Origin of the sequence: Opitutus sp. ER46 (assembly GCF_003054705.1) — a bacterium.
In the GTDB taxonomy this organism is placed as follows: Bacteria; Verrucomicrobiota; Verrucomicrobiia; order Opitutales; family Opitutaceae; genus ER46.
Genome location: NZ_QAYX01000023.1, coordinates 1 through 57,671, shown reverse-complemented (window position 1 = coordinate 57,671; position 57,671 = coordinate 1). Strand labels below are relative to the sequence as shown.

The window sequence follows — 57,671 nt, the reverse complement described above, 5'->3', positions numbered from 1 at the left end:
CGCTCGGCAGTCCCGACTCCGAGCGCCACTCGCGCACCACAAAGCCGTCGGCCGGCGGGCGGTCGGCGCCAGACGCCCAGCCCGCCCGGGTCGCCAGGCCAGCCAGCAGCAACAAGCACACTCGAAAGCAGAGTCTCACAAGCGACGGCACAGTGCGCGGACCCGCCCGGCATGAACAGCCGAAAGCCGCCGCCGGCAGCGCCTGCAATCCAGCGGCGGCGCCCCCCCGCGGAGTGCCGCCGCCGCGCCCCGCGGGAGTGGCCGCAGGGAGATTACGGATCCGGTCCGCGCTACAGGTCAAAGCTCGCCGAGAGAATGAATTTCTGCGGGTCCACGATGCGGTACGCGTTGGGGGTGCCGTCGGGAAACGCGCCGATCGGCTGCAGCCGGCCGTTTTCGCCGAGGTTCTCGACGTTGAGCTGGAAGTTCGCCGCGACGCGGTTGTTGAAGAGCTTCGTGCGGTACGAGACAAACGCGCCCACATACAGCCGCGCCTTGTCCCAGACGGGCCGGTTCGGATCGAGGTCGGTCACCACGTCCGGGAGCTGCTGTACGCCGTAGTAGCCGATCGCCGCCTTGTCCTGCCAGTTGCCGGAGGCACCGACGCGGACGTTCTTGAGGTAGCGCTGCTCGGTAAAGGCGGCCAGGTCGACGCTGGCGGCGAACTTGACGTTGTACTCGCGGATGTTGGGCCGCGCCTTGCCCTCCTGCTGCTTGATCACCTTGTACGGCGCCGCGACGTTGTTCGCGTAGTATCCGTTCGGGAACGACGTCCGGTTGTAGCCGTGCGTCCACCACAGGTGCTGCGGGTTGTCGGCGGTCGGCTCCCAGCCCTGCGACACGCCCGTGCCGAGACTGGGGTTGAAGTTCTGGTCCACGATGGACGTCCACACCGGCATGCGGCGATCGATCCACTGCTGCACGACGCTCGAGACGTTCGAGGTCACGGCCTTCTGCTGCGTCACGGAGCCGGAGAAGCGCCAGTGCCGCGTGGGGTTGAAGTTGATTTCGATCTCGTTGCCCGAGGCCGTGAAGTCGTTGGTCGCGGCAATCGAGCCCGCGCGGAAGGCGGACATCAGCTCCTCGTACTCGTCGATCGGGATCTGCATCTGGTCGGCGATCGCCTGCCGCACCTGCGTGTCGGACCACTCGGGATGGGTGAGCCGGAACCAGTCGTTCGCGCGGTCGTAGAGCTGGAAATGGTCCGACGACACGTCCATGTCGATGCGGAGGACGCGCTGGGCGATCGTGTTGGCGTCACCATTGCGGATGTTCAGTTGCTTCGTGATGTAGTGGTTGAACCGGACGACGACCTTGCCGTCGGCCAGGTTGAGCCAGAACCCGTAGTCCTTGCCCTCGCCGGTGACGTTCGGCAGCTGCTGCCGGAACAGGTCGATGGCGGGCGCTTGCGGGTAGAAGTTGTCGGACTGGTTGTAGGTCAGCGACAGCCCGCGCGCCGCGTCGGCGAGCCAGCCGAGCGGGCCGCCATGGTTCGACGCCTCCTGGATGAAGCGGAGGTCACGGAAGGGGCGCACGACGACGCCACCCGTCTTGGTTTTGCCGACGTTGAAGCGGTAGTCCCCCGGCTCCCATGAGTTGTTATACGCCCAGTCGAACTCGGTGTTGTTGTTGAGCAGGTTCGCGCCGCCGACCGGCGTCACGTCGGTCACCTTGTTGATGCCGTTCTTCGAATACACCTTATCCTGCCGCATGCCGAAGGTCGTCACGACTTTCCCATCGAGGAAGTGACTCTGGATGACCCCGCCCGGGGTCTTGATGATCTGCTTCAGGCTGTAGTTGCCGCCCGTCTGGTCGGTGGTGGGCATCAGGGCGAGGGTGGCGGGTTCATTGTAGAACTGCGCGCTGGCGGGGTCGACGACGCCACCGGTCTGGGTCCGATAACCGCCCCAGGAGAACGGATACGTGCCGTGCTCAAAGTTGCCCGGCGCGTACGCGACATTCACGCTGTTCGTGTCGCCCACGTAGTAGCGGTAGTACTGGCGGACGACGGCCGGTCCGGCCTGCGGGCCGCCGGTCACATTGCTCTGCACGGAGCGGCCCTGGTTGGCGTTGAAACCGGTGTAGCCGGCCTGCGTCCACGTGTGATTCGAGGCGAGCGCCTCGCGGTAGCTCCACTGCCGGTTGATGCGGTACTTGTACTCGTCGTACCCGGTCAGCTGATGCAGCCCGAGCCACTTCAGCCAGTTCTTCTCCCCGCGGAGATCCAGCTTGTAGGCGGCCTGCAGGCGATAGGTATCCCACTTGGCCGGCGCATACCGGGTGGTGAACTCACCGGCGGCGATGTACGGCCGGAGGAAGAAGGGGTTGGGTGTGCCGTCGAGCCGGCGCTCGTCGATATCGACAAAGTACTGGCCGGTCTGGCCGGAAATGCCGGAGTTGCCCAGCGGCTGGCGCTGGTAGCGCATGGCGTCCTCGCGGAACACCGAGCCCTGCACGACGAGCGTCTGCCGCGGCGTATTGAGCAGCACCTGGTCGAGCGACGCGTGATACACCTTCACGCGATCCCACTGCCGGTTCGGCGCAGAGAGGTTGACCGCGCTCCAGTCGTAATAGCTATGGTCGCCGATCGTCGGCGTGGTCGTCCACAGCGGCTGGCCGGAGTACTTGCCGCCGGACGAACCGAGCGGGTTGGTCATCATGTAGCGGACCGACTGGCTGCCGCCGGCCGGGGTGATCAGGGCCGAGTTGACGCTGCTGGTGGCGCCGGGGGCGGTCCAGTATTTGATGCCGTCGGTATCGACGTAGAGCATCGCCCGGGAGTTGTTCGGGCCGCGCGAGAGCGGAATGTACGCCGGGATGCTGGAGTCGGCCGTGATCGGCACGAGCGCCCGGCCGCCCGAGACGACGCCATTGCGGTCGATGGTCTGGCCGTTGAGATGGATGACTTGGAGCACGGGATCCCAGGTGGGCTTGCCGGCGTTGACCCAGTCGGTGATCGAGTCGCGCGGCGGGGTGAAGTTGGGGCGGTTGCCTTCGGACCGCGTGTAGAGGAACGACGCCGTGATCGTCGTGTTCTGGAACGGCTGATACTTCACGAAGCCGTTGTACCGGACCGTATCCATGCCCGACGGCTTGCGGATGAAGCCATCGTGCTGGAAGACGCCGTTCACGCGGACGGCGAGAACGCCCTTCTTGAGCACGCGGTTGAAGTCGAGCGCGGTGCGGTAGCCGTCGTAGCTGTCGGCCCGCGCCTCGACCCGGGTGCGGTTGCGCGTGAGGTTGGCGGAGGCCGGCACCTGGTTGAACGTACCGGCGGCGTAGCCGAGGCCGAAGACGTTGGCGTTGGGGCCGCGGCTGATCTCCACGCCGTCGATGATCATGCGGTCCATCGTCAGCCGCGTGGTCTCGAAATTGCCGTAGGACTGGTTGGCCGCGAGGATGCCGCGCACGCGGTTGGCGTTGGACGGATCGAGCTGCACGTTGTCCTGCAACTGGCCGTTGCGATCGATCACGTAGTCCGTGTACGTCGCGGTGCCCTCGGTGCCGGCGGTGAAGTTGAAGACGTCGTTGATGTCGAGCATCGCGAAGTCATCCATCTGTTCCTTCGTGATGACGGTGAGCGACGAGGCGAGGTCCTCGACCTTGGTGTTGAAGCGCGTCCCGGACATCGAGTTCGCGGAGAAGTAGCCCCGCGTGTCGGCCACGACCTCGAAGGGCGAGAGCGAGACCACCTCCTCGGCCGCGCCGTTCTCGGCGTTCCGCAGGGTAACGGGCGGGCGGGCGGGCGCCGGCGTGGCCGGCGCGGTGGATGGAGGCAAAGGCGTGGGGGTGGGCGCAACCTGCGCAAGGGCGCCGGTCGCGAGCAAGCACGCGGTCAGCGCCGTGGTCCGGAGGACCGGATACGGGATCAATCGCTTGGAGGTCATTTGGGTTACGGTGTCAGTTTCCAGGAGCACCACCGGCACAGGGGCGTGCCGGTGACAGCATTGGGGCGGATCGGAATCGGGGTTCGGCAAGGGACTCGCCTGAGGCGGGGCAACGCGGACGCGGGGGTTCGCGTGCTGGCGACGGGGAAAGTCGGCTTGACGGCGACAGTTGCGGTCGGAGCGCGGCACCTGCCAACGGGCCGGCCGTTCGCATCGTTGAACTCCGCGCCGCGGCGGCCCGCCGGGCGCACCGGGATGAAACCCGCGCAACCCGGATTTGCTGAAAGGCTTGGCGCCGCCGCGGCCCGCACCAAGCCGCCGCCGCCACGCCCGCCCTCATCAGTTCTGATGATCCCCACGCGTCGGACCGAAATGGTACGCTGCCGCATGACCCCCTCGGCCACGATGCAAGACGTCGCCGTGCGCGTGGGCGTGCACCGTTCCACGGTGGCGCTGGCGCTGCGCGACAGCCCCCGGATCTCCGCCGCCACGCGGCGCAAGGTGCAGGAGGCGGCCCGGCTGCTGGGGTACCGCACCAATCCGCTCGTCGCCGCCTTGATGCGCAACCGGCGCACGCGCCGGACCCTGCGGCACGAGACGATCGCGTTTGTCACCTGCCATGCGACGCCGTTCGGGTGGCGCCCGCCGCACCACGACCGGCCGGACTTCTTTCCCGGCGCCGTGCAGCGCGCCCTCGAACTGGGCTACAACCTCGAGCATTTCTGGCTGGCCGAGCCGGGCATGTCCCCGCGCCGGTTCCGGGACATTCTCCTCGCGCGAAACGTCCACGGTGTACTCATCGGCCGGATGCCGCCGGGGCTGCACGAACTCGAGCTCCCGTGGGACCCGTTCTCGGTCGTCGCGCTCGGGCTCACGCTGCGCAGCCCGCGGTTTCACGCGGTGACGGAAAACCATTTCGACACCGTGGTGCAGGCGCTGGACCGCTGCGTGGCCAAAGGCTACCGGCGGATCGGCTTTGTCTTCACCGAGGCCAACGACAGTCCGCGGGTGGGCGCCCGCTGGCTCGGCGCGTATCTGCAATACCAGCACAGCGCGCCGGCCCTGGAACCGGTCGCCGTGTGCCCCGGCACGCCGAGCAGCGAAGCCGAGTTCGGCGCGTGGTTTCGCCGGGAGCGGCCGGACGCCCTGCTCGTCACGCACGCCCGCCCCGTGCTCGGCTGGCTGCGCGCGCTCCGCGTCGATGTCCCGCGCGAGGTCGGGCTGGTCGAGCTGCAGGACAACCCCGGCCACGGCGCCGCCGGCGTGTACTACGATCCGGCGAAGATCGGCGCGCTCGCGATCGAGACCCTCGTGGGCCTCCTGTACCACAACGAGACGGGCGTGCCCGCCGATCCGCACGAGGTGATTCTCACCGGCTCCTGGCGCGAGGGGAACACGCTGCCCGGGCGCCGGTGACGCCAGCGGCCGCCGGCAAGGGCGGCCACGATGCGCATGACGCGCCCGTCGCCGCACGCGCCTTTCGCATGCACCATCCCCCTCCCTTGCCGCCCGCCCCGGCGCGGCGATCCCTTACCTCATCGTGACCGCCCCCCGTCTCCTCCCTGCCTCGCTCCTGCTTCCCCTCGCCCTGGCCCTGGCGCTGCCGACCAGCGCGGCCACCGCGGCGTCCGCCGCCGCAACCGCTCCCGGCCCGGGTCCGAGCCTGCCCTTCCGCAATCCCGACCTGCCGCTCGAGCAACGTGTCGACGACCTCGTCGGCCGCCTCACCCGCGATGAAAAGATCTCCCAGCTCGGCATGGGTAGCGCGCCCATTCCGCGACTTGGGGTCCCGGCCTACCACTGGTGGAACGAGGGGTTGCACGGGCTCGCGCGCAACGGCGTCGCGACGGTCTTCCCGCAGGCTATCGGACTCGCCGCGACCTGGAACCCGACCCTCCACAAGCGCATCGCCGAGGTCGTCGCGACCGAGGCCCGCGCCAAGTACCATGCCGCGCTGCGGCGCAAGGGCGGCACCGAGATCTACCAGGGCATCACGATCTGGTCGCCGAACATTAACATCTTTCGCGATCCGCGCTGGGGCCGCGGTCAGGAGACGTACGGCGAGGATCCGCTGCTCAGCGGCCTGCTCGGCGTCGCGTTCGTGCGCGGCCTGCAGGGCAACGACCCGCGCTACCTGCACACCGTCGCCACGCTGAAGCATTTCGCCGTCCACAGCGGACCCGAACTCTCCCGCCATCAGTTCAACGCCACCGTCTCCGCCCGCGACCTGCGCGAGACCTACCTGCCCGCCTTCGAGCTCGGCGTGCGCGAGGGCGGCGCGACGTCCGTAATGAGCGCCTACAACGCGATCAACGGCACGCCCGCCCCGGCCAACGCGTTCCTCCTGCAATCGGTGCTCGCCCGCGAATGGGGTTTCACCGGCGCCATCGTCGGCGACGTTGGCAACGTGTCCGATCTCCACAACGAACGCGGCCACCACTTCGCCCCCGACGCCCCCGACGCCATCGCGGCCGCGCTCAAGGCCGGCAACGACCTCTGCAGCGACGGCACCTATCACGCCCTCCCCGCGGCACTCGAGCGCGGGCTGGTGCAGGAGGCGGACCTCGACCGCGCCCTGCGGCACCTCTTCACCCTGCGCTTCCGGCTCGGGATGTTCGACTCCGCTGACCGCGTGCCTTGGGCGAAGACGCCCGAGTCCGCCGTCGACGCACCGGAGCATGACCAACTCGCCCTCGAAGCCGCGCGCCAGAGCCTCGTGCTACTGAAGAATGACGGCGCGCTGCCGCTCGATCCCGCGAAGGTGAAGCGCGTGGCCATCCTCGGTCCGACCGGGGACGACCACCTGTGCATGCTCGGCAACTACGCCGGCACGCCGGCCCGCCCCACCACGCTCGTCCAGGCGCTCCAGCGCCAACTCGGCGCCCGCGGCATTGCGGTGACCTACGACCCGGCCGTGCCCCTCGTCGCGGGGTTCCGCGAGGGCGGCCGGCCCTTCAGCGACGGCGTGATCTTCGGCGACGCCTCGCGTGCGAGTGTCGGTCTGAAGCGCGAGCTTTTCACGCCGGCGGATTTCTCCGGCGCGCCGACCGATGTGCGGCACGACGCGCAGATCGACTTCTACTGGAATCCCGCGCAGCCCGTGCCTGGGCTTCCCCTCGAAAACGTCGCGCTCCGCTGGACCGGCGTGCTCGTCCCGCGTGTCAGCGGCGAGCATGAGCTCGCGATCACCTATATCGGCGCGGCGCAGCTGTTCGTCGACGACCAGCCCGTCGCCGGCAACCCGACGCACGGCAACTCCGTCCACAATGCCGCGGTCGAGCGCGTCAGCACCGCAAAACTGATGCTCGAACAGCGACGCGCCTATCGCATCCGGCTCGAATACACGCAACGTCCCGGGTCGGCCGTTGGCCGCATCCAGTTCGGCTGGCGCCCGCCGGGCGGGCTCGACGCCGCCCTCGCGCAGGCGCGCACCGCCGATCACATTCTCCTGACGCTCGGCATCACCCCGGCCCTCGAGGGCGAGGCGATGAGCGTGAAAGTGGACGGCTTCGTTGGCGGCGACCGGACCAGCATGCTGCTCCCGCAATCGCAGCGCGACCTCCTCGACCGCGTCGCCGCGCTCGGCAAACCGTTCACCGTCGTCCTGTGCAACGGCAGCGCGCTCAGTTTCGACGTGGTAAAGCCGAACGCTGTCGTCGAGGCCTGGTACTACGGCCAGCGCGGCGGCGACGCGCTGGCAGAACTCCTCCTCGGCGATCTCAACCCAGCCGGCCGGCTCCCGGTCACCTTCTACCGCGCCGACGCCGACCTCCCGCCTTTTGAAAACTACGCGATGGCCGGCCGCACGTATCGCTATTTCACGGGCACGCCGCTCTTCGCTTTCGGCCACGGGCTCAGCTACACCACGTTCGCCTACGGTCAGCTGGCGCTCCCCTCGCCCAAGGCGCGGGCGGACGAAACGGTTCGCATCACCGTGCCGGTGCGCAACACCGGACGCCGGGATGGCGAGGAAGTCGTGCAACTGTACGTCACGTCGCGGCCGCGGATGGAAGGCGCGCCGCTGCGTCACTTGGTGGCGTTCCAGCGCGTGCCGGTGAAAGCCGGCGGCGCCGCCGAGGTCGTGCTCGACCTGCCCTGCTCACGGCTCCGCCGCTGGGACGAAGCGGGCGGCCGCTACGTCGTCGATCCCGGTATCTACGAGTTCTTCGCCGGTCCCGCCTCCGATCGGCCGCTTACGACGGCCCGGCTGACGATCGCGCCGTAGCGAGCCGCGGGAGCACGGCGAATCCACGCCTCACGAGTATCCGGACATTATTCCCGAGTATCTGGACATTATTCGGGAGTATCTGGACATTATCCCGCTACTCGTTGCGGATGGGGCAGTAATAATTGCAGCCCTCGTCCCCTCGGCGTCCTGGGCTTCTGCCCGGAATCGGGGCGGGGCATGGATTAGAAGTTTCTAATCCAGGAGCACGCATTTCCTAAGGTTCGGTGGGCTAGGGTTTCGGCCTCCCACCGAACCCATGAACTCAAAACCGCTCCTCTGGGACCTGCCCACACGGGTCTGCCACTGGGCCTTCGCGTTGTCGCTGACCGGCAGCTTCGCGGTCGCGCTCGGCGTCGACGACGACAGTCCCCTCTTCCGCCTGCACATGCTTCTCGGCCTGGCCGCCGTCTTTGTCCTCGGCGTCCGCATCGTCCTGGGGCTCGTCGGCTCCAAGTCCGCCCGCTTCGCCTCTTTCCCGCTCCAGCCGCGCGTCGTGATCGAGTATTTCCGCGCCATCATCACCCGCGCCGCCGAACGCCGGGATTTCGCAGGCAACAATCCCGGATCGGCGCTCGCGGCGGTCGCCATGTTTGTCCTCGTGCCCGTCGTCGTCGCCTCCGGCCTCTGGGGCGGTGAGGCGTTCGAGGAGGTGCACGAGGTTGCCGCGTACCTGCTGCTCGGCGTGATCGGCGCGCACCTCCTGGGGCTCGCGGTCCATTGGGTCACGCGCCGCGATCCCATCGCGCTTGCCATGATCACCGGCCGCAAATCCGGCCCGGCCTCGCCCGCGCTGGCCTCGTCGCATCGTGTCTGGGGCGCGGTCGTGTTGATCGCCATCGGCACCTGGACCGGCGCGTTGTTCCGCGGCTACGACGCGAACGCGGGCACCGTGCGCGTCCCGCTCATGGGCGCCACGCTGCGGCTCGGCGAGAACGAGGGCGCGGAAAACCACTCGGGACGCGAACGTGAATCGCGGCGCCGGCACGACCACGACGATGACTGAGCCGCCCCGCAGTCGCACGTCGCCCCTTTTGATCCAATCCATGAAGCCCTCCGGCCAACCGCCCCGCGAGTGTGACGACACACTGCACGAAACGCTCAAGACGCAGCCCGGCGTCGTCGGCCTGACGATCCAGGCCGAACCGCGCCGCATCCAGGTCGATTACCTGCCGCACGCGGCGAGCGAGGCCGAGGTCGGCCGCCTGATCGAACGCGTCGCGCCGATGGCCGACGACCAGTTCGTCAAGTGCACCCTGCGCCTGGAAGGCCGCGCCTGCGAGGGCTGCGCCATCCGGCTCGAACGCAAGGCCGAGAAGATCGAGGGCGTGCGCCGGGCAGCCGCGACCTTCATCGGCGGCGTGATGACGATCAACTACAACGAAGCCGTCCTTTCGGAGAGCGAACTGGAGGACCGCGTCCGCGCCACCGGCGCGCCGGTGTCCAAGTACGAGCCGCCGACCGACGCCGCGCCGGCGTCCGGCTGGCGCAGTTGGCTCCAGGGCGACCGCCTGGAGATCACCTGCACCGTCGCCACGTTCGTCCTGATGATCACCGGCTGGGTCCTGGGACGCGCCGGGCTCACGGCCGCCAGCTGGACCACGTACGTGCTCGCGTACCTCGCCGGCGGCTTCTTCGGCGTGCAGGCGGGCTGGCAGTCGCTGAAGGAGCGTACGATCGACGTCGACCTGCTGATGGTCCTCGCCGCGCTCGGCGCCGCCTTCGTGGGCGCGCCGTTCGAGGGCGCGATGCTCCTCTTCCTCTTCTCGCTCTCCAACGTCCTCCAGGCCTACGCCATCGATCGCACGCGCCGCGCCATCAACTCGCTGATGAAACTCCGCCCCACGCAGTCGCTCTGCCGGCGCGGCAACGAGACGAAGCTGCTGCCCGTGGAGGAGCTCGTGGTCGGCGACATCCTCATCGTCCGGCCCGGCGAGAGCATCGCGCTGGACAGCACCGTGGTCGAAGGCACGAGCACGATCGACGAATCGATGCTCACCGGCGAATCGCTGCCGGTCTCGAAATCGGCCGGGATGCCGGTCTTCGCGGGCACGATCAACCAGACGGGCGGGCTCGAGATCAAGGTCACCAAGCTCGCGAAGGACTCCACCATCGCGAAGCTCATCAAGATGGTCGAGGAGGCCCAGAGCGAGAAGGCCCAGACCCAGCGGTTCCTCGATCGCGCCGAGCAGTACTACGCCATCGGCGTCCTGGCCTTCACGTTCGCGCTGATCGTGGTCCCGTACTTCTTCCTCGGACACGCGTTCCACGCCACGTTCTACCGGGCGATGACCGTCATGGTGGTCGCCTCCCCGTGCGCGCTCATCATCAGCACCCCGGCCTCGATCCTCTCCGCGATTGGCGGCGCCGCGCGCCGCGGCGTCTTGTTCAAGGGCGGCGCCCACCTCGAGCGGATGGCCGGCATCTCAGTCGTCGCCTTCGACAAGACGGGCACGCTCACCCGGGGCAAACCGCGCGTGACGCACATCGTCACCGGCAACACGCGCTGCGAGTTTTCCTCCTGCACGAATCCCGAAGCGATCGACCTCCTGCAGCTGGCCGCGGCCGTCGAGGCGAAGTCCGAACACCCGCTCGCGCGCGCCATCGTCGCCGCGGCCGAGGAACGCCGCATCCCCGCGCTCGACGCCTCCGGCTTCCAGTCGGTCTCGGGCAAGGGCGCGTCGGCCGTGGTACGCGGCCGCCGCATCGCCATCGGCAGCCCGGGATTCTTCGAGGAGCGCCAGAGCCAGGGACTCGAGGCGGCGCTCGCCCACGCCGGCGAACTGCAGGACCAGGGGAAGACCTGCGTGGTCGTCGGGGAGCTCGACGCCCAGGGCGGTTCCGCCCAGGTGCTCGGCGTGCTCGCTGTCGCCGACGTGCTGCGGCCCGACGCCCCCGCGGTGATCAAGCGCCTCAAGCAGCTCGGCGTGAAACGCGTCGTGATGCTGACGGGCGATCACAAGCGCGTCGCCCACGCGATCGCCCGCGAGGCCGGCGTGGACGAGGTCCACGCCCAGCTCCTGCCCGAGGAGAAGGTGCGCGTAGTCCGGGAGCTCCAGAACATCGGCCCCGTCGCCATGGTGGGCGACGGCATCAATGATGCCCCGGCGCTCGCGGCCGCCCAGATCGGCATCGCGATGGGCGCGGCCGGCACCGACGTGGCGATGGAAACCGCCGACGTCGTGCTGATGAGCGACAACCTGCACAACATCGCGCTCGCGCTCGATGTCAGCCGCCGCGCCCGGCGCGTCGTCATCCAGAATCTGACCTTCGCGTTCGGCGTCATCCTCGTGATGGTCACCGCGACCCTCGCGGCGCATGTGCCCATGCCGCTCGGCGTCGTCGCCCACGAGGGCAGCACCGTCCTGGTGTGCCTCAACGGTCTGCGCCTGCTCCTGGTCCGCGACGTGGCCGCCCACGCCTGACCCGGTGGAGACTGGCCATGGCGGCGCCGTTCGCCTTTGCTCCCCGCGATGCGTGTTTTGGTTGCCGAGGATGACGCAAAAGTAGCCGAGCATATCCGCCGCGGAATCGCGGAGGCCGGCTACGCCGTCGACGTCGCGCACGACGGCGCCGAGGCGGTGTGGCTGGCCGAAAACCATCAGTACGACGCGATGGTCCTCGACGTGATGATGCCGGTGCAGGACGGCCTCACCACGATCCGCCAGATCCGGCGCCAGGGCATCCTCACGCCGGCCATCTTCCTTACCGCGCGCCACGAGCTGCAGGACCGTGTCCGCGGGCTCGATGCCGGGGCGGACGACTACCTCGCGAAGCCCTTCTCGATGGTCGAACTGCTCGCCCGCCTCCGCGCGCTCCTGCGCCGCCAGCGCACCGAGCCGGTTGATCGGCTGCGCGTCGCCGACCTGGAGCTGGACCTGCTGGCCCGGACGGCCCAGCGCGGCGGGCAGACGATCGCGCTCACCAACCGGGAATTTGCGCTCCTCGAGCTGCTCATGATGGCCTCTCCGCGCCCGGTCAGCAAAACTGCGATCGTGGAGCACGTGTGGGACCAGCACTTCGATTCCGGCACGAACGTGGTCAACGTGTACGTGAACTACCTGCGCGCCAAAGTGGACCGGCCCGGCCTGACGCCGTTGATCCAGACCGTGCGCGGCGTGGGGTACGCCTTGAAGGATCCCGCGTCATGAAGTCGCTGCGCTGGCGGATCGCAGCCTGGTTCGCGCTCTCGATCGTCGTCGTGGTGGCGGTCTTCACCTTCGTCACCTACGCGCACCTGCGCCACGAACTGCGCTACGAACGTTGGGAACGGACGCATCCCGACCACCCCGACTGGACGCTGCACGGGAGCTACTCCGAGTCGGAGGTGGAGGACATCGCCGGCGAGCTCTGGCGCCTGGCGCTGATCTACGCGGCCCCGGTCGCGCTCGCGGCGCTCGGCATTGGCTATCTCCTCGCGCGCCGCTCGCTGGCACCGATCACGCAGTTGAACCGCCAGCTCGCCGACATCCAGGCGCACAATCTCAAGCGGCGGGTGAAGCTCGCGGGCGCCGACCGGGAGTTCATCGGCATCGAGACCAACATCAACAGCCTGCTCGCGCGGCTCGAGGCATCGTTCGCCCAGCTCACCGAGTACTCCGCCAACGTCGCCCATGAGCTGCGCACCCCCCTGACGCTGCTCCGGCTGAAGGTCGAGGACGCCAGCAGCGAGATCCGCCCGGAGACGGCCGAGGCGTTGCAGGAGGAACTCGCGCGACTCGCGGACTACGTCGACCAGTGCCTGCTGCTCGCCACCGCCGAGCAGGGGCGGCTGGTGCTCAAGACCGAAGAGGTGCAGGTGCGGCCGCTGCTCGAGGAAATGCTCGAGGTGTACCAGCTCTGGGCCGCGGAGGGGGGCCGCTCGGTGACGCTCGAGGTCGTCGACGACTTCGCCGTGGTGGCCGACCGACGCTACCTGAAACAGGTGCTCCACAATCTCCTGACGAACGCCGTGAAGCACGGCAGCGGGCCAATCAGCATCAGGCTTGCGCGCTCCTCGACCGGCGCCTCCTGCCGCATTGAAAACGCGATCAACCGCGCCGCACCCGCCACCGGCCGCCACGGCCTGGGCCTGCGCATCGTGCGCGCGCTGGTCCACGTGCTGGGCTGCGGGATCGAGACGCGCCCGGACGGCGAGACGTTCACCTCGGAACTGAAATGGGAAGGTGTGGCCGCCCCGCCCGCGTCCGCCGACTCCGCTCCGGCAAAGCGCTGACGCACGCGTTCTCTGCGCCGCGCGATGACGGCTTCCGCGCGCCAACTGGCCCGCCCGTTTGTGTTTGCGGCGTTTCTGGGCGAAAGCTCCCGCCCTCTCTTCCGTTCCGCCATGCCACCCGCCCTCACGCGCCTGAATCCACCCACCCTCCCCGACGCCAGCGCGGCGGGCTATTCGCAGATCTCGATCGTGGAGCCGGGACGGCTTGCGTTCATCTCCGGCCAGGTCGCGTGGCGCCGTGATGGCGGTGCCGTGCCTGACACGCTGCCGGGCCAGGCCGAGATCGTCGTCGTAAACGCCCGCGCCGCGCTCGCGGCGATCGGAGCCACGCCCAAGGACCTCGCGATGGTCCGCGTCTATCTCGTGAACCTGACGCCCGAGCGCGTGGAGCAACTGTGGCCGCACCTGCACACGCTCTTTGACGGCGCCCTGCCGAGCCTCACCGGCGTCGGCGTTACCGCCCTCGCCTCCCCCGAGCTCCAGTTGGAGGTCGAGATGGTGGTCCGGTTGCCGGCGTGAGCCAGAGCGGCCCGTGAACTCCAGGTGGTCGTCAGAAGCCGCTTGATGAAATCTTAACGGCTTCGGGGTCGCCCTTAATTAGGGCGTCGACGGGACTCGCGATACGATGGACCCGCATGAGCGCGTCCGACTGCACGTACCTCGCCGCCTTTGTCGCCATCCTCCTCGTTGCCACCCCGGTGCTGGGCCGGTGGACCGCTGCGGTCTTGCGGGGCGACCCTCCGGCATGGCTCCGGTGGCTCACTCCGGTCGAACGGGTCCTCTATCGCACCGCCGGTGTAGACGCGGGGGCCGAGATGACCTGGCCGCGGTACGCACTCGCCCTCCTGAGCTTCAACCTACTGGGCGGCGTGATCGTGCTCGTGCTGCAGCTCCTGCAGGGCCATCTGCCGCTCAATCCGCAGCATTTCGGAGCCGTGCCGTTCGGTGTCGCGGTGAACACCGCGGTGTCATTCCTCACGAACACGAACTGGCAGGCCTACTCCGGCGAGGCGTCGCTTGGATACCTCACACAAATGGCCGGGCTCGGGGTGCAGAACTTTCTCAGTGCGGCGACGGGGCTCGCGGTGATGGCGGCGCTTGCCCGCAGCTTCAGCCGCCGGCCGGTCGGCGGCATCGGCAACTTCTGGGCCGATCTCGTCCGCTCGACGCTTTACCTTCTACTGCCGCTCTCGTTCATGCTGGCAGTCGTCCTCGTTTCCCAGGGCGTGGTGCAGTCCTTCGCCCCCTACCCCATCGCCACCACACTGGCCGGAACGGAACAGGTCATCCCACTCGGTCCGGCGGCATCACAGATCGCGATCAAGCAACTGGGGACCAACGGCGGCGGGTTCTTTGGCCTCAACTCGGCGCATCCCTTCGAAAACCCCACGCCCCTGAGCAATTTCATCGAGATGCTCGCGCTGCTGCTCCTGCCCGCCGCGTGCGTCCATGCGTATGGCGTGCTCACCGGCGCGCGCCGCCATGCGGCCGTGCTCTTTGCCGTGATGCTCCTCTTCTTCGTCGGCGCCGTTGGCCTGTCGCTCTGGAGTGAGTACAACGCGCCGGGCGCCGCGAGGTGTGCGCTGGAAGGCAAGGAACTGCGCTTCGGCGTCACGCCGTCGATCCTGTGGGCGAACGCCACCACGGCCGCGTCCAACGGCTCCGTCAACGCCATGCACGCCTCGCTCTCGCCCCTTGCGGGCGGGCTCGCGCTCGCCAACATGCTGCTCGGCGAGATCATCTTCGGCGGCGTCGGCTCGGGGCTCTACGGCATGGTGATGATCGCGATCCTGGGCGTCTTTCTCGCCGGACTGATGGTCGGCCGAACGCCGGAATACCTGGGCAAGAAGATCGAGGCCTTCGAAGTGCGGATGGCGGTACTCGCCACTCTTCTCCCCTGCGGGGTCGTTCTGCTCGGTTGCGCCGTCTCGTTCGCCACCGAGGCGGGCCGCGCGGCGGCGGGAGCGGCGGGCCCTCACGCCCTGACGGAGATCCTCTACGCCTGGGGTTCGATGGCCAACAACAACGGTTCCGCCTTCGGGAGCCTGACCGCCACCGGCACGCTCTTCACCTGGGGCGGATCCCTGGCGATGCTGCTCGGCCGTTTCGGCGTTATCCTTCCCATCCTCGCCCTCGCCGGCCACCTCGCCGGAAAGCGAAGCGTGCCACCCACCAGCGGCACCTTTCCGACCGACGGCGCCACGTTCGCCGTCCTGCTGACCGGCACCATCCTGATCGAGGTCGCGCTCATCTACTTCCCCGCCTTGGTCCTGGGGCCAGTGCTCGAACACCTCCTGCTGCTTGCCGGGCGAATGTTCTAGCGGGCCCAACGACCGCGACTCGTTTCCCTCCCATGAAAACCGCTGCAGGCTTCACCTGCGATTCCACTCTCCTTCGTCGCGCCGCCTGCGACGCGTTTCGGAAACTCGATCCGCGCGATCTCCAACGCAACCCGGTCATACTCGCGACCGCCCTGGGCGCCGCACTCGTCACCGGCGTCGCGGCCTGGGACCTCTTTGCCGGCACGCTCACTGGATTCACGATCCAAATCACGGTCTGGCTCTGGTTCACCGTCCTGTTCGCCACCTTTGCCGAAGCGCTCGCGGAGGGTCGCGGCAAGGCCCAGGCCGACGCACTGAAGCGCGCCCGCGCCCAGGTGTTCGCCCGCCGGTTGCACGAGGGTCGCGAAGAACGGATCGCCGCCGCCGACCTGCGCCTTGGCGATCTCGTCGTCTGCGAAGCACACGACGTGATCCCGGCGGATGGGGAGGTCGTGGAGGGCATCGCGAGTGTCGACGAATCCGCGATCACCGGCGAATCCGCGCCGGTCGTGCGCGAGAGCGGCGGCGACCGCAGCGCCGTCACGGGCGGCACCCGCGTGCTCAGCGATCGCCTGCTCGTCCGCGTCACCGCGGCGCCCGGCGGCGGTTTTCTCGACCGGATGATCGGGCTCATCGAAGGCGCGTCGCGCCAGCGCACCCCCAACGAGATCGCGTTGGGCATCCTGCTGGTCGCGCTCACGGCGGTCTTCCTGGGCGTCGTCGTCTCGCTGCCGTTCTTCGCCCGCTACAGCGAGCGGCTGGCAGGCCAGGCCGGCGCAATCGACACCTCCATCCCCGTCCTCGTCGCGCTCTTCGTCTGCCTCATCCCGACAACGATCGGCGGCCTGTTGAGCGCGATCGGCATCAGCGGCATCGACCGGCTGACCCGGCGTAACGTCATCGCCACCTCCGGCCGCGCCGTTGAAGCCGCGGGCGACATCGATGTGCTGCTCCTCGACAAGACCGGCACGATCACGCTCGGCAACCGCCAGGCGGCCGCCTTCATCGCCGCCCCCGGCGTGGCCGTCGAACGACTCGCCGCCGCCGCACAGCTGGCCTCGCTAGCCGACGAGACACCCGAGGGCCGGAGCATCGTCGTCCTCGCCAAACAGCAGTTCGGACTGCGGGAACGCGAGGTCAGCACGCCGCATGCGCGCTTCGTGCCGTTCGCCGCCCAAACCCGCATGAGCGGCGTTGACCTGCACGGACACTCGATTCGGAAGGGTGCCGCCGACAGCGTGCACTCCTGGGTGGCGGCCCGAGGCGGTGTGTGGCCGGTCGGGGTCAGCCGCACCGTCGAACAAATCGCCGCCAACGGCGGCACGCCCCTGGTTGTTGCCGAGGACACCGATGTGCTCGGCGTCATCCACCTGAAAGATGTCGTCAAGGGTGGCATCAAGGAGCGGTTCGCCGAGCTCCGCCGCATGGGCATCCGCACCGTCATGATCACGGGCGACAACCCGCTCACCGCGGCGGCCATCGCCGCCGAGGCGGGCGTCGACGACTTCCTCGCGTCGGCGACACCGGAAATGAAGCTCGCCCGCATCCGGCAGGAACAGGCGGGCGGCCGGCTCGTCGCCATGACCGGCGATGGCACCAACGACGCCCCCGCCCTCGCGCAGGCCGACGTTGGCGTGGCCATGAACACCGGCACGCAGGCCGCCCGAGAGGCCGGCAACATGGTCGATCTGGATTCGAATCCGACGAAGCTCATCGAAATCGTGACCATCGGGAAACAGCTCCTCACCACCCGGGGCGCGCTCACCACGTTCTCGGTCGCAAACGACGTCGCCAAGTACTTCGCGATCCTCCCCGCAATGGTCGTGACGCTCTATGCGGCCTCCGACGGCGCGCCCGGTCCGTTGGCCGCGCTCAACCTCATGGCCCTCCACTCCCCGCAAAGCGCCATTCTCAGCGCCGTCATCTTCAACGCCCTCATTCTCGTGGCTCTCGTGCCGCTCGCCCTGCGCGGCGTCGCGTACCGTCCGCTCCCGGCGGCAAGCCTCCTGCGCCGAAATCTCATCCGTTACGGCTTGGGCGGAATCCTGGCGCCCTTCCTTGGGATCAAGCTCATCGACCTGATCCTCGTAGCCACCCGACTCGCATGATTCCCGCTCACGTCCGCCGCCCCCTGACCTCTCCCGAGCAACGGCGCATCGCCCTGGTGCTGGGCGTGCTTCTGCTCCTCGCCGTCACGCTCTTCGCCGTCGATTTCACGCGTCATGCCTCCGGGCCCCCGCGGCACTCGTCGCCGGCCGCCGCTCCTCGTTGAGGACGCTCTCTTCGCGCCATGAAAACCACCCTGTCCGCAGCCCGACTGCTCGTCGCGCTCACCCTTCTCACCGGATTTCTCTACCCGCTCGCCGTCTGGGCGGTCGGCCACACTTGCTTCGCGTCGGCCGCCGAAGGCTCCCTCGTGTACCGCCAGGGTCGCCTCGTGGGCTCGACGCTGCTCGCGCAACCCACCACCAGCCCGCGCTATTTTCAGCCGCGTCCGTCCGCCGGCGACTTTGCCACCGGGCCGTCCGGCGCCAGCAATCTGGCCTGGACGAGCGCGAAACTGCAGCGCGCGACCGAGGATCGCCTGGCCCGCTTTGGCGCCGGCGTCCCGCCCGACCTCCTGACGACCAGCGGCAGTGGACTAGACCCGCATATCTCGCCGGCCGCCGCTCGCTACCAGGCCGGCCAGGTCGCCACCGTGCGGCAGCTGCCCCCCGCCCAAACGGCCAGACTGCTAGCGCTGATTGCGCGCCAGACAGAAGGCGGCAGAATGAGCCCGGCCCGAATCAACGTCCTCCGTCTCAACCTCGCCCTCGACGCCGAGTTTTCCAACCCGTGACTTCCGCCGCCCGCCCTTCCGCCGATGCGCTGCTCGCCTCCTTGCAGGCCAGGGAGACCCGGGCGAAGCGTGGACGCCTGAAGGTCTTCCTCGGGATGTGTCCGGGGGTGGGAAAGACCCACGCCATGCTGCGGGATGCGCAGCAGCAGCGGGCCGCCGGGACGGAGGTTCTCGTCGGCCTGGTCGAGACCCATGACCGGGCGGAGACCGCGGCGCTCCTGGCCGGTCTCGAAGTCCTGCCGCGGCGCGTGATCGAGTATCGCGGCACGCACCTCGCGGAGCTGGACCTGGAAGCGGTGCGCACGCGCGAGCCAAAACTCGTCGTCGTGGACGAGCTGGCGCACACCAACGCGCCCGGTGCCCGCCACGCGAAGCGGTGGCAGGATGTGGTTGAGTTGCTCGACGCCGGCATCGACGTGCTGACCACGCTCAACATCCAGCACGTGGAGTCGCGCGCCGACGCGGTGGCCGAAATCACCGGCGCAATCCAGCGTGAAACGGTCCCTGACTCGATCCTCGACCGCGCCGACGAACTTGAGCTGGTCGACCTCACGCCAGAGGGCCTGCTCGAACGGCTGCGCGAAGGAAAAGTCTACCTCGGCGAGCGTGCGACCGCCGCCGCCCAGGGCTTTTTCCAAGAGTCCCACCTGGCCGCCCTGCGCGAGCTGGCGTTGCGCTACACCGCGGAGCGCGTCGACCGCCAGCTGCGGGAACTCCGGGCCGGCCGGTGGCGGCAGACGGTCTGGCGCAGCGGCGAACGCCTGCTCGTAGCCGTGGGCGCGAGCCCTTTCTCCACGCAACTCGTCCGGTGGACACGGCGTCTGGCCGCTGCGCAGGGCGCCGCGTGGGTGGCGGTCCACGTTGAGACCAACACCTGGCTTGATCCGGCGGAGCAGAGGCTGCTGGACCGGAATCTCGCCCTGGCCCGCGAGCTCGGGGCGGAGATGGTCGTGACGCAGGACCAGGACATACCGTCCGCACTGGTCCGCACCGCGATCCAGCACAACGCCACGCAGATCGTGATCGGAAAACCGCGCACGCGGCGGTGGAGGGACTTTTGGCGCGGCACCCTGGTCGATCGTCTGCTGCGTCTCGGTGGCAACATCGACATCTACGTCGTGCCGGCCGAGAAACGCGCCCCGGCGGCCCGGTTCACGAGCTTCGACCGCGAAGTACGCAGCAGCGCGGGCGAATACCTGCTCGTGGCCGCCGTCCTCGCCGCCATCACCCTCGGCGGCGCACTCCTGCCGGGCGACTACTATCTCGCCACCGGTTTGGTGTACCTGCTCGCGACCCTCCTGCTGAGCATCCGAGCGGGACGCGGCCCCGTGTTTGCCGCCGGCGTGCTCAGCGCCCTGGCCTGGAACTTCCTCTTCATTCCTCCCCGGTTCACCTTCCGTATTGGCAAGGTCGAGGACGGTCTGCTCTTTGGCACCTACTTCGTCGTCGCGCTTGTGGCCGGTCAACTCACGGCCCGGATTCGGGCCCAAGCCGCGGCCGAGCGCCGCCGGGAAGGTCGGGCGGTGGCGCTGTTTCAACTCACGCGCGCGCTGGCGGCCGCCCGCACCCTCGATGAGGCGGTCTTTGCCGCCTTGCGACAGGCGGATGAACTCTTCGGCGCCCGGACCGCGCTCCTGCTCGGCCCGTCGCCACAGATGCTCCAGCCCCATTTCGCGGGTTCGTTCGCCCTCGACGAGCGGGAACGCGGGGTTGCCGAATGGGTGCTACAGCACCGCCGATCCGCCGGGCGATTCACCGACACGCTGCCCTCCGTCACCGGCTTCTATCTGCCGCTCGTGCGCGAAGACCACGCCCTGGGCGTGTTCGGCATCGTCGTCCCCCGCGAAGCCGACCTGTCCCTCGCGCAACGAGACCTCCTCGAGGCCTTCGCCCGCCAACTGGCCCTCAGCGTCGAACAGGACCAGCTCCGCGAGGCCGGCGAACGGGAGCAACTGCTGGCGGAGTCGGAAAAGCTCCACCGCGTGCTGCTCGACAGCGTCTCACACGAGTTGCGTACGCCGCTCGCCGTCATCACCGGATCGCTCGAAAATCTGGCCGATGCTCCCGCCGAGCTCCGCCGCGCGCTCGTCAGCGAGGCCCGGGGGGCCGCCCAGCGGCTCAATCGCGTGGTCCGAAACCTCCTCGATCAAACCCGGCTCGAGAGCGGCGCCCTGCGGCCGCGATTCGATTGGTGCGATGCGCGGGACATCATCAATGCCGCGCTCGACAGCGTCCATGACGAGCTGACCGGACATCCCGTCGACGTCGAGGTATCCGCCGAACTGCCGCCGGTGCGCGCCGACTTCGCCCTGATGGAGCAGTCGCTGGGCAACCTCCTGCTCAACTCGGCCCGCCACACGCCCGACGGCACCCCAGTGCACATCACGGCGGGCCTGGCAGAGGGAGGCCAGCGCGTCTTCTTCAAGGTCGCGGACCGCGGTCCCGGCCTGCCGCCGGCGTTGCGGCCCCACCTCTTTCACAAGTTTCCCCGCCGCGACTCCGCCCGCGCCGGGGGCCTCGGGCTGGGATTGTCGCTGGTGCGCGGTTTCGTGGTGGCCCAAGGCGGCGAGGTGTCCGCCGGAGACAACCCGGGCGGCGGTGCCGTGTTCACCATTTACCTGCCGCATCGCGAGCCGCAGAGTCGCGGGTCCGAATGAACCACGCGAACATCCTCGTCATCGACGATGAACGGCAGATTCGCCGCCTCCTTCGCGTCACCCTGGAATCGGCCGGCTATACGGTGCGGGAGGCCGAGACCGCGCAACTGGGGCTGGTGGAAGCCGCCCAGCAACCTCCTGACGCCATCATCGTCGACCTCGGCTTGCCCGATATCGATGGCACCAAAGCCATCCAACGCCTGCGCGAGTGGACCAACGTCCCCATCCTGGTGCTCTCCGTCCGGGAGGCGGAAGACGACAAGGTCACGGCTTTCGATGTCGGCGCCGATGACTACCTCACGAAACCGTTCAGCGCCCGCGAGCTCCTCGCCCGTTTGCGGGCAATCATGCGCCGGACAACACCGGCCCAGGAGCCGGCCATCGTCAGCTTCGGCGACGTGGAGGTCGACCTGGCGAGCCGCGTCGTCCGCAAAGCGGGGGCCGAAGTCCGTCTGACCGTGAAGGAATATGCGCTGCTGCGCCTCCTCGTGCAGTACCGGGGCAAGGTCGTCACCCACCGGCAACTGCTCCGGGAGCTTTGGGGTCCGAACGCCGAGGAAAGCACCCATTATCTCCGGGTGCACATGAACCATCTCCGGCAAAAGCTCGAGCCCGAGCCCGCTCGGCCCCGTCACCTCCGCACCGACGCCGGCATCGGCTATCGGCTGGTGGTCGACTGATGCTGGTTCGGCGCCGCGTTGTCACGACGGCCCGTGGGCGCCCGAGAGGCGAGGCGGACTCCAGCCACAAAGTGCCACCGCAAAGCGCACGAAACATTTGTTTGTCCCAATCGCCCTGAGGTTCTCATCCTCGCGGCGATGGGATCCTGTCCGCACCTCCAACCTTCCCCCAATAACGCACCGCCAATGGGCGACGGCACGCTGCATCCGCGCAGGGAGACGACCGGAGCTCGGTCGCTTTCGCCTTCACCCCTGGCGTTCCGCGCATGAGCGGCCAATTGCCCGCGTCGCGCCGCTTGCGGACGTTCTCCCTTGTGGCCGGGCTGATGGTTTGTGCGGCGGTCATCTGCGCCTGCCTGTGGGATTACTACCCGCCCCTTCCGGCCCACCAGCGTCTCACAATCGAGTTTCAGACCTTGTGCCCCGGCACGAGCGAACCGCTCATCGTCACCGGCGTGCCCTCGGGAGCGGATTTCCTGTTCGTCAGACATATCGACGACCGGCATGTGGCCTTTGGTTTCGACCACTGGGGAGCAGGCGGACCAACTTCGGAACCATTGCGGATCGAGCCCGGCAAACGGCACCAGCTCGAGATCGTCCTGCCCGCGCTGGCAGCCGTCGCCGGCAACCCCTACACGGCGCAGTCCAACGCACGCGTCAGCTTCGATGGGACGCCTGTGGTCGAAACCGCCATTGCCCCCCATCCGCGCCGGCGCTCCCAGCTTTGGTTCAGCGAGAACCCGGTGGGGGGATCCTCCTGCGGTCCGGTTTCGCATGCGATCCTGCGCGATGCGCAGGGTAACACGCTGGTGGGGAATGTGCGCGACGTGCTGACCCGCGTGGACCGGCTCACCGGCTGGCTCCGGTTCGGGGTGCACCAGTTGATTGCGGCCGTACTGCTGGGCCTTGCCACGACCCTCCTGATCCGGCGCGCGGCCCGGGCATGGGAGATGGCGGACGTTTCCCGCCTCCGCCGAGCGGCGGCGTCACACCGCTGGTTCCTCCTCACTGCGGTCCCCTGTCTCGCGGCATTCTGGTGGGTTGTGACGTGCGGGTCCGGCAAGGTCCTGTACGAGGACGCGTTCACGCTTTTCTACGATTACCAGGCGCTAAGCCTGCTCGATGGTCGCCTGGACGTGCCGGCCGTTTCCCTCAGTGGCGAAGCCTTCAAGGTCGACGGCAAGGTTTACGGCTACTTCGGCGTCACTCCGGCATTGCTGCGGTTGCCTGCGGCCATCTTCGGTTTTCCGCCCGGGTTGCTGACGCGGGCGGCGCTGCTCACGGCCTATGCCGGGTCGCTGGTGGGCGCCTATCTGCTGCTCGTGCACGCCACTCGAAGGCGCGGGGCCCAGGCCGGCCCCATGCTCACCGTGCTCTTCACCCTGTCGGTCGGCCTCGGCAGCACGATGTTTTTCCTGAGCAGCCGGGCGTACGTCTATCACGAGGCGATCGCCTGGGGCGTGATGTTTGCCGTCTTTGCGAGCTGGTTCTCTTTACGGCAGCTGGCGGAGCCGGAGCGCCGCCACTGGATCGGTGCACTCGTTTGCGGCGTGCTGGCCGTGCATGCGCGGCCCCCGCCCGGGCTGTTTGCCCTTTCCCTGCTGGGCATGGTGGCGCTCGTGCTGCTGATCCGGCATCGGCGGCAACCGCGCGCCACCGCACGTTTTCTGCTGGTCGGCGCGGCAGCCGTTGCGGGCGTGCTCAGCTTCAACGCGGTGAGCTATCTGAAGTTCGGCTCTTTCGACGGCTGCCCGCTGTATCGGCACATCCAATATCACGCGGAGCGGCTCGCCCGCATCGATGGCAAGGCGTTTCACGCGGTGAACATCCCGTTCACGTTCTCGACCTACTTTCTGCACCCGAGCGTGGAGTTCGACCCGCGGTTCCCGTGGATCGCCTACGGCGTGAGACAGGCGGAGCTGGGCCGGGACGCCGCCAAGATGGACAGCACCGAGCCGACGACCGCGATCACGGCGACCATGACGGGACTCGTGGTTTTCGGCGTCTTCGGGCTGACGCTGGTCGGGCGCCGCCAACCTGAGAGATGGGCGGTCCTGTGCGTATGGCTCGCCGCGATCCCGTTCACCGTCGCGTTGTGTGCAGCCGTCGCGACCTCCCAACGCTACACCGGAGACTTCTGCGCGTTCCTCTACACCGCGGGCGCTCTAGGTGCGGCGGCAGTGACGACCTATGCACGCCCCTGGCGGGCATTGGCCCTGGTTTGCCTGACTGTCGCGACACTCTGGTCCGTCGGGGTCATGTCCGCCATGACCCTGCGGTACCAGGGAGAAATGGTCTGGGGCGTGCCCCCGGAGGGCCTGGAACGCTTTCAGCACCTGCGCACGCGGGTCGACGGGTGGTTCACGCCCGGCGCCCGCCCCTGACGTCGAGCGCCGGGAAGCGAGCGCGCTTCAGGGCTTGATCTTCTGGAAGAGCGCGGGGAGGCGCGTGCGGTAGAGCTCCAGGACCTGCGGTTCCATCTCGGCGAGGGGTTTGACGGGCACGAGGTCCATCACCTCGGCGGGAGGCAGGCCGGAGTCGACGAGCGTGCGCGCCGCACCGCAGACCATCCGCTTCAGGGCGACGTCGGCCTCGGCAGGGGCAAGTCCGAACGAGACGGCCAGCTCGCGCAGCGCCTGCATCTGGAACCAGAGATACGTCGGGCCCATCGCGGTGAACACCGCATACGCCTCGATCTTCTCCTCGGCCACCTCGGGACTCTCACCGAGCGGCGCGAGCAGTGCGTGGACTGCAGCCCGGTCGGCCGCATCGAGCGCCGGGGCGAAGACGATCGGGTTCATGCCGAAGCCCACCACCGACGCGGCATTCGGGTTCGACCGGGCGAGCCGCGAGAAGCCGCCCAGCAACGCGGAGAGCTTGGCCAGGGTGAACTTCGGCGCGAGCGACACGAGGATCGCGGCGGGCCGCAAGGCACGGGCGGCCGCGCCGGCGGCTTCGGTCAACGCCGGCGGATGCGTGGCGAGGAAAACGATGTCCTGCGCCGCGGCCGCGGCGAGATCGGTCGTGGTCTCGACCGCGGCATAGCGCGCCTTGAGCTGCGCCAGCGCCTGGGCGTTCGGGTCGGCCACGACCACGTGTGCCGGCATTTTTCCGGCGCGCGTCCACCCGGCGAGAAAGATGCGGGCGATGCGGCCACCGCCGATGAAACCAACCGTCTGCTTGTTCATGCGTGGGTCCTCCGGTGGGTGGCTCAGCCCAGCAGGGGCTTGATCTGGTCGGGCGTGAGCAGCCGGCCGCTGCTCTTGACGACACCGTCGACGACCAGGCCCGGGGTGGACATGACGCCGCGTTTGGCGATCTCGCGCAGGTCGGAGACCTTTACGATGTGATATTCGAGACCGAGGGCCTGGGCGGCCGCCTCGGTGTTAGCCTGCAGTTGCTGGCACTTCGCGCAGCCGCCGCCGAGAATTTCGATGTTTTTCATGGGAGAGAAAGGGAGACGTCACAGCACCGCGTTGAACAGGAACCCGACGAGCATGATGCCCGCGGCCACCACGCTGAAGAACACCGCGATCAGCGGCAGTTTGAGCACCTGGCGGAGGATGATCGCCTCGGGAAGAGAGAGGCCGATGACCGCCATCATGAACGCCAGGACGGTGCCGAGCGCCGCGCCTTTCGCGAGCAGCGCCTGCACCACCGGAATGATGCCCGCGGCGTTCGCGTACATCGGCACGCCCATAAGGACCGCCAGGGGCACCGACCACCAGGCGTCGCGGCCCATGATGGACGCCATGAAATTCTCGGGCACGTAGCCATGAATCCCGGCGCCGACGGCGATGCCAGCGATAACGTAAGGCCAGACCTTGCCCACGATCTCGCGCACCGCCTGCCGCCCGGCGGCCAGCCGCTGCGCCCACGTCATGGCGTCCTCAGGGGCAGCCGTCGCGCCCGCGGCGGACTCGTATACCCAGCCCTCCACCCAGCGCTCGAGCCGGAGTCGGCCGATCACCCAGCCCGCAATCAGCGCGATGACGAGGCCGGTGGCGAGATAGAGCGCCGCGACGCGCCAGCCGAAGAGACCGAAGAGCATGACCAGGGCGACCTCGTTGACCATGGGCGCCGAGATCAGGAACGAGAACGTCACTCCCAGGGGCACGCCCGCCGTGACGAAGCCGATGAAGAGTGGCACGGCCGAGCAGGTGCAGAAGGGAGTTACCACCCCGAGCAGGGCGGCGAGCACGTTGCCCTTGAGCTCACGCCGGCCTGCCAGGAAGGCGCGCGTGCGCTCCGGGGTGAAGAAGGACCGAATGATGCCGACAACGAAGACCACCGCCACAAGCAGGAGCATCACCTTGGGGGTGTCGTAGAGGAAGAACTCGACGGAGGATCCGAGGTGACTGCCCGGCGCGATCGCCAGGAGGTCGTAGGTCAGCCAGCGACTGAGCGAAGACAGAAGGACGTACGCCGTCAGCCAGAGGGCCACCACGGCGGCGGCGATCAGGAAGGGGCGATGGGAGAGGCGCGGCTGATTCATTTCGATGATCGGCGAAATATAACGGCAAAAAAATCAGCTCCGGGCGCGCTTCGTCGCGCAGCAGGACCCGGTGGCTTTCGGCGCGCTGCCATCGAGGCAGCGATTGAGGTCGGCGACGCAGCCCAGCTGCAGCCGGTAGAACACCTGCTGGCCGCGCTTCTCATCCACGAGCACCCCGGCGTCCTTCAGGATTGCGAGATGACGCGACACGGTGGACCAGGCCAGGCCGGCGACCTCCACGAGATCGCAGACGCAGCGTTCGCCCTCGCCCAGCGCGTCGACGATGCGGAGGCGCGCGGGATGGCCGAGAGCCTTGAAGACGGCGGTGCGTTGCTGGAGCGTCATGGCCCGGCAGTCATTTCGCCTTTCGGCGAAATGTCAAGCCTCCCGCCGCCGCAGCCGGCAACGCCTGCAGGCGAGGGAGAGACGCGGACGTCGTTCCGTTGAGGACGCGAAGGGGACGAGGGCTGCAATTATTACTGCCCCGTACGCAACGACTAGCAGGATAATGTCCAGATACTCGGGAATAATGTCCGGATACTCCACGCGTCCCTGCCGGCTTGGGTGCGCCGCGCGTCAGCGGCGCCGCAGCGTGACGGTGTCGCCCGTCCGTTCGGCCCGCACGCCGGCCGTCTGCTCGAGCAGCCGCACGAAGGCTTCGACGTTTTCCGGGCGAAACGACGCCACGATCGAGACCCCGTTCAGCTCGGCGTCGGCGATCACGAGTTGCGTGCGGTTGAAGCGGTTGAACTCCGCCACGATCTCGGCGAGCGGGCGGCCCTCAAAATGCATCCATCGGCTCTGCCATCCCAGCCGTTGCACCATTTGTTCCGGCGTCACGGACGTCACCTCCACCGTGGGCCGGCTTTCCGCCAGGGAGACCCGGGCACATTCGCCGGCGGAAACGAGTGCAGGCTTCAACTCCACATCACGCTTCGCCGAGGGCTGCACCTGCACGCGGCCTTCGGTGACGAGAATCTCGACGTCCGCTGTCGCCATCCGCACGTCAAAGGCGGTGCCCACCGCGCGCACCTGCACGCCGCCGGCCCGCACGATGAACGGGCGGTGCGCGTCTTTCGCGACCTGGAAGTGCGCCTCGCCCTGCCGCAGCACGACCCGCCGCTGCGCGGGGCCATAATCCACCTCGAGCACCGCACCTCGGTTCAGCTGCACCACCGAACCGTCCTTGAGCACGCGTCGTTCACAGGCCCCCGCGACCACCGGGGCTTCGGCAGGCGGCAGCGAACGGGCGTTTGTGACGAACCACAGCGAGACCCCGAGCACCAACGCCGCGGCCAGCCCCAGCGGCGTCCACGCGGTCCAACGGCGGCGGCGCGGCCGCGCGAGCAGATCCGGATTCGGCTCCGTGCTGTGTTCCGGCCGCCAGTCCGCCAGGACATCGAGCGATGCCCATTCCCGCTTTTTGCGCGCGAGCCACTGACCGTGGCTGGGATCGGCCGCGAGCCACGCCGAATACTCGTCGAGTTCCGGTCCACTGAGACCACGATCCAGCCGCACGACCCAGTCGGCCGCCTCAAGCTCGGCGCGCCGGCCGTCTTCAGAGTTGGAGGACGCCGCACTCATGTCAGTCGCGCTCCTTCCGCAGGCGCTCGGCCATGTACTCCGAGCATTTGTTGAAGCCGATTGTCAGCTGCGCCGACACCGTGCTGACGGAGATACCCAGCCGGTCGGCGATCTCGCGCTGCGACAAGCCGTAGACCTTCCGGAGCGTGAAGATCTGCCGGCAGCGATCGGGCAGCGACTGGATGGCGGTGGTCAAGAGCGCGAGTTCCTGCTGCCGGTTGATGGCGGAGACGACGTCCTCATTCGTATCCAAGACGGATGAGAGGTCGGAATCCACGAAGCCCTGGGTGGGCAGCGACTGGCGGTGGCGCACCCGATCGAGCGCCAGGTTGCGCGCGACGGCGAAAAGAAAGGCCTTCGGCGAGTGGATGGCGCAAGGTGTGGCGGCCCGAAGCAGGCGAATGTAGGCCTCCTGCACGACGTCATCCACCTCAGTCTCGTCGGGGAAGCGGTGGTGCAGCCACGCCCGCAGCGCGGCCTCGTGCGGCTGCACCTGTTCCGCAAACCAGCGGGAGATCTCGGGATCGGCTGGAGGCATCGGCACTCACGCGGCCGCCGCCGCCTGCCGGCGGCGCGAACGCCGCCAGACGATGGCGGTGACCAGGGCCGACAGCGCGGAAGCGCTGAACCAGAAGAGGGCGGCGACGGTGAAGTCGTAGTGGGTCGTGGTACCGGAGGCGACCTTGCCGCCCTCGATCAGGAAGCCGCTGACGGCATCCTGCGTGCCCGCGCCGATGTAGCTGGCAATGCCGACGGTGCCGAGCGCCGCGCCCGCGACCTCCTTGGGCACGCAATCGATGGCGAGCAGACCGCCAAGGAAGCAGATGAGCGCGCCGATCGAGATGCCGAAGCCAACCATGCACGCCGCGTCGAGCCAGACGTGGCCGCCGGGGATGGCAAGGAAGGCACCGAGGGAGACCGCGTTGAGCAACCCGGCGAGCAGGGCCGGCATGAAACGGTTGTCCGCGAACCAGCGGTCGGTCACCCAGCCGGACGCAATGGTGCCGAGCACGCCGCAGACGGCGTTGATGGAGATGATCGAGCCGGCCTGCACGGGCGCATAGCCCTTCCCCATCTCGAGGTAGAAAACGCCCCAGCTGTTGATCGAGTAGCGCGCGATGTACATAAACGCGCTGGCCGCGGCGATAAGCCAGATTTCGGGCGATTTCACCACGCTCCATTGCAGCGCGCGGATGCGCCGCCGCTCCTCCGGCGCCAAACGCGTGTGATCCGCCGCCTGCACCGTGGGCTGCGCGCCGGGCGGCTGGTTGTGGAAAAAGAGCCAGACGATCACGACGCCCATCAGGCCGGCCCCGGCCGCGCCCCAGAAGCCCCAGCGCCAGCCAAACGTCGAGCTGACGAGCGCCACGGCGACGAAGGTGAGCCCTTCGCCGATGTTATGGCTGGCGCTCCACAGGCCGTAATAGGTGCCGCGCTGTTCCCGCGAGAACCAGCGCGAGAGGCCGACCACGCACGCCGGCGAACCCATCGACTGGCACCAGCCGCTCGCGAGCCAGAGCAGCAGGAACGCCAGGAAGCCCGGGTTGAAACCCAGCACCAGGTTGACGACCGCCGTGCCGAGCAGGCCGAGCGCCAGGAAACGGGTGATGTTCGCGCGGTCGGCGAGGAAGCCGTTGATGAGCTTGCCCGCGGCGTACGCGTAGAAGAGCCCCGAGCCGATGAGCCCGAGCTGCGACTCGGTCAGCACGCCCTCGCGCACCAGCGGGGTCTTCACCACCGAGAGGCTCAGCCGGCAGACGTAGTAGAGACTGTAGCCCAGCGTGCCCGACAGGAACACGGCCCAGCGCAGGCGGCGCAGGTGGGCATCGGCCGGAGACGCGCTGACCGCGGGTGCCGTGGTCACGGGTGAAGCCCCTTCTGCCGCAGGTAATCGATCAGGTACGCCGGGCGGTCAGACTGGATGATCGTGGCGCCCTGCTTCAGGAGCCAGCCGTAATTAGCCTCGGGGTCATCGAGCGCCTGGTCGTCGCTGCGCGGGCCGGACATGCCCGACCAGAGCACGTTGGCCCAGATCCGCACGCCGTTCGTCTTGCACGCCGCGTAGAGTCCGGCCACCGCCGGGTTCCATTCCGGAAAAACAATCTCCATCGCGGGAGCCTTGATCAGCCGCAGGTGCCCCTCGGCGATCGCGACCACCGCGGCGGCGTCGAGCTTCTTGCCAAAGGTGATGATCGGCATGAACACCGCCTGGTCGAGGACGGCGGGGTGCGCCGCAAGGACCTTTTCCGCCGGCGTGCCGTACGCCTTGATCACGACCTGGCGGGCGGTGCCGGTCTTCTCCAGCAGCGGGAGGATCTCATTCCCCCACTCGAAGCCCTTGTCGATGTTCAGCAGCACGCGGTCCTTCACCGCGAGCAGCGCCTCCTCGAGCGTGGGGACGCCGTAGGGTGTCTCGATGCCGCAGCCGTTGCGCAACTTCAGCGCGCGGATCTCGGCCAGCGTGTAATCCGCCACCTTGCCCTTGCCGGTTGTCGTACGGTCCAGCGTGCGATCATGCATCAGGACGAACTCGCCGTCCTTGGTGCGCGCGATGTCGATCTCGATGATGTCGACCCCCAGCTTGATCGCGCTGCGGATCGCCGGGACGGAGTTTTCGGGGAAACCGCGCCAGTCACCACGGTGCGACACCACCAGCACGCGGGGGGAGCGGGCGTCGTACAGGACCGCACGCAACTCCTCGGCGCGGGACCCGGCCGGGGCGACGGCGGCCACCGGAACCGGCGTCGCAGCGAAGAGGGAGCCAACCAGCGCGAGCCCAGCCAGCAGGAGGAGGTGTCGACGATGCATGAAGCGGGAGACGAAGATGACGCAAAACGGATACGCGGCTCAAGGCGCGAGTGCCGGGTGCCGTGGTCACGCCACCCGGTCCGTTTGCCGGTCAACGGAAGCTGTACGTGGCGCCGATGAACCAGGAGCGACCGTTGTCCAGTTCCTCGCGGTTGTATTCCTGGTTGTAGCCGAGGACGCGCGTCGGCCGGTTGTTGGTCAGGTTTTTCGCCTGGAGCGTGAACGACCAGCGGCGGTTGAAGCGGTACCGGATCTGCGCGTCGTAGACGTCATTCGCGCGGTAGAAGCGGTCCTCGAAGGCATCACTCGTGTCGATCGCCCAGAGCATCGGATCGGTGTGCTTGTAGCTCACCTGCGCGCTCCAGCGCTTGTACTCGTACATCAGGGTGATGTTCAGAGTGTATTTGCACGACTCGAGGAGGCTGGGCAGCTTCCGGCGCGTGCCGTCGTCCATCTCGATCGTCGAAGTGTCGATGTTCAGCCAGGTCACGTTGGCGCCAATGCCGAAGCCGCGGAGCGCCCGGGGCAGGAAATCCAGCTTGGTATCGGTGAAACCGAGTTCGAGGCCGTCGATGCGGGCGTCGTCGAGGTTGCGCGGCGTCGTCGTGCTGGTGATTACATCTACGCCGTCGACCGTCGCCGCGCTCTTCGAGGTCACGGAAACGATCTCGTTGCTGACGTTCTTCCGGCAGACCGCGGCGGAGATCATCGAATCCTTCGAGAAGTACCACTCGGCCGAGAGATCGAAATTGTCGGATTCGCGGGGCTTCAGATCGGGGTTGCCCTTGCTGATGGTGATGTAGCCATCGCTGCTCTGGTCGTTGACGACGGTGCGCGAGGCAAGGTCGCCGAAGGCCGGGCGGCTGATGGAGCGGCTGGCGGCGGCCCGCAACCGGAGCTTGTTGGTGACGTTGTAGCTCAGGTTGATCGAAGGCAGGACGCTGTCGTAGTGGCTGCGCTGTTTTTCCCAGACGTAGTACGTGCCGGCATCGGAGCTCTTGGTGGCCCAGGAGCCGGTCTCGAGCCGGGTCTGCTCCCAGCGGACACCCGCGAGGCCGACGAACCGGTCGGTGCGGTAGGAGCCCATCGCGTACGCGCTCGCAACGCCCTCGGTGAGGTCGTAGTCGGCCTCGAGGTTGTCGCCGAGGTTGCCCGAATACAGCGGGTACAGGGACGGGTTCGCGGCGAACATCTTCCGCGCCTTGTCCATGTCCACATTGAGCAGATACGTGTCGGGGTCGCTGTACGGATAGATCGTCCGCGCATCGAGGGCATCGGCCAGGGTGAGCGTCTTGGCGGTGGGCCGGTAGCGCGTGATGCGGTAATCGTACGTGCGATCCATGAACCGGTAGCTCGCGCCGCCCTTGTAGCCCCAGCCGCGGGCATCCGGGGTGGCGTTGTAGCCGTAGTGCGAGTCGAGGGAGATCACCTGCTCGTTCGACTCATAGTCGTACCAGGCGTGCTCGTAGTGCCGGTAGTTGGCCGGGTTGTAGTAGTACGCTGGATTCAGCGGCGTGAACTGCACCGGCGCGCCGAAGTTGGTCTGGAAGGTGTACGCAAGGCTGGCGGAGTTGGACGCGCGAAAGATGTCGTCGTCGGCATCCTGGCGGTAGTTGCCCACGCCGTAGTTGACCGCCGCGCTGAACTCGCGGTCGGGCGACGGCTCGGCCTTGAAGCCGATCTCCCCGTACATGATGCGCCGGTCCTGAAAGTAGTCGTACCGGTTCACCTCGGCATTGGCGCTGTTGACGATGCCCGTGGTCGGGCCGGTGATGGCCGGTTTTCCGGCCGTGCCGGTGTTGCGGATCAGGGTATTGAAGATGCGCTGCTCGTCATTGGTGTGCTGGAAGAACCCGCTGGTGACATGCAGGGTCGCCGTGCTGATCGGGCGGTACTCGTACTTGGCGAACAGGCCGTAGCGGGCGCGCACGTTGTCATAGGAGTACCAGCTGCGGCGACTCGGCACCGGCGTGGCGCCGGTCGAGTTGCCGATCGCGGTGGAATACTGGGCGCCCGTCGCGTCCCAAAACGTGAACGTGTCGGTCGAGGCGAGGATGGTCGACGAGTCGCGGCGGAAGATGCTGGCGGAGACGACCAGGCCGTGCTGGTCGCGTTTGCCGAAGATGTCGCTGGTGGTCAGCTCGAACTGCCCGGAGGGGGTGAAGCGTTTGAAGTTCCGGCGGTTCTCGTAGTAGCCGTAGTTGCCGCGGGCCGACAGGTAGAAGCCGGAGTTGTCGAACGCGCTGCGCGTGCGGAGATTCACCACGCCGCCGATCGCGTCACCGCCGGTGTCGGGCGTGTACGTCTTGTAGTAGCTGATCCCTTTCGCGAGCGACGACGGGATGATGTCGAGCGAGACATTGCGGCGGCTGGCCTCGGTTGAGGGCAGGTGCATGCCATCGATGTAGATCGAGTTGTAGTCCGAGTTGAGGCCGCGGAGCGTGGCGAACTGCGACTCGCCCCGGCCGTTGTTGATGATCATGGAGACGCCGGGCAGGCGCTCGAGGGCCTCACCGAGGCCAAAGTCCGGGATGGAGCCGATCTCGTCCGCCGAAATCACGTCGGCGATCACCTCTTCGCCGCGCTTCTCGGCGATGGCGCGGCGCAGTGACAGCGTGGTCCCGCTCACCACGTACTGGTCCAGCACGACGGTGGAGGCGTCGGCGGAATCCGGAGTCTGCGGTGCCCGAGAGGCGCCGCGGCTCTCAGGCACCACCGCTTTTTTTGGTTTCGATTCCTTCCGCTGGATGGCGACGGCGCCGGTGGCCGGGTCGATGATGGCCACGAGGTCTGATCCCGCGAGCAGCAGCTCGAAGGCGGCCGCGACCGAATACTCCCCCTTGAGCGCCGGGGTCTTCACGCCCACGACGACGTTGGCCGGAAAGACAATCTCGGCGCCGGCCTGCTGGGCGGCCTTGGGCAGCGTCGAAGCGGCGTCGCCGGCCGGCACATCGAAGGTTCGCCGCGCCGCCTGCGCGAAAAGGGCGTGCACCGGCAGCAGCAGGCAGGCCGTCAACAGGAACGCTCGCGCCAACCAGGCGCATCTACGTGGGGTGAAGTCAGGGGGCATGATGTCTGGATGTACCCCTAAGACGGGAGCCGTAGCCCGGGACACTAAAAGTGTCTGCAGATTTTCGCCTGGCCCCACGAACGCCAATGTCTCGCAAATCGGACATCGCCGCGGCCGCGCTCACCGCCCACCTGCGGGCGCCGCCGCCCGCCGCGGCGCATGCCTCAGCCAAACCGGCCGCTCACGGTACCTCGTAGATCTCGACGAGGAGCTTGCCGGCACCGGAGCCGCCGGTGGCCTGCACGGCATACCCACCCGGAGGAAGCGTCACGAGGAGCGCGGCGTCCTTGGATCCGGCGATGAAACCGAACGCGCTGACGCGCTCGAAGGCGGTTTTCAGCGCCGCGTCCCAGTCGTCGTTCGTGGCCATCGGGGTGGACGCACCGAGACGAAACAGGTTCAACACGGGGTTCGGCAGCACGTCGGTCTGGTTGAGTTGCGTCAGACTCGGGCCAGCCGCGCGGATAAGCAGGGTCTTCGCCGTGCGCCCGCCCAGGCTGAAGCCGGCGGTCAAGACCTCGCCCGCCGCGACGGACTTCAGGACGGACACATTGCAGAGCCGCGGCGTGTTGACCGTGATCTGGTCGGCCATGGTCAGGTCGTACACTTCGGCGAGGACCATTCCATGGGTCCCTTTGGCGCCGTAAACTCGGACGCTGTTCAAGTTGGCCAGCGGCTTTGAACTCACGAGCGCGGCATCCGCCGACGTCCCGCTAATAAAACCGAACGCGCTGACACGATTGAACGCCTGCATGAGCGCCGTGCTCCCACCCCAATTGTCGTTCTCCGCCGTCTTGGTCGATTCGGCGTAAAGCTCCACGCGCGGATCTGCGTTCACGACCCCCACGCCGAGAAGCGTGAGGGACGGACCCGCCGCGCGCACGAGCACGGGCTTGTCCCCGCTGCCATTGACCGCGAAGCCCATGGTGAAGAAGTCCTCGGACTCGAGGCTGGTGAGCACAGACAAGTTCACGATCCGTCCGCCCTCGGTGACCGGGACCACGGTGAGGGTCGCTGGCGTGCTGAGCGAAGCGCCAATCGCGTTGCGTGCCTCGCAGGAAATCTGCCCCGCGTCAGCGAGGGATACGGCCGGAAGCTGCAGGGTCGGGCTCGTGGCCCCCGGGATCGCCAAGCCGTTTCGCCGCCACTGGAAGGTGGTCGAGACATCGGGATTCTCGATCGTGACGGAGAAGGTCACCGCGGTGCCGACCACCACCGTCTGATCCTGGGGCAGCGTGGCGAACAGCGGCGGCGCGCTGGCAGCCAGCGAGGCAATCACCTCGCCGACGACCACATACCGGCCGTTGCCGTACGCCACGTCCCAAAGGTCGATGTTGGCGCCCGGAGTGCCCGTCGTGAGCGGCCCCCAGGCGGAGCCATCGATTGACGTCAGCAGGCTCGTGCAATCGAAGAATCGCCCGCCCGCGTAGCCAAGTGCGCCGATATTGGAGCCGCCGGGAATCGGGGCGGTGGTGAAGGTGACGCCATCAGTGGTGGTCGTGACCGGGTTTCCATTCCCCGACATCCGGGCGATCAACCGACCGCCACTGGACGCCAGGTACAGGGCCTTCGCCAGCGCGGGGACATCGGCCCACTCCGTACCGTCGACCGTCGACGCGGTGTACGAGCGGAGGCTGTGGTCGGGCTGCTGAACGAGGTAGAGGGCGTAGTACCGGCCCGCGAAATAGACCAGATCCTGCACGTAGGCACCCGTCGTCGCCGAGGCATTGGGCAGCGCAGTCGTCTCGCGCCACGTCACCAGGTCAGGCGAGAACAGCAGCGACGGGCGGCTTTGGGAGTTGCTGACCAGCATCGAACGACCGTCGGTGGCCACGTGATTCACCGACACCGAATCGGTGTACAGCCGTTCCCACGCCACGCCGTCCTGGCTCCGCCACATGGCGTTATTCGATGCCAGGTAGAACGATCCCGCCGTAAACACGACCGTACCCTGCGTGGCCAGCCCGGCGCCCGCCGCGTTCCACGTGACGCCATCAACACTCCACGCCAGCGCCGGACATCCATTGGCGCCTTCCAACGTCGCGACGAACCGGCCATTGCCGAAAGCAACGGAGCGCGCGGAGTTCACGTTCGCGAGCCCTGTCGTGCCAAACGTCCAACTCGCGGCGGCCCGTGCCGCCGGCAGCGCCAGCGCCAGGGCCAACGCGACAAGCATGAGCAGGTGGCGACAACGGGTCGGAGCCCGCATCGCGCCGGAGCTCCAGGGAGAGAAACTGCTATTCATAGTTGGGGGTCGCGCCGAGACGCGGTGCCGCCCACGCAGCCCAGACCTTTGGCGAATGTCAATTCCCCGAGACCAAGTCACCTGATTCTGGAGACCCGCACTCGAGCGCGGGCTGCCCGCCTAGCGCGGCCGGGAGAAGCGGACGGTGAAGGCGGCGGGGAGCTTGGTCAGGACCAATTCGGTGGCGCCCTCGACGCGGAGCCGGGCGTCGCCGGATACCGCGGCGATTTCACCGGCCAGCGGCGCGGGAATGACCACGCCGCCAGGCGGGGCCTTGAGGTCTCCGCCCACGATCATCCTCACGACGACACCTTCGGCGCTCGACTCGCTGCGCAGGGCGTAGTCGAGCGGGCCGTAGTAGGTCGGCAGGCGCTTCACCGTCACGCCCACCGGATCGAGCACCCATTCGTCAGGCACGCCGGCCGCCAGCACCAGTGCCTGGTCCTGCTCTCGCTCATACACGAACATCGCCCGGACTGAACGGATGAAGTCCGACCCGCACCAGGTGTGCGGCATGTCACCGATCATGCGGGGCGTCCGCGGCTCGCGAAAGACGACCTCGGCCCAGTGGTTCCAGGCGGCGGGCCGGCGTTGGGCCATGAAGAAGTCGAGGGCGGCCTTCGCGCGGTCCTTTTGCCCGAGGTACACATACGAGCCGATCACGCGGTTCTCATAGGGGGTGAAGTCGACCCAGGGCAGCGTGCCGTCGCGGCGCTGCACGAAACGCTCGAAGTAGCGATCGAACGTGCGGTGCAGCGCGGGCTCGGGCAGCCGGCCCAGTTCGTAACCCGGGGCAAGCGCGATCGTCGTGGACGTCGCGTCGAAGTCGCCGAGTTCCGCGCAGCCGGGAATGAAGTCGATTTGCTTCAGCGTCATCGCGAGGTCGATCGACGCATACAGGTCCCGCGCGAAGGCGTCGCGCTCACGCGCAAAGTCCGATGCGGCCGCGTGCTCGCCCAGGACCTCGGCGATGCTGACCGCGTCCTTGAGCCCGCGCAGGATGAAGAAGTCGTCCCAGTAGGAATGCATGGGCTTGGCGCTGTAGCCCTCGTGGCTGATCGATTCCGGCACGAGACCGTAGAGCACGCGCTTCTCCGGCGGGCCATCGCGATATTCCGGCGTCATCCGCTTGGCGCGCAGGCTGCGAATGTACCCGACCGTCTTCACCACATGCGGCCACTGCTGCCGCAGCCAGGCGGCGTCGTGGGAGAATTGATACACCTGCATGAACAGATAGATCAGCTGCCCATGGCTGTCGTGCTCGTCGGTCGGATCCGCCCCGCGGGCGTCGACGACGCAGGGCACCTTGCCATCGGGAAACTGGTACGGCGCATACCAGTCGGCGAACGCCCGTACCTCGTCGGTGAGGCCAAGTTCCAGCAACGCGGTGGAGGTCAGCGAGCCGTCGCGGATCCAAGAGCGCTGGTAGTTCCGGGACCCGGGCTGAATGCGCGGGCCATCCTGATTGATGAAAATGTACGCCAGGTTCGACTTCAGCGTGTCGATGACGGGCTGCGCCGCCGGCGGCAACGTCACCTGAAACCGGTCGAGCAAACCCTCCCACGTGCGACGCGTCGCCGCGTGCGCCTGCTGGACATACGCCGCCGCCTCGGCCGCAGGGACCGGTGCGCGGGGCAGCGGCGCGTCGGCATGGAAGGGCGATACAACATGCACCTCGCGCGTGCCGCCCGCGGGCAGGTTGAACTCGTAGGCGAGCGCGGCCGAAGCGAAGCCCAACGGGTCCTCGGCCTCGGTCGCCGCCGGCACCGCGCCGTGCCGCAAGTGCTCGGTGATCTCCCCGGCCTCGAACGGCGTGGCGCCAAAGGCATCCGGGGACTCCAGCGGCACGAGCGCGCGTTCGTTCACCCGGATGACCCCGTACGTCCGGCGGATATGCTCGAGGCGCGTCCATCCCGCGGGGTGGAACAGGCTCTGCCAGGGCGGATTCACCTGGAAGGGACGCACCGCCAGGAAGAGCTGGCCCTTCGCCGGCTTGCCGTTGGCGGTGACGCGGTAGCTCGCGATCAACCGGCTGTCGGCCCCGGCCTGTCCGGCGGCGAGCGCGGTGATCGTCAGGGTGACGTCGCCGCTGCGCCATTCGACGCTCGGGATCGGCAGGTAGCCCTTCTCCAATGAAACCTGCGACGTGACGTCCGCCCACGTGATGAGGCGGCCATCGAGGTAAAGGAACGGTTCGATGGTGTAGCCCATCTGCGCGACCTCGATGGCACCGTGCTCGTTGAGCAAACCTTCGACGTCATCCACCGGGCTGCCGACCACGGTCCAGTAGGCCTGCTCGGGCACGTAATACCGGGGATAGGAGCCGCGCGGCTCCGCGGCCGCGACGGCCTGGAAGAACGCATTCTCGCTGGCGCCGAACTCGGGCCCCTTGACCTCGAGTCGCGCCAGCCGCACAGCCGAGGGGGCCGTCCCGGCAGGCAACCGGAGCCGGAGGCGGTGGCCCTGTTGCTCGTGCAGGAAGAGGTAGTCGCGGCCGCCGTTACCCTGACGAACCCGGCCGACGGTCTGCCACTCGCCCCGGGCGTCCGCAAGTTGCACCTCGTACGCGGAGGCCGCCGCGCCGGGCGCCCAGTCGAGCACCAGCCCGCCAAGTTCGCGCTCGTAGCCGAAGTCGAGCTCCAGCCACGCCTCATCGCGACCGCCTGCGACCGACCAATCCTCCAGCACGGCGCCGCGGGCCGAAACGCGGGGCGACGTTGCGGCGCGTCCCGTGGACGTGGTCACCCTCGGCTCTGCGCGTGCCGCGGCGGCGGCGGCGACCGGCTCGAAGCGCAGGTTGTCGATGCAGACGCGCCCCACCCCGCCGCTGCCGGCGGAGACCACGAACTCGATCGCGGTGACCCGGCGCAGCGCGGACTGCGGTGCGGGGCCCCACGCAAATGTGATGTGCCGCTTGCGCAGGTGCTGGGTCGTCCAGGTGCGCGGAAACGTCACGTCGAGCCGCTTGAGCCACCAGACGTTGTCGTGCTCGTCGATGAGCTTGACCTCGAAGTTGTTCACCGGCGCGTCCGCCTGGAGGTCGAAGAGAAACTGGTAGTTTGCCGGCAGGTCGAGCGACACCGCCTTGCGCGCAATGACGTGCCCGTGCGCGCCGCGAAGGTCGAAATCGAGCGCGAGCGCCCGGCCATCGCGTCCGGGCACACTGGTGATGGCGCCGCTGACGCCCTGGGACGGAAAGGCCTGCCAGCCGGCGAGCGTTTCGAAGTCGTCGATGACGCGGGCGGAGGCGGCGGAGGCACAGGCGAGCGCCCCGAGGCAGATCGCGGCGAGGAGACGGCGGAGGATCATGGGAACGAAAAGCAAGGAGCGCGGGGCGGTCGCCCGGCGCCAGGCGGCGGGCCGCGTTCAGGCCGACCGTGCGCGGGCCTTCAACAGCGCCTTGATCTCGTAGGCGCGCGCCTCGGTCAGCGGATACTTCACCATCAGCCACACGCTGATCAGGCAGAGCGCCGGCGGCAGGCCAATCTCCCACGCCCGCAGCCAGAAGAGCGTGGCCGCGCTCTGCGCGTTCGCGCCCTCGACGAAGCCCGTCAGCCGCTGGAGGTAACCGCTGAGGACGGTGGCGATCGACACCGCCACCTTCCACCACCAGTTGTACACGGCAAAATAGATGCCCTCGCGCCGGCAGCCGCTCGCGAGTTCGTCCTCGTCACAGATGTCGGCAATCATCGCGTTCACCAGCGAGAACGCGATGACCATGCCCAGCGAAAGGCAGACGGTCGGGATGAGCGTGAGGAACGGATACGTGGGGCTGTAGCAGACAATCTTGGACAGGTTGCCGACCACGATGATGAGCAGCGCCGCCATGACGGTGTGGCGCTTGCCGTACCGCTTCGAAAGCCAGGTCATCGGGAAGGCGCCGAGGATGCCGACGATCGCCCAGAGCGTGCCATTGTAGGCCATGATCTTCGAGGCGTTGTCGGTGTTGCCGCCGAAGATGTAGAAAATCGTGATGTAGTTATTGAACCCCATCACCAGCTGGAAGGCCACGATGAGGAGCACGAAGGCGGAGACCAGGCGCACGAACGTCCGGTTGCGGTAGGTGGTCTTGAAGCCCTGGAGGATCGGGATGCGGGGCTGGGTGCTGGCCTGCTTCAGCTTGCCCTCCTTGCAGATGAAGGCGCACGCCAGCGCCGCCGCGGTCAGGATCACCGCCATGCCCAGGCAGACCCATTTGATGCCGTTGACGGTGTCGCCGTGAAAGACCGGCCGGTTGGCCAGAAAGTACACCCACGGCAGCGTGAGCGCGCCGACGTTCCCGATGAAACTGGCGTACGCGAAGATCGTGGTCTTCTCGTGGTAATCGTCGGTCATCTCCATCCCCAGCGCCCCGTGGGGAATGGCGTAGATTGGGACCACCGTGTAGAAGAAGAGCGACGTCACGACGAAGTAGCCGAACATCCACTCCTTGCTCCAGTCCCGCGGCACCGTCCACAGCAGCGCAAACGCAATGCCGATCAGCACGCCGCCCACGACGAGGAACGGAATCCGGCGCCCGTAGCGCGTGCGCGCGTTGTCGGACATGTTCCCGAGGAACGGATCGATGATCGCATCCCACAGCCGCGGGAAGGCCTGGGCCCAACCGATCCAGATCGCGCTTACGCCGAGGCCGACGATGTACACGAGGTTCGTCAGCTGGACGACGGAGTTGACGGCCACGATCGTCACCACGGCACCGAGGCCGTAGGCAATCTTCTGGCGCGTGGGCACGCGGTCCTCGGGCGCCGTGACGTGGACGGGATGGCGGATCATGGGCGGGGGGCGGCGCGGAAGGTTGAGGGGCTCAGAGTTCGATCTCCATCCGGTTTCGCTCGCCCGCGAGCAGGTCCGCAATGACCGCGCGGCTGACGCCCAGGCCGCCGATCCGATACGGATTGGCCTCCCGGCGGGTGTCGGCGACGAGTTGGCCGTTGATGCGCAAGGCGGTCGGACCGGAGGTGCGTGCCCGCACGTGGTACTGAATCTCCACCGGATGGCCGTCGAGGACCACCTCGATCACGAGGCCGTCGAGCTGGTGTGGCAGCACGGGGTCGAAGACCAGGTCGCCGTACGACTCGCGGAGGCCGAGCAGCCCGGTCCGGAGCTTGTGGAGGTAGAGCCCGGGCCCGCTCGAGTACAGGCGCCAGCCGCCCTTCACCCCGATGCGCCCGGTGCGAACTTCCGACCAACGCGCGGCAGCCTGGAGACGATCCGGGAAGTCGGCGTCGGAGCTGGAGAAATAGACATTGCTCTGCCGCGGCAGCGCATTCGGGACGACCTCGGAGAGGCCGACCGGGTTTACGACCTGCAGCGCGGTCCAAAGCCGATCGGCATCGCCGATGCGCGCAAGGGCCTCGGCATAGCGCAGGTGGGCGTGCACGTACTGCAGGCCGATTTCACGGCCGACATTGGCGGCGGTATTCGCCCGCTTGAAGAGGGTCTCGAGACCGCCGTGGTAAACCGCGGGCTCGCTCATCAGCCGCACCCCGTCGGGTGAGCGCAACTCACGTTCGACGATCGCCAGGTGACGCTGCGCCTGCTCGGGCGTGAACAGGCCCGCGAGAATCGAGCGGGTCATCGGCAGGAGGCGGTAGCGAATCCCGGTCACGCGATCCGACGGGTGCAGCAACGGACGCGAGGAGCCGTCGGCCTCGGTCAGCAGGAAGCCGGCAACGATCGCGTCCGGCATGAGCCGAGCGTTAAAGTCGGCCCGCATGCGCACCAGCAGATCCTGGAGGCGGGCGGCGCGATCGCCATGGCCCGCGCGGCGGCACACCTCAGCAAGCTGGCCAAACGCGTGATAGGCCAACCCGACCGTCCACGCGCTGACCAGCCGCGTCCGCAGGCTCGGATCGGCGGGCTGGAGCGTGTCATCCCAGTCGCCATCGCCGTAATTGACCAGCGCGGTGCCGGGCAGGAAGCGGGCGACACAGTGGTCGATCACGTGATCACAGTGGCGCCACAACGATTCGGCGGGACCACCCACCACGAATCCGGCCGGATCCGTATAGCCGACGGCGTGATCGAGGAACGCGAGATCATTGCTGGCTTCGACGTAATCGCAGAGCGCCTTGACCGGCCAGAAGCAGACGTCGCCGTGGCTGTGCGCCTGCTGGATTGGCCGGTACGGGTCGTGCATGAACCACTGCGGCCATGCGCCAGCGACCTCGCCCGAGCCGGGCCGGTATTGTTGCGCGAAAACCGCCAGCAGCGTCCGGCGAACCACGTCGTGCCGGCCGAGCGTCAGCAGCCACTCGATCGAGCCCTGGCAGACGTCCCGGACGCCCCAGGCGGCGCCCCCGCACTGTTCGAGTCCGTGCGGTGCAGAAAAATGAATGGCGGCGTTGTGGTTGAACCACGGCACCACGTCGTTCACGCGCCCCACCCCGGCATCGGCGTGGGGGCGGAGGCGGAGACTCGCCGTGACAAGCCGGGCCCGGTGGCCGGCGGCGAACTCCGCGCGCGCCGCGGCGACCGCCGCAGGCAGCGCGTCGGGCCCGCCCTGCGACCCGAGCAGAATCACGCCACAGGCGCGCACCGGCTTGGTCTGGAGGACGGCGTACGGTCCGGGCGCGAAGCCCGTCGTCGCATAGAGCGGCTCATCCCCGGTGAACCGCACGACGTCGGCGGGATCACTGGCGGCAATGGCAAAGGCAAGGGATGCCTCGTGGGTACCGACGAGGGTCTCGGCGCCAGGGCGCACCGCGATCCATCCCGGCCCGGGCTGCCAGGCGACCAAGGGCGCGTGATCGAACTCAACGGCATCGGCCACGAGCGTGTGGGACACGAGAAACTCAACGGGCGGGCCGGCGAGCACGCGCAACGAGAGCAGGGAGGCCGGCTGGTCCGGCGGGCACCAGACCACCGCCTCGAGCTCGGTGCCATCAGGCAGCAGGTACACCCAGTGCACCTCACCGGGAGCCAGGGCGAAGACAGAGGGCACGCCGAGCTGCTGCCAGCCGCGGTCATGGCGGACGAAGATGCGCTGGCCACTCGCCCGCGCGACATTGAGCGCGCTGCGCACGACCGGCAGCAGCCGGCCGAAGCTCGGGTTACCCATGTACGCCTGCGCCGCGAAGATGCCGGCGGCGTAGCAGGTGACGCCAAACTGGGCGTCATCGATCCAGGAACCGTCGCCGGAGCGCAGGATATGCCCATGCGGCCGGGCGATGGCGGACTCCTTGGCGCGCGTGACCACGTGCGTGTCCGCACCGGTGAAGAAAGACTGAACCACGCCTTGGGCGTCAGTCTCGACATGGCGGCGCTCGCGGGGGAAAAGGCGGTCCAAATCAGCCGCAACGGGATCGCGGCCATGCAGCCACGGCGCGGTGAGAAAGAGGGACGACGGCTTGGCGTCGGGCGTGACCGCGACGGCCTGGGCGGCCCAGGAGACGGGCAGCAACGCGCGGACCGCGTCGAGGTCGGCCGGACCGGAAGCGCCAGGGTGATCCTCGAGATAGCGCCCGACGAAGACGATCTCGGCCGCCCCGCCGGGCGGGAGCGTGAGGGGCCGGCTCTGGAGGCCGGCCAACGCCGCCTCATACTGCACCCGGACCGACGGCAGTTGCACCGTACGCAGCGCGGCGGGCTCACCGGTCAGGCGGTGATCGGCCCCGAAAAACTGCCAGCCGTCCGTGCAGTACGAATCGGCGCCGCTGAGGCACGCGGTGGCCAGCCACGGATGGCGCCCCCCGGCCGCGGGCTGGTTCTGCCGCGCGAGCACGGTCCAGCCGAGCGTGTCGTCCCGCACCGGCAGCAGGTCGATGTATTGGGAAACGTAGGCCTCGTTGTTACGCACGGCGCCCTCGTCGGCGAGGCCGAGGTCCTGGGCCAGGAGCACGTCGCACGTGCCGGGGCTCCGGCCCGTGTTCGTGATCCGAATGCGCCACGCCCAGGCGGTTTGCTGCGGGTGCAGCGAGAAAGTGGTGGTCGCGGCGAAGCCGCCAACCGGAGCGGCGGTCCAGGCCGCCGCGTGCGCATCGGCCGCGAACGGCAGGCCCGCGCCGACGAGGCGAGTGGATCCGGCCACGCCGCCCGCGGCGTCACGAACGCGGAGAAACAACCGGAGCAGCCCGTCCTCCGCGGGCCCCGGGATCAACTGGTTGAGGAGCGTCGCGCCGTGCCGCAGGGCAAACAGCGCCCCGGTCGGCAGGAACTGGGCCTGCAGCGGGGTCGCGTTGCGCACGGCGACGAGGCCGAAACCGGCCGCGGCCGGGAGGGCACGCCACGCGGAGGCGGACGAGAGGGACGACGCGGAAGAGGAACGCTCCATCGGAAGGGCAGAAGAGGGCCACCGGCGGCGCAAGGAACTCCGCCGCCGGTGGCCGTTGCTTCAGTAACAGCTTAGAACGTGAACCGAGCCGAGAAGCGGAACGTACGCGGCGCGGGGAGCATGTACCCGGAGGCAATGTTGCGACCGGTGTTCGGATCCATCCAGCCCCAGTGATAACCGGTCACAATCGGATCGGTGTCATCGAGGACGTTGTCGATGTTGAGGGCGAAGCGGACCGGGATGTGCCGGAGCTTCGTCTCATAGGCCAGGACGAGGCTCGTGGAGGTGCGCGCGTCGGCGTAGTACTTGAACTTCGGCTGGCCGTCAGGTGCACCGAAGTCGCCGACGTACTGCTGGCCCGTACGGGCGACGCCGCCGCCGATCGAGAAGCCGCGGAGCGCGTTGTCGGTGAACGTGTAGTTCACGAACACGCTCGCGGTGTAGTCGACCAGGCCGGTCTTGGTCTTGCCGGCCGCGTTCTGATTGAGGGTGTTGAGCGCGCTCTGGAGCTGGCTCTTGAGGTTCGTCGCCGGGGTGCTGGTACCACCCGTGGCCGTGTTCCAGGTAGCAAGGTTGGCGGCGTAGTAGGCACGCTGACCGGCGAGGGCCTCCTGGATCTGGGAGTCGGGCTTTCCGTACGTGGCGCTGAGCCGGATGTTCTTCGTCGGGTTGGCGGTCAGGTCGATCTCGTAGCCCTTGACCTTGAGCGCCTCGGTATCGTCGTACGAAAGCTGCGTGCGCTTCGTGTCGTAGCTCTGGCCGAGCGCGTCGTAGTAGTTCTTCCACATGCCGGCGAAGTCGATCTTCGTCGTGGTGATGCGGCCGGTGGATTCGCTGTCGTAGCGGGAGAGCGAGGCGTAGTACTTGCCGTCGTCCGTCGAGATACGGATGCCGTATTCGAAGCTCTTGCCCTCAGCGGGACCGAAGGGCGTGCCCGAGAGGCTGAGGTTCTTGCCCGGCCCGATGGGGTCGAAGTTCTTCGCGTAGTTGGCGAAGAGGCCGAACCACTTGAAGTAGTAGATGGCGCCGGCCGAGTAGGTCGTGCCGCTGGCGCCGTCCTCGACGCGAGAGCGGCTGTGGGCCTGGACCTTGTTGTGGTCGTAGTTGTCGTGGCGCAGGCCGGCGAGGATCGAGAGCTTGTCGTTCCAGAGGCGGGTGTGTGACGCGAGCGAGGCGCTCTTCAGCTTGTAGGTCTCGTCGAAGTCGAACCAGTCGCTCGACCACGGGACGTAGGCGACGACCTTGCCGTTGACGACATCGGGGATGTTCATCTCGGCGTTGGGTTGGTCGAAATAGAGCCGGCCCCAGATCATATTCTGCGCGGCGTCGTTGTTCCCGGTGTTGACGAGCTCAGCCATGTACTGGCGGGCGTACCAGGTGATGCGCTGCTGGCCGGCGGCGCCGGTGAAGAGCTGCTTGAGCGGGATGCCGAGGACGTCGGCGGTGAAGTGATAGTTCAGCTGGGCGCGGATCTCGGTGACCGTGCGGTTCTGCTGCTGCTGGCTCAGGAAGAAGTCGGCGAACGGCTTGCCGTAGTTGGGATTGGCGGTGCCGTCGGGCAGCTGCTTGTTGAGATCGAGGAAGATGTTGCTGGCGCCCTCGTAGTCCTTGGCGTTCTGCTTCGACTCGTAGCGGTAGAACGCGACCTCGGCATCGAGATTGTCGGAGAACGAGTGATCGAGGTAGGCGGTGGCGTTGGTGTACTGCGGCTTGGAGATGCCATTGCCGTAGGTGAACTCACGCTCCGGGAGCACCGGGACCTTGGCCGTGGAGTAATTCTTGCCGCCATTCATCCAGGAATAGAGCGGCTTGAACTCCTTCGGGTAGTAGCCGGCGTACGGCGCGGCGGGGATGCCGTCGGGATCGATGCCGGCGGAGATGGTGCCGCCGTTCCAGTTCATGATGCCCTTCGAGGCGAGGCCCGGGATCCACACGTTGTAGTTGGCGGTCCACCAGCCGGCGGACTGCGAGGCGCGGGTGCCGGTGCCGGTCGGCGCGGCGCCCCAGGTGGCCGAGTTGGCGGAGCCGTCCCAGGCCGACATGCCGTCGCCATAGGTGCTCGAGATGAGGGTGTTCTTGGCCTTGTAGCCCTCGACCTCGACGCGGGCGGACGTGCGCTCGGTGAACTTGTAGAGCATGGCGATGTCGATCGCCTGCGCGTCGTTCTTGTCGTTGTTCCGCCAGCCGCGGTTGCGGTCGTACAGCGCGTTGATGCGCGTGGCGAACTTGTCGGTCAGGCGGCGGTTGAAGTCCGCCTCGAAACGGGCGCTGCCGTTGCTGTCGAAGGTCACCGTCGGGGTGAGAAAATTCTTATCGAGACGCGGGATCTTCGTGTAGGTGCTCAACACGCCACCGACGGTACCGACGCCGTAGAGGATGGAGTTGGGACCGCGGTCGAACTCGATGCGGTCGAGGTTATAGGTGTCCGCGACGTTGTAGAACGTGAAGTAGTTGCGGCCCGGGCCGGCACCACCCTGCAGCGACTGGCCGGCGCCGCGGAAGTTGTAGTCCCAGGCGTTGAAGGGATTCGCGAGCTGCTTGCCCGCCAGATAGTCGCTCGGAACGACATTGGGCGACCAGCGGAGCGCATCGCGGACGTTGGTGATGGCCACGTCGTCGATGAAGGCCCGGGTGATGGACGACATCGACGAAGGCGTGAGCTTCACCGGGGTATTGGTCCGACCGCCGGCGAGCGCGTCGACAGCGATGTAGCCATTATCCCGGTCCGTGTTGACGATGAACGGGGTCAGCCGGACGAGCTCATCATTGTCGGCGCCGGTCGCGGTTGGCGGCGGAGTCGTGCTCTGGGCGAGCAGGGAGGCCGGGAGGCCAAGCGTCAGCCCGAAGGCTAGCGCGAACTTGGGGGGTAGCATGTGTTTCATAGCGCGTTGGTTTGACGGTGCGGGGTGCGGGCGCGGGAACAGTTCTCTGACTAAGGGGTGGAGGTGAGCCGCGGGAGCGGGCGTGTCACTCGAGTCGCAGATTGCCGAGGAAGACCTGGCCATCGACGCGGCGCTGGTAGCACCAGTTGAGTTTCAGGGCGGGCTGCCACTCGCGGTTGCCCTCGAGCATCACTGCCGGGGAGACGCCGATCTCGAGACCGACGCGCGGCGTCACCTGAATGCTGCTCCACGGCACGACGGCATCGACCGAATAGCCCTGGGCCGTCGGCTTGATCGTCGCGCGGCCGTCCTTCTGGTGAAACCACTCCCGATAGCGGCCATCGGACGTGAAGTAGAACTGGTAGTCGTCCGAGCCCAGCCAGAGCAGGCCGTTGCGGGTGACATCGAGGAAGAGTTCGACGAAGCGATTGGCCTCCGGCGGGAGCGTGTAGCCGGTGACGGCATCGGTCACCTCGACGTGCAGGTGGAGCGCATCCGCATCCCACGTGAACGCGAAACGCATCGAGATGGGCGGATCACCCGGACGGACGTCGGCGCCGGAGTCCTTGTACTCAAGGCCGGCGACTTCGTGCCAGTCCCACTGCTCGCGCGGAACCGAGGTGGCGACGGCGCGCGCCTGGCGCGTGTGGAGGGGCTGCTCGGGGCCGTTGAGCTCGAAACGGGAAGTGAGCGACGTCTTCCGGCCGAAGGGGGCCTCCGCAAACTCGGGCAACGCGGCGCGACCGGAGATCACGAGCGGATCCTCCTGGAACCACTCGCGGGTGCAGTCCGGCACGAGGACGTTGGCGACCGAAATGAGGAAGGCGGCGCGCGCGGCGACCGGCGCCTGCGTCTGCCAATTGTCCGGGAGCGGCTGGAGCTTGAGCCGTTCGACGGACTCGGCCGGGAACCGGTCGAGGAGCAGCGCGTTGGTGAGCACATCATGCCGCGGCGGCGGCTGCGGCCCCTCGGTGTCGGCGATGAAGGTGGCGTAAGCCAGCTGGCTGGCGGAGGCACCCGTGATGATGGCGTGCTCGTCGAGCCAGAGGCCCGGGATGAACTGGTCGGCCGTGCGCGACGGCGCGAGCGTGTGGATCGGGCCGACCTTGACGGCCTCGCGGCGCAGCGTGGACCACACGGTCGAAGCTTCGCCGGCCACGGCGATCTGGAGGAAGGCGGTCAGCCGGCTGGCAGAGCCGAGTTGGTTTTCCTGGAGCGTGACCTTGCGCCAATCGATCGCCTTGAGCTTGGTCGAGGCCTCGGTCTCGAGCGCGGGCAACGCCCGGCGCAGCGTGATGAGCGCAGCGGCGTACTGGCCCACGGCCGGATCGGCGGTCGGGGCGGGAACAGCCGCGAGGAAAGCGTGGGTGCGGGCGAGGGTCTCATCGGTGCTCAGGAGACCGAGCGCATGAGCGGCGAGGATGGCGGTGAGCTGCAGGCCGGCGGTTTCGGGGGCCGGTGGGAGGTCGGCGACGGAGAGCCAGGCATCGCGCCCAAGCGCGCGCACGAAGCGGGAGTTGTCGAGGGAGAGCAGCCGGTTCTTGGAGACGAGGCCGGCCTTGCGCATCGCCTTCTGCACCTCGGGCGCCTGCATGAAGAGGGCCCAGATGAGCCCGCTGCGGGCGTTTTCGGCCTGGACGAGGGTAATGCCCTGGTCGATGCCGATGACATCGGGGTTCACCCAACCGGTCTGCGGATTGAAGGCGTCGACGAAACCATACCGTTGCCAGATCTTGTCGCCGTACACCGCGCGCATGTGGCGCAGCGTGAGGAGGGTTTCGTAAGGGGCGAAAGGCACGGAGCCGGCGGCGGCACAGGGCACGATGGTGCCGTCGAGCGCATTGAGCTGAAGGGTGCGCGGCGGGCCGCCCCAGGCCTTGTAGCCGGTGGCGGAATCCGACGCCGTGATGCCCCAGAGACGCTCGCTCCAACTGGGATACTCGCGCCGCAGGTCGATGCAGAACTGGCGCTGGGCGAGGGTGGCGAGGACCGAGTTCTGGTAGTAGTCGGCGAAGGCGTCGCGGCGGTCACGGAAATCCGCATACGAGTGCGTGAACTGGTGCACAAACAGCGGCGCCTGCTGGATGTAGTGATAACCGGCGTACGAGCCGACCGGGACGCGCGACCAGGCGCGCCAGTAGCGGGCGTCGAGCCCGTGCTCCGGCGCGCCGAGCGCGAGGAAGCTCATCATCAGGTGCTCCGAGTAGTTCATCCAGCGATACCGCGAGAAGCCGGTCTCGGGATGCCAGCTGAGCGACACGATCTCGCCGTCGTTCTGGAACCACTTCCAATCCATGTCGGTGTACAGCTGGTTCACCAGGCGCGTGATCTCGGGATCCTGAAAGTACTCCCGGGCCACGATGGCGCCGGCGAGAAACAGGGCGGAGTCGATGGACGACAGCTCGCACTTCCAGGTGCGTTCGCCGGTGTCCATTTCCATGAAGTGATAGAAGAACCCGTGCTCGCGCTGCGCCTTGGTGGCGAGGAAGCGCAGGGAACTGCGGACGCGTTCGAGGGCCTCGGTGCGTCCGACCCAGCCGCGGTGCGTGGCGATGACCCAGCCGCTCAGGGCGAAACCGGACGCGGAGATGCTGGCCTTGCCCTCGCTGGGCGAACCGTCCGCGCGGGCGCGGTCGCGGATCAGGCCGGTCACAGGATGGCTCTGTTCGTCAAAGAAGCGAAAGGCGGCGCGCTGCATGTCGTCGAGCAGGGCGTCGTCCTCGGCGCCGAGTAGCGCGGCAGCCCGGGCGCCCGGCCAGGGCGCCGGTGCGAGCGGCGCAGCGACCGCCGAGGGCAAAGCGCCAAGCGTCAGCATCGCGAGCACGCGGAAAGACCACGCGGCGACGATCGCACGCCAGCGGAAGACGGAGGAGGGATGAACTGCGACCGAGACCACGGGAGGAGGAACCTTGGGTTGGGGGACGAGGAGAATGGGCGGCGATGGGGCGCCGGCCCAGTGGCGGGGGAACGGCGCGAACAATTCATGACAACGTTTGCAGAGCAACAAAAATCTCTCCCAGGCTTATCCTCTCCTCTGTGATCCTCAGGGCAGGCGACGGGACGATAGGCCCGTGCAAACGTTTGCTAGATCTCGAAACAGCCGGCTCAGGCGCCGCCGAGGTACGGTTGGGTGGATTCGCGGATGACGAGTGCAGCCGGCAGATCGTTGTGAATCGCCCGCTGCGTCTTGGGGTTTGAATTCACGGCTTCGACCAGCAGCCCGACCGCCCGTTCCGCAAGGTCGGACAGGGGCTGGCGGATGGTCGTGAGCGCCGGTCGGGAGGCGGTGGCCCAGAGGCCATCGTCGAAGCCGACGATGGAGATATCGTCGGGACAGCGAATCCCGCTGGCCGCGGCCGCGCTGAGTGCCCCGAAGGCGATCTCGTCGCTTGCACAGCAGATGGCGGTGGGCCGTTCGGGGGATTGAAGCAGCTGCGCCAGCCCGGCATGGCCGGTGTCGGAGGTGAAGGCCCCCTCGTAGATCCACTCCGGGCGGGGCAATGCACCGCTCCGCTCCAGCACGCTCAGGTAGCCCAGGCGGCGTTCGTGGGCATCGCGCGACGAGTCGGGGCCGAGGATGAGGCCGATGCGGCGGTGCCCAAGCTGCAGCAGGAGGCTGGCGGCCGAGTTGGCGCCGTTGACGTTATCGACCCCGACCACGGGCACGCCCAATTCCTCGGCCGCGACATCGGCGGGAAGCGCGGACTTCGTCATGACGAACGGTCGGCGATACCCCTTCAGCTGGCGCACATCCTCCCGGGACAGCGGTTCGGCGAGGTAAATGATGCCCGAGGTATCCATGCTGAGGTGCTGCATGGCCTCGCGGAAACCGGCCCCGGGGGGACGGCGGAGCGTGCTGATGTGCACATCCCACCCGCGGGCGGCGGCGGCGTGCAGCGTCCCGGACAAGAACCGCCCGTAGTACTCCGAAAAGAAGATGTTTTCATCGAGCGGCACCACGACGGTGAGCGTGGCATTGACGCCCTTGCGCATCATGCGCGCCCCGGGATGCGGGGAGTAGTTCTGCTGCTCGGCGAGGTCGATGACCTGTTTGCGAACGTCCTCGCGGACGAGGTGGGCGGTTTCCGGCCGCAGGGCACGGGAAACGGTGGAGGCCGAGACGCCGAGCTTTTGCGCGATCTGCACAATCCCGGCGCGGGAGGCTCGGGAGTATTGGGCGCGCGGCGACATACGGCTAAGAAAACGTTTGCAGGCCCGGTGTGACGCAGGAGCGCGGGCGCCGCAAGAACTGGTTTTGTCACCGCCCCTGAATTGCCGTGGTCCCCTGCCCTGCCCCCTACGGGCGACATCGGTCGGCGGCAGCCGGCGCTTGGCATTGGCGGAGTTGTGGGTTCAGTGCCGCCTCGCCGTGACCCCACGCGCGGACGTCCCAAGCCCAGCCCTCATCCCACATGCCGATAGTTTCAAAGGTCACCCGTGCTCAGATCGTGGCGCGCGGACTCACCAACCGCTGCCCGAACTGCGGCGCGCGCACGCTCTTCAAGGAGGGCACCCTGTTTCAGGTAAACAAGGAGTGTCCGGCGTGCGGGATGCCGATCGAGCGAGGCACCGACGAGGGGTTCTACCTTGGGTCGTTGTCGCTCAACTACGGAGTCACGCTCGTATGCTTCCTCCTGCCGATCGCCCTGCTGGCGTATCATGGGGTGATGGCGACGCGCACGGCGGTCATCGTGGCGCTCGCCGGCGCCGTGATCGTGCCCGCGCTGCTTTACCGGCCATCGCGGAGTTGGTGGCTGATGAACTACTACTTCTTTTTGCCCGGCCACCTGCCGGCAAACGGCGGCAAAGCCAACGCGTCGACGGAACCGCTCTGACCGCGCAGACCGGCACGGCCGTCAGCCACGGCGCAATAGGGCTTCGAGCTGATCCGTCGCCTGTCCCCACCCGGAGAGGAATCCCATCTGCTCGTGCTTTTCGCGATCGGCGGCGCTCCAGTGAAAGATCCGGGCCGTGTAGTCGGTCCCGCCATCGGGTGTCGGCGTGAGCGTGAGATCGATCGTGAGAAATGGCTTCTCTGCGGGTACCCAGGCGCGGACATAGGCGTCGGTGAGGACGAGCCGACGGTTGGGCACCACCTCGAGGTACACGCCCAGGTTGGGAAACTCATTGCCATCCGGACCGCGCATCACGATCCGCGATGCGCCGCCGGGGCGCACGTCGAGCTCCGCAACCGGCGTCGTCCAGGGACGGGGCGTAAACCATTCACGAACCAGTTCGGGCCGCGTCCATGCGGCGTAAATTCTCTCGGGCGGAGCGGAGAGGTGCCGGTGAAAGACCAGTTCGCGGTCGGAGTCTGGTGTCGGCGTGGCCGGTGATGCCGGAATTTCGGTGAGGGTGCTCATGGGGAGGCAGAAGTGAACTCCGTTGAGGTTCATCTCCTCTACGAGCGACACGCGGGCGTCCGGACACAGGGGATACAAGGACCGGGGCCGCGCACGTTTTCGCCCCCTTTCGACGGGGCGTGAAAGGACTACCCGCCTCACCAGGGCTCCTGGCCGGGCATCCTTTTCAGGCGATCGTGTCAAGGGCCGTGCCGACCACTCCATCGCCCTCGCCGCGGGCGGCAGCGGCCGTCGCCTCATCGGTTTGGGGCGCGTTCGCGGAGGACTGAGCGGCGGCGGTCACCTTGGCCATCTCGCTCATCTGCTTTTGCTGCTGCAAGGCCTGCAACTGAGCCTGAAGGGCGGCAAGTTGCGCCTGGTACAACTCGACCATCTCCAGCGCGGAGCTATCCGTGCTGGCACTGGCCTCCGCGATCTTTTCGGTCAGTTGGGAAATCTGGCGCTGCAGCCGAGTGATCTGCGCGTCGATATTGCCGTTCGACTGAACCTGATTGCCGGAGGAACTGGAGACCGAGGAGACATTCATGGTTTGGGAGCACGTCCGAATCGGTAGTCGAACCGAAACGCGCTGGATGTGAACATAATCGGCACAAACTCCGATCTACTCGAACCCGCTCGTCCCGTTGAACCGGCGCTCCACCCCAAAATCCACTGCCTTTCTCCCCGGCCCGCCCGCCGCGTGACGCCCGCGTCCGAAACGCGGGCGCCCCCGACGCGAGCGGGCGATTGGGTTTCAAGCGGGCCAGCGGACGCCCGGTCGAACGGTTCGTCCTGTTTGATCAGACGGAATCCATTACGCCACTCGTCCTGCTTCCAGAAGAAGACCAGGTAGGCCCAGACCAAATGGTGGTTCCTGACCTCCTAGACAAATCAGCGTATAAGGAGCTACGGCTCTTCCTGCTGCGGCTGGAGGAAGCAACCCGCAGGCCGATCGTCTTGCGCAACCGTTGAGCGGTTGCGCGGCTCCTTGCCGCCAGAACCAGCGCGCCCCCACGCACGGCCCCTCGCGCCGGCGCTGGTGGCGCCGACGCGAGGGTGAGCGGCGACCGACTCAGCGGACGGTGCGGAGCTGGACGCTGTCGACCAGACGGTCCTGCGCCAGGATGTCGGTCGCGATCACGATCCGATCGCCCGCGCTGACGCGACCCTCGCGCCGGAGGACGCTAATCGCGTTTTCGATGGTCTCGTTCGGCTCGGAGGCCAGCGGCATCAGGAAAGGCTCGACGGCGCGGAGTAGGCGAAGCTGGCGATACACCTCGATCGACGGCGTGAACGCCAGGATCGGCGAGTGGGTGGGGCGCAGGAGCGCGAGGCCCTGGGCCATGAAGCCGTGGCGGGTAAACGTGAGCAGCTTGGCATGCGGCAGCTCGTTGGCGAGGACCACGGCCGAGTGCAGCACCTTCATGCGTTCGCCGGTGAAGTTGGCGGCGAGACGGCGGTCCTTGCCATCCTCCTGCTCGATGCGACGGGCGATCGTATCCAGCATCTTGACGCACTCGATCGGGTACTTGCCGATCGTGGTCTCGCCCGAAAGCATCACGCAGTCGGCCTGCTCGAACACCGCGTTGGCGACGTCGGTGATTTCGGCGCGCGTGGGCACCGGCTGGGTGATCATCGATTCGAGCATGTGCGTCGCGATGATGACCGGGCGGCCCTGCGCGAGGCAGGCGTTGACCGCGCGACGCTGGATGACCGGGAGCTCCTCGAACGGGCACTCGATGCCGAGGTCGCCCCGGGCAACCATCAGGCCGTCGCACGCCTGGACGATTTCCGCGAGGTTCGCGATGGCGGACTGGTCCTCGATCTTGGCGATGATGCGGACCTTCGACTTCTTCTCGGCGAGAAAGGCGCGGAGCAGCTCGATGTCGGCGGCTTCACGGACGAAGGAGAGCGCGAGAAAATCAATCCCCTCCTCGATGCCGACCGTGGAGTCCGCGCGGTCTTTTTCCGTGAAGGAGGGCAGGTTCACCTTCACGCCAGGAAGGTTGATATGCCGGCGCGACTTGAGCTCGCCCGGGATGAGGACGCGGCACCGAATGCGCGCCTCGTCCTTGGCGAGCACCTCGAGGCGGAGCAGGCCGTTGTCGACAAGCACGGTGTCGCCGACGGTGATGTCCTTGACGAGATCCTTGTAGTTAACGTCGACGGACCGAACCTCCTCGGAGCCCTGGCCACCGGGTTTGACGGTGAAGTCGAAAATCTCGCCGGCCTTCAGCTCCATTGGCGTGGCGACGTCGCCGGTGCGGATCTCCGGCCCCTTGATGTCCATCATGATGGCAACGTCGCGGCCAATACGCTGGCTGACGGCCCGGATGCGGCGGATCACGCCGCGGGTCCAGTCGTGCTTCGCGTGCGCCATGTTGAGACGAATGACGTCCGCCCCAGAGCGGATCAGCTGCTCAAGCATCTCTTCGCTCTCGGTGGCGGGCCCGAGAGTGCAGATGATCTTGGTACGACGGAAGGTGTCAGTGGTGTTCATTGAACGCCTGCTAGGTGCAATAACCCCCGGGCGAGGGCAAGCGTTCGCGGGACCGGTTAATGCGTATGACGGGAACGCCGATTGCGATGGCATTGCGGCCGAAGGGCGGGGCGCGGCGGTGGACGCCGGAGCTCAGATCCCAAGGCGAGTGGCGGATTTTCCGTGCGAGTTATGACAATTCCGCTACAACCCCCACCCTCATGAGTTCCTCACCAGCCGCCGCGGCCAGTACCCCCGAACCGAGACAGTTGCCTCACGGCTTCCGGCCGAGGCGCGGTTTGAACTGGGCGACGGTGGGGTTCATGTACACGAGCTACTACTTCTGCCGGTACAATTTCGCATACGCGAACAAGGCGATCAAAGACGAGTTCGGGTTCACGAACTCGGACATGGGCACGATCCTGATGTGGCAGTTTATCGCCTATGGCTGCGGGCAGATGCTGAACGGGTTGCTGACTGACCGGTTGGGTGGAAAGCGAGCGATGCTGATCGGCGCGGTCGGCACGATCGTGGCGAACGTGCTGTTCGGCGTAGCGTCCTTCTGGGGCATGCTCGGATTGTTCACGCTGCTGTGGGGCGTGAACGGCTACGTGCAATCGTTCGGTGCGCCCGGATTCATCAAGATCAACAGCGCTTGGTTCAGCGAGAAGCAGCGCGGGACGTTTGCGGGCATCTTCGGATTCATGATCAACCTTGGGCGGCTGGCGGCGAACAAGCTGCTGCCGCTGCTCCTCGTGGGATTCGCGATTTTCGGCATGATCCACGTGCCCGCGCAGCACTGGCGCTGGCTGTTCTGGATCCCGGCCATTATCACCAGCTTGGTCGCCATCATTTTCGCGCTGGTGGTGAAGGACACGCCGGAAGAGGCCGGCTACCGCGATGTTTTCAAGGGCGAGGCGGACCACGCCGACACCGATGTGCGGGCGCAGCTTGGCGTCGTTTTTCGTCACATTGCGGGCAATCCGATGGTTTGGGTGATCGCGGCCGCCTATGCGTGCACCGGCGCGGTCCGCCAAGCCGTCGACCAATGGTTCCCCGTGTATTTTCAGGAAGTGCACCACCTGAAGATGACAGGGACCCAGTTTCAATGGCTGGGCTATATGATTCCGCTGGTGGCCTCCTGTGGCTCGTTCGTGTCGGGATGGGTTTCGGACCGCTTCTTCCAGTCACGCCGCGCGCCGGTGGCGATGTGCATCTATATGATCGAGATCATGGTCATCCTCGCGGCGACGCAGGTGCACACGGTGAACTGGGCGATTCTGTTCTTCGTGATGGTCTCCTTCACGGTGAATTCGACGCATTCCCTGCTCGGGCCGGCGGCGGCGATGGATATCGGTGGCCGCAAGATGGCGGCCTTCGCCTCGGGTTGCATCGATGCGTTTCAATATTTCGGGGCGGCACTCGGCATGAAGATCCTGGGCTACGTCCTGGATAACCACGGTTGGGGCTACTACTTTTACTATATGGTCCCGTTTGGCGTGGTGGGAGCAATCCTCATGTACTCCATCTCCCACCGGAAGAGTCTGAAGAAAGACGCTCACTAAGCCGTAACGGCAGGAGAAGGAGTTCCGCCGGCGACGGACGCAGTTCGATACTGCGTCCGTTCCTGAACCATACGGCCGCCGCGCAGACGGGCGTCACTGAAGGACGCACTCGCTCCGGCAAAGCTTTGCATTGGCGGCGGGAAGAGTGGCGCGCACAATAGCGCATGACCTCGAGCTCGAGCATGCCCGGCTTGCCATCCACGTTGCGGATCGCGGAGGCGGATCTCTCATCACCCAAGGACCAGGCGGCAGTGCTGGTGCTGATCGACGAATACGCCCGCGACCCGTTCGGCGGAGGCGAATCACTCGGAGCGGACGTTCGAAATCGGCTGATCTCCGGGCTGCAGCGCCATCCCACGACGTTGATCTTAATCGGCTGGTGCGAGACCCGGCCGGTTGCGATCGCGGTATGTTTTGGCGGCTTCTCAACCTTTGCGGCAAGACCGCTGCTGAACATTCACGACTTCATGGTTGTAAAGGAGTACCGAGGCCTCGGCGTAGGTCGGCAGATGCTCCAGGCGGTGGAGGCGAAAGCTAGGGAATTGGGTTGCTGCAAACTCACGCTCGAAGTGCTGGACCGGAACGATCGCGCGATGCGCACGTACCGCGCCGCGGGATTTGGCCGGTATGTACTTCAGGACGACGCTGGAGCGGCACTTTTCCTGGTAAAACCATTGGAGTAAGCAGACTGCACAGGTTTCGCGGCCATGATTGCCCCACTGCTCGCCGCTCCTTTCATCGTCTCACATTTCGTCCGGGACACCTAGGTCCGGCCCCGAGGCGACAACTGGCATCCACGAGTAACCGGGCGATGTGCGACCGGTCGTCCGGGTGACCTGGCAGCCTGCCGTTTCGTTGCGCCTCACCTTGAAAGGTCGCCCTAGCGACGAATCAACGGTCACCATCCAGGTCTCGTGTTGGGGGCCATCAATAGGCACAGTCGGAACGTCGTCAGTCGCACGCTTGCGTGAATCTCACAGCTACCGCCAGATCAAGCCACGACAAGAAGGCATTTCAGCGGACGCATCCCTTCGACATGATGGTAAGCGTTCAACTTGGGCGTGGTGACGGGGCGATTCGTACCGGCTAGACTCGGGGGATGGCA

General features: G+C 67.4%; 38 protein-coding genes (1 of these 38 running past the window's edge). 17 read left to right on the top strand and 21 right to left on the bottom strand.

Annotation, left to right across the window (positions count from 1 at the left end; translation table 11 throughout):
* Window positions 1-115 carry the beginning of a sensor histidine kinase gene (locus DB354_RS22015; protein ID WP_158277522.1) on the bottom strand. 2,825 nt of this gene lie to the left of the window's left edge, so 115 of the gene's 2,940 nt are visible here — the first part of the coding sequence; the start codon lies at window positions 113-115; its stop codon lies off the left edge, out of view.
* 175 nt (window positions 116-290) lie between these two features.
* Complete coding sequence (locus DB354_RS22350; protein ID WP_158277521.1) at window positions 291-3,887, bottom strand: TonB-dependent receptor; 3,597 nt, start codon at window positions 3,885-3,887, stop codon at window positions 291-293.
* Window positions 3,888-4,292: 405 nt separating this feature from the next.
* Between DB354_RS22350 and DB354_RS13165 the strand changes: the two genes are divergently transcribed.
* The 14 genes from DB354_RS13165 to DB354_RS13105 all read left to right on the top strand — a co-directional run bounded on the left by DB354_RS13165 (window position 4,293) and on the right by DB354_RS13105 (window position 24,208).
* Window positions 4,293-5,303, top strand: a complete 1,011-nt coding sequence (locus DB354_RS13165) for a LacI family DNA-binding transcriptional regulator (RefSeq protein WP_233256637.1) — start codon at window positions 4,293-4,295, stop codon at window positions 5,301-5,303.
* A 124-nt stretch (window positions 5,304-5,427) separates the two neighbouring features.
* Window positions 5,428-8,112: a glycoside hydrolase family 3 C-terminal domain-containing protein gene (locus DB354_RS13160; protein ID WP_107836104.1), complete on the top strand. Its 2,685-nt coding sequence runs from the start codon at window positions 5,428-5,430 to the stop codon at window positions 8,110-8,112.
* 259 nt (window positions 8,113-8,371) lie between these two features.
* Window positions 8,372-9,118: a cytochrome b/b6 domain-containing protein gene (locus DB354_RS13155; RefSeq protein ID WP_107836103.1), complete on the top strand. Its 747-nt coding sequence runs from the start codon at window positions 8,372-8,374 to the stop codon at window positions 9,116-9,118.
* A gap of 40 nt (window positions 9,119-9,158) precedes the next feature.
* On the top strand, window positions 9,159-11,537 hold the full coding sequence (locus tag DB354_RS13150; protein WP_158277520.1) for a heavy metal translocating P-type ATPase: 2,379 nt from the start codon (window positions 9,159-9,161) through the stop codon (window positions 11,535-11,537).
* Window positions 11,538-11,585: 48 nt separating this feature from the next.
* On the top strand, window positions 11,586-12,263 hold the full coding sequence (locus DB354_RS13145) for a response regulator transcription factor (RefSeq protein ID WP_107836101.1): 678 nt from the start codon (window positions 11,586-11,588) through the stop codon (window positions 12,261-12,263).
* Entirely contained in the window at window positions 12,260-13,327 is a 1,068-nt protein-coding gene (locus tag DB354_RS13140) for an ATP-binding protein (RefSeq protein ID WP_107836100.1), read from the top strand. The genes DB354_RS13145 and DB354_RS13140 overlap by 4 nt, the downstream gene beginning before the upstream one ends.
* Before the next feature lie 111 nt (window positions 13,328-13,438).
* Window positions 13,439-13,846: a RidA family protein gene (locus DB354_RS13135; RefSeq protein ID WP_107836555.1), complete on the top strand. Its 408-nt coding sequence runs from the start codon at window positions 13,439-13,441 to the stop codon at window positions 13,844-13,846.
* Between the two features lie 116 nt (window positions 13,847-13,962).
* Entirely contained in the window at window positions 13,963-15,648 is a 1,686-nt protein-coding gene (gene kdpA, locus DB354_RS13130) for a potassium-transporting ATPase subunit KdpA (RefSeq protein WP_107836099.1), read from the top strand.
* Between the two features lie 32 nt (window positions 15,649-15,680).
* Window positions 15,681-17,756, top strand: a complete 2,076-nt coding sequence (kdpB, locus tag DB354_RS13125) for a potassium-transporting ATPase subunit KdpB (RefSeq protein ID WP_107836098.1) — start codon at window positions 15,681-15,683, stop codon at window positions 17,754-17,756.
* A complete protein-coding gene (locus DB354_RS22345; RefSeq protein ID WP_158277519.1) occupies window positions 17,753-17,920 on the top strand; it encodes a hypothetical protein in 168 nt (55 codons plus the stop codon). Before kdpB ends, DB354_RS22345 begins: the two co-directional genes overlap by 4 nt.
* Before the next feature lie 18 nt (window positions 17,921-17,938).
* On the top strand, window positions 17,939-18,487 hold the full coding sequence (locus DB354_RS13120; protein WP_107836097.1) for a potassium-transporting ATPase subunit C: 549 nt from the start codon (window positions 17,939-17,941) through the stop codon (window positions 18,485-18,487).
* Window positions 18,484-21,144 carry a sensor histidine kinase KdpD gene (locus tag DB354_RS13115; protein WP_107836096.1) on the top strand — a complete coding sequence of 887 codons (2,661 nt, stop codon included), beginning with the start codon at window positions 18,484-18,486 and terminating at the stop codon, window positions 21,142-21,144. Before DB354_RS13120 ends, DB354_RS13115 begins: the two co-directional genes overlap by 4 nt.
* A complete protein-coding gene (locus DB354_RS13110; protein WP_107836095.1) occupies window positions 21,141-21,824 on the top strand; it encodes a response regulator in 684 nt (227 codons plus the stop codon). Before DB354_RS13115 ends, DB354_RS13110 begins: the two co-directional genes overlap by 4 nt.
* A gap of 266 nt (window positions 21,825-22,090) precedes the next feature.
* On the top strand, window positions 22,091-24,208 hold the full coding sequence (locus DB354_RS13105) for a hypothetical protein (RefSeq protein ID WP_107836094.1): 2,118 nt from the start codon (window positions 22,091-22,093) through the stop codon (window positions 24,206-24,208).
* A gap of 27 nt (window positions 24,209-24,235) precedes the next feature.
* Here the strand turns inward: DB354_RS13105 and DB354_RS13100 are convergent, their stop codons facing one another.
* The 16 genes from DB354_RS13100 to DB354_RS13025 form a co-directional block, all read right to left on the bottom strand.
* Entirely contained in the window at window positions 24,236-25,012 is a 777-nt protein-coding gene (locus tag DB354_RS13100) for an NAD(P)-binding domain-containing protein (RefSeq protein WP_107836093.1), read from the bottom strand.
* A gap of 23 nt (window positions 25,013-25,035) precedes the next feature.
* On the bottom strand, window positions 25,036-25,269 hold the full coding sequence (locus DB354_RS13095; RefSeq protein WP_107836092.1) for a thioredoxin family protein: 234 nt from the start codon (window positions 25,267-25,269) through the stop codon (window positions 25,036-25,038).
* A gap of 18 nt (window positions 25,270-25,287) precedes the next feature.
* Complete coding sequence (locus tag DB354_RS13090) at window positions 25,288-26,319, bottom strand: permease (protein ID WP_107836091.1); 1,032 nt, start codon at window positions 26,317-26,319, stop codon at window positions 25,288-25,290.
* Between the two features lie 33 nt (window positions 26,320-26,352).
* Entirely contained in the window at window positions 26,353-26,664 is a 312-nt protein-coding gene (locus DB354_RS13085) for a metalloregulator ArsR/SmtB family transcription factor (protein ID WP_107836090.1), read from the bottom strand.
* Between the two features lie 231 nt (window positions 26,665-26,895).
* Window positions 26,896-27,903, bottom strand: coding sequence for a FecR domain-containing protein (locus DB354_RS13080; protein WP_107836089.1), 1,008 nt, complete (start codon window positions 27,901-27,903; stop codon window positions 26,896-26,898).
* A gap of 1 nt (window position 27,904) precedes the next feature.
* Window positions 27,905-28,441: an RNA polymerase sigma factor gene (locus DB354_RS13075; RefSeq protein WP_146180238.1), complete on the bottom strand. Its 537-nt coding sequence runs from the start codon at window positions 28,439-28,441 to the stop codon at window positions 27,905-27,907.
* A 6-nt stretch (window positions 28,442-28,447) separates the two neighbouring features.
* Window positions 28,448-29,767, bottom strand: coding sequence for an MFS transporter (locus DB354_RS13070; RefSeq protein WP_199226852.1), 1,320 nt, complete (start codon window positions 29,765-29,767; stop codon window positions 28,448-28,450).
* Window positions 29,764-30,711: a glycerophosphodiester phosphodiesterase family protein gene (locus tag DB354_RS13065; RefSeq protein WP_107836087.1), complete on the bottom strand. Its 948-nt coding sequence runs from the start codon at window positions 30,709-30,711 to the stop codon at window positions 29,764-29,766. Before DB354_RS13065 ends, DB354_RS13070 begins: the two co-directional genes overlap by 4 nt.
* A gap of 91 nt (window positions 30,712-30,802) precedes the next feature.
* Window positions 30,803-33,781: a TonB-dependent receptor gene (locus DB354_RS13060; RefSeq protein WP_146180237.1), complete on the bottom strand. Its 2,979-nt coding sequence runs from the start codon at window positions 33,779-33,781 to the stop codon at window positions 30,803-30,805.
* Between the two features lie 181 nt (window positions 33,782-33,962).
* Window positions 33,963-35,957, bottom strand: a complete 1,995-nt coding sequence (locus DB354_RS13055) for an immunoglobulin domain-containing protein (protein WP_158277518.1) — start codon at window positions 35,955-35,957, stop codon at window positions 33,963-33,965.
* Between the two features lie 189 nt (window positions 35,958-36,146).
* Complete coding sequence (locus DB354_RS13050) at window positions 36,147-39,335, bottom strand: discoidin domain-containing protein (RefSeq protein ID WP_107836084.1); 3,189 nt, start codon at window positions 39,333-39,335, stop codon at window positions 36,147-36,149.
* 57 nt (window positions 39,336-39,392) lie between these two features.
* Complete coding sequence (locus tag DB354_RS13045) at window positions 39,393-40,799, bottom strand: MFS transporter (RefSeq protein ID WP_107836083.1); 1,407 nt, start codon at window positions 40,797-40,799, stop codon at window positions 39,393-39,395.
* 31 nt (window positions 40,800-40,830) lie between these two features.
* Window positions 40,831-44,298 carry a hypothetical protein gene (locus DB354_RS13040; RefSeq protein WP_107836082.1) on the bottom strand — a complete coding sequence of 1,156 codons (3,468 nt, stop codon included), beginning with the start codon at window positions 44,296-44,298 and terminating at the stop codon, window positions 40,831-40,833.
* 71 nt (window positions 44,299-44,369) lie between these two features.
* Window positions 44,370-47,171, bottom strand: a complete 2,802-nt coding sequence (locus DB354_RS13035) for a TonB-dependent receptor plug domain-containing protein (RefSeq protein WP_158277517.1) — start codon at window positions 47,169-47,171, stop codon at window positions 44,370-44,372.
* Between the two features lie 94 nt (window positions 47,172-47,265).
* Window positions 47,266-50,076, bottom strand: a complete 2,811-nt coding sequence (locus tag DB354_RS13030; protein ID WP_107836080.1) for a glucoamylase family protein — start codon at window positions 50,074-50,076, stop codon at window positions 47,266-47,268.
* Between the two features lie 209 nt (window positions 50,077-50,285).
* Complete coding sequence (locus DB354_RS13025; protein ID WP_107836079.1) at window positions 50,286-51,371, bottom strand: LacI family DNA-binding transcriptional regulator; 1,086 nt, start codon at window positions 51,369-51,371, stop codon at window positions 50,286-50,288.
* 221 nt (window positions 51,372-51,592) lie between these two features.
* On the opposite strand from DB354_RS13025, the gene DB354_RS13020 reads away from it, so the two are divergent.
* The gene (locus DB354_RS13020; protein ID WP_107836078.1) at window positions 51,593-52,015 is read left to right on the top strand and encodes a DUF983 domain-containing protein; all 423 of its coding nucleotides are present in this window, start codon (window positions 51,593-51,595) and stop codon (window positions 52,013-52,015) included.
* Between the two features lie 21 nt (window positions 52,016-52,036).
* Here DB354_RS13020 and DB354_RS13015 read toward each other — a convergent pair whose 3' ends face one another.
* The 3 genes from DB354_RS13015 to pyk form a co-directional block, all read right to left on the bottom strand.
* The gene (locus tag DB354_RS13015) at window positions 52,037-52,543 is read right to left on the bottom strand and encodes an SRPBCC family protein (protein WP_107836077.1); all 507 of its coding nucleotides are present in this window, start codon (window positions 52,541-52,543) and stop codon (window positions 52,037-52,039) included.
* 166 nt (window positions 52,544-52,709) lie between these two features.
* A complete protein-coding gene (locus tag DB354_RS13010) occupies window positions 52,710-53,069 on the bottom strand; it encodes a FlxA-like family protein (protein ID WP_107836076.1) in 360 nt (119 codons plus the stop codon).
* A 525-nt stretch (window positions 53,070-53,594) separates the two neighbouring features.
* The gene (pyk, locus tag DB354_RS13005; protein ID WP_107836075.1) at window positions 53,595-55,022 is read right to left on the bottom strand and encodes a pyruvate kinase; all 1,428 of its coding nucleotides are present in this window, start codon (window positions 55,020-55,022) and stop codon (window positions 53,595-53,597) included.
* Between the two features lie 200 nt (window positions 55,023-55,222).
* On the opposite strand from pyk, the gene DB354_RS13000 reads away from it, so the two are divergent.
* Window positions 55,223-56,566 (top strand): MFS transporter, encoded by a 1,344-nt coding sequence (locus DB354_RS13000; protein WP_107836074.1) that lies wholly within the window; start codon window positions 55,223-55,225, stop codon window positions 56,564-56,566.
* 164 nt (window positions 56,567-56,730) lie between these two features.
* Complete coding sequence (locus tag DB354_RS12995) at window positions 56,731-57,249, top strand: GNAT family N-acetyltransferase (protein WP_199226851.1); 519 nt, start codon at window positions 56,731-56,733, stop codon at window positions 57,247-57,249.
* The last annotated feature ends 422 nt before the right edge of the window (window positions 57,250-57,671 follow it).

Bases quoted from the DNA above. Each gene is read 5' to 3' on its own strand.
- DB354_RS22350 (WP_158277521.1), bottom strand. From the start codon at position 3,887: ATGACCTCCAAGCGATTGATCCCGTATCCGGTCCTCCGGACCACGGCG.
- DB354_RS13165 (WP_233256637.1), top strand. From the start codon at position 4,293: ATGCAAGACGTCGCCGTGCGCGTGGGCGTGCACCGTTCCACGGTGGCG.
- DB354_RS13155 (WP_107836103.1), top strand. From the start codon at position 8,372: ATGAACTCAAAACCGCTCCTCTGGGACCTGCCCACACGGGTCTGCCAC.
- DB354_RS13150 (WP_158277520.1), top strand. From the start codon at position 9,159: ATGAAGCCCTCCGGCCAACCGCCCCGCGAGTGTGACGACACACTGCAC.
- DB354_RS13145 (WP_107836101.1), top strand. From the start codon at position 11,586: ATGCGTGTTTTGGTTGCCGAGGATGACGCAAAAGTAGCCGAGCATATC.
- DB354_RS13140 (WP_107836100.1), top strand. From the start codon at position 12,260: ATGAAGTCGCTGCGCTGGCGGATCGCAGCCTGGTTCGCGCTCTCGATC.
- DB354_RS13135 (WP_107836555.1), top strand. From the start codon at position 13,439: ATGCCACCCGCCCTCACGCGCCTGAATCCACCCACCCTCCCCGACGCC.
- kdpA (WP_107836099.1), top strand. From the start codon at position 13,963: ATGAGCGCGTCCGACTGCACGTACCTCGCCGCCTTTGTCGCCATCCTC.
- kdpB (WP_107836098.1), top strand. From the start codon at position 15,681: ATGAAAACCGCTGCAGGCTTCACCTGCGATTCCACTCTCCTTCGTCGC.
- DB354_RS22345 (WP_158277519.1), top strand. From the start codon at position 17,753: ATGATTCCCGCTCACGTCCGCCGCCCCCTGACCTCTCCCGAGCAACGG.
- DB354_RS13120 (WP_107836097.1), top strand. From the start codon at position 17,939: ATGAAAACCACCCTGTCCGCAGCCCGACTGCTCGTCGCGCTCACCCTT.
- DB354_RS13110 (WP_107836095.1), top strand. From the start codon at position 21,141: ATGAACCACGCGAACATCCTCGTCATCGACGATGAACGGCAGATTCGC.
- DB354_RS13105 (WP_107836094.1), top strand. From the start codon at position 22,091: ATGAGCGGCCAATTGCCCGCGTCGCGCCGCTTGCGGACGTTCTCCCTT.
- DB354_RS13100 (WP_107836093.1), bottom strand. From the start codon at position 25,012: ATGAACAAGCAGACGGTTGGTTTCATCGGCGGTGGCCGCATCGCCCGC.
- DB354_RS13095 (WP_107836092.1), bottom strand. From the start codon at position 25,269: ATGAAAAACATCGAAATTCTCGGCGGCGGCTGCGCGAAGTGCCAGCAA.
- DB354_RS13090 (WP_107836091.1), bottom strand. From the start codon at position 26,319: ATGAATCAGCCGCGCCTCTCCCATCGCCCCTTCCTGATCGCCGCCGCC.
- DB354_RS13085 (WP_107836090.1), bottom strand. From the start codon at position 26,664: ATGACGCTCCAGCAACGCACCGCCGTCTTCAAGGCTCTCGGCCATCCC.
- DB354_RS13080 (WP_107836089.1), bottom strand. From the start codon at position 27,903: ATGAGTGCGGCGTCCTCCAACTCTGAAGACGGCCGGCGCGCCGAGCTT.
- DB354_RS13075 (WP_146180238.1), bottom strand. From the start codon at position 28,441: ATGCCTCCAGCCGATCCCGAGATCTCCCGCTGGTTTGCGGAACAGGTG.
- DB354_RS13065 (WP_107836087.1), bottom strand. From the start codon at position 30,711: ATGCATCGTCGACACCTCCTCCTGCTGGCTGGGCTCGCGCTGGTTGGC.
- DB354_RS13060 (WP_146180237.1), bottom strand. From the start codon at position 33,781: ATGCCCCCTGACTTCACCCCACGTAGATGCGCCTGGTTGGCGCGAGCG.
- DB354_RS13055 (WP_158277518.1), bottom strand. From the start codon at position 35,957: ATGCTTGTCGCGTTGGCCCTGGCGCTGGCGCTGCCGGCGGCACGGGCC.
- DB354_RS13050 (WP_107836084.1), bottom strand. From the start codon at position 39,335: ATGATCCTCCGCCGTCTCCTCGCCGCGATCTGCCTCGGGGCGCTCGCC.
- DB354_RS13045 (WP_107836083.1), bottom strand. From the start codon at position 40,799: ATGATCCGCCATCCCGTCCACGTCACGGCGCCCGAGGACCGCGTGCCC.
- DB354_RS13040 (WP_107836082.1), bottom strand. From the start codon at position 44,298: ATGGAGCGTTCCTCTTCCGCGTCGTCCCTCTCGTCCGCCTCCGCGTGG.
- DB354_RS13035 (WP_158277517.1), bottom strand. From the start codon at position 47,171: ATGCTACCCCCCAAGTTCGCGCTAGCCTTCGGGCTGACGCTTGGCCTC.
- DB354_RS13025 (WP_107836079.1), bottom strand. From the start codon at position 51,371: ATGTCGCCGCGCGCCCAATACTCCCGAGCCTCCCGCGCCGGGATTGTG.
- DB354_RS13020 (WP_107836078.1), top strand. From the start codon at position 51,593: ATGCCGATAGTTTCAAAGGTCACCCGTGCTCAGATCGTGGCGCGCGGA.
- DB354_RS13015 (WP_107836077.1), bottom strand. From the start codon at position 52,543: ATGAGCACCCTCACCGAAATTCCGGCATCACCGGCCACGCCGACACCA.
- DB354_RS13010 (WP_107836076.1), bottom strand. From the start codon at position 53,069: ATGAATGTCTCCTCGGTCTCCAGTTCCTCCGGCAATCAGGTTCAGTCG.
- pyk (WP_107836075.1), bottom strand. From the start codon at position 55,022: ATGAACACCACTGACACCTTCCGTCGTACCAAGATCATCTGCACTCTC.
- DB354_RS13000 (WP_107836074.1), top strand. From the start codon at position 55,223: ATGAGTTCCTCACCAGCCGCCGCGGCCAGTACCCCCGAACCGAGACAG.
- DB354_RS12995 (WP_199226851.1), top strand. From the start codon at position 56,731: ATGACCTCGAGCTCGAGCATGCCCGGCTTGCCATCCACGTTGCGGATC.